At 36.2% G+C, this 57,671-nt stretch carries 53 protein-coding genes and 2 pseudogenes (1 of these 55 running past the window's edge); 6 read left to right on the top strand and 49 right to left on the bottom strand.

Going from position 1 to position 57,671, the window contains the following annotated elements:
• A protein-coding gene (locus BAU17_RS13010) for a PBP1A family penicillin-binding protein (protein ID WP_161903259.1) crosses the window boundary here: on the top strand, positions 1-1,713 show its 3' portion. The gene continues 600 nt to the left of window position 1, outside the view; only the last 1,713 of its 2,313 coding nucleotides appear in the window; the start codon falls outside the window, past its left edge; it ends in the stop codon at positions 1,711-1,713.
• A 20-nt stretch (positions 1,714-1,733) separates the two neighbouring features.
• Here the strand turns inward: BAU17_RS13010 and nth are convergent, their stop codons facing one another.
• From nth to BAU17_RS12970, 8 genes are all read right to left on the bottom strand, one after another.
• Positions 1,734-2,396 carry an endonuclease III gene (gene nth / locus BAU17_RS13005; RefSeq protein ID WP_161903258.1) on the bottom strand — a complete coding sequence of 221 codons (663 nt, stop codon included), beginning with the start codon at positions 2,394-2,396 and terminating at the stop codon, positions 1,734-1,736.
• A 2-nt stretch (positions 2,397-2,398) separates the two neighbouring features.
• Positions 2,399-3,094 carry a DnaD domain protein gene (locus BAU17_RS13000; protein ID WP_161903257.1) on the bottom strand — a complete coding sequence of 232 codons (696 nt, stop codon included), beginning with the start codon at positions 3,092-3,094 and terminating at the stop codon, positions 2,399-2,401.
• A gap of 192 nt (positions 3,095-3,286) precedes the next feature.
• A complete protein-coding gene (locus BAU17_RS12995) occupies positions 3,287-3,670 on the bottom strand; it encodes a RidA family protein (RefSeq protein ID WP_161903256.1) in 384 nt (127 codons plus the stop codon).
• Positions 3,671-4,099, bottom strand: a complete 429-nt coding sequence (locus tag BAU17_RS12990; protein WP_161903255.1) for a Fur family transcriptional regulator — start codon at positions 4,097-4,099, stop codon at positions 3,671-3,673.
• A 135-nt stretch (positions 4,100-4,234) separates the two neighbouring features.
• Entirely contained in the window at positions 4,235-5,164 is a 930-nt protein-coding gene (gene cysK / locus BAU17_RS12985) for a cysteine synthase A (protein ID WP_161903254.1), read from the bottom strand.
• Positions 5,165-5,393: 229 nt separating this feature from the next.
• Entirely contained in the window at positions 5,394-6,257 is an 864-nt protein-coding gene (locus BAU17_RS12980; protein WP_161903253.1) for a glucosaminidase domain-containing protein, read from the bottom strand.
• Positions 6,258-6,556: 299 nt separating this feature from the next.
• Positions 6,557-8,551: a transketolase gene (gene tkt, locus BAU17_RS12975; RefSeq protein WP_161903252.1), complete on the bottom strand. Its 1,995-nt coding sequence runs from the start codon at positions 8,549-8,551 to the stop codon at positions 6,557-6,559.
• A 100-nt stretch (positions 8,552-8,651) separates the two neighbouring features.
• Positions 8,652-8,894, bottom strand: a complete 243-nt coding sequence (locus tag BAU17_RS12970) for a DUF896 family protein (protein ID WP_161903251.1) — start codon at positions 8,892-8,894, stop codon at positions 8,652-8,654.
• A 179-nt stretch (positions 8,895-9,073) separates the two neighbouring features.
• Here BAU17_RS12970 and lexA point away from each other — a divergent pair, with 179 nt between their 5' ends.
• Positions 9,074-9,700 (top strand): transcriptional repressor LexA, encoded by a 627-nt coding sequence (gene lexA, locus BAU17_RS12965; RefSeq protein ID WP_161903250.1) that lies wholly within the window; start codon positions 9,074-9,076, stop codon positions 9,698-9,700.
• 38 nt (positions 9,701-9,738) lie between these two features.
• Here the strand turns inward: lexA and BAU17_RS12960 are convergent, their stop codons facing one another.
• The 9 genes from BAU17_RS12960 to BAU17_RS12920 form a co-directional block, all read right to left on the bottom strand.
• Positions 9,739-10,815, bottom strand: coding sequence for a hypothetical protein (locus BAU17_RS12960; RefSeq protein WP_161903249.1), 1,077 nt, complete (start codon positions 10,813-10,815; stop codon positions 9,739-9,741).
• Complete coding sequence (locus BAU17_RS12955; RefSeq protein WP_161903248.1) at positions 10,772-13,282, bottom strand: phosphoenolpyruvate synthase; 2,511 nt, start codon at positions 13,280-13,282, stop codon at positions 10,772-10,774. Before BAU17_RS12955 ends, BAU17_RS12960 begins: the two co-directional genes overlap by 44 nt.
• Positions 13,282-14,184, bottom strand: a complete 903-nt coding sequence (locus BAU17_RS12950; RefSeq protein WP_161903247.1) for a UbiA prenyltransferase family protein — start codon at positions 14,182-14,184, stop codon at positions 13,282-13,284. Before BAU17_RS12950 ends, BAU17_RS12955 begins: the two co-directional genes overlap by 1 nt.
• Positions 14,177-15,034, bottom strand: coding sequence for a phosphatidylserine decarboxylase (locus tag BAU17_RS12945; protein ID WP_161903246.1), 858 nt, complete (start codon positions 15,032-15,034; stop codon positions 14,177-14,179). The genes BAU17_RS12950 and BAU17_RS12945 overlap by 8 nt, the downstream gene beginning before the upstream one ends.
• 1 nt (position 15,035) lies before the next feature.
• Positions 15,036-15,635 (bottom strand): CDP-alcohol phosphatidyltransferase family protein, encoded by a 600-nt coding sequence (locus BAU17_RS12940; protein WP_161903245.1) that lies wholly within the window; start codon positions 15,633-15,635, stop codon positions 15,036-15,038.
• 13 nt (positions 15,636-15,648) lie between these two features.
• Positions 15,649-18,114: a PEP/pyruvate-binding domain-containing protein gene (locus tag BAU17_RS12935; protein WP_231474977.1), complete on the bottom strand. Its 2,466-nt coding sequence runs from the start codon at positions 18,112-18,114 to the stop codon at positions 15,649-15,651.
• 19 nt (positions 18,115-18,133) lie between these two features.
• Positions 18,134-18,727 (bottom strand): CDP-archaeol synthase, encoded by a 594-nt coding sequence (locus tag BAU17_RS12930; RefSeq protein ID WP_231474976.1) that lies wholly within the window; start codon positions 18,725-18,727, stop codon positions 18,134-18,136.
• A gap of 143 nt (positions 18,728-18,870) precedes the next feature.
• Positions 18,871-19,125, bottom strand: coding sequence for a hypothetical protein (locus BAU17_RS12925; RefSeq protein ID WP_161903243.1), 255 nt, complete (start codon positions 19,123-19,125; stop codon positions 18,871-18,873).
• 29 nt (positions 19,126-19,154) lie between these two features.
• Positions 19,155-19,628: a helix-turn-helix domain-containing protein gene (locus BAU17_RS12920; protein ID WP_161903242.1), complete on the bottom strand. Its 474-nt coding sequence runs from the start codon at positions 19,626-19,628 to the stop codon at positions 19,155-19,157.
• A gap of 165 nt (positions 19,629-19,793) precedes the next feature.
• Between BAU17_RS12920 and BAU17_RS12915 the strand changes: the two genes are divergently transcribed.
• Complete coding sequence (locus BAU17_RS12915) at positions 19,794-21,449, top strand: hypothetical protein (protein WP_161903241.1); 1,656 nt, start codon at positions 19,794-19,796, stop codon at positions 21,447-21,449.
• On the opposite strand, the gene BAU17_RS12910 is transcribed toward BAU17_RS12915, so the two are convergent.
• Positions 21,446-22,192 carry an HAD family hydrolase gene (locus BAU17_RS12910; protein ID WP_161903240.1) on the bottom strand — a complete coding sequence of 249 codons (747 nt, stop codon included), beginning with the start codon at positions 22,190-22,192 and terminating at the stop codon, positions 21,446-21,448. The genes BAU17_RS12915 and BAU17_RS12910 overlap by 4 nt on opposite strands.
• 84 nt (positions 22,193-22,276) lie before the next feature.
• Here BAU17_RS12910 and BAU17_RS12905 point away from each other — a divergent pair, with 84 nt between their 5' ends.
• Complete coding sequence (locus BAU17_RS12905; protein ID WP_161903239.1) at positions 22,277-23,044, top strand: MurR/RpiR family transcriptional regulator; 768 nt, start codon at positions 22,277-22,279, stop codon at positions 23,042-23,044.
• 20 nt (positions 23,045-23,064) lie between these two features.
• Here the strand turns inward: BAU17_RS12905 and BAU17_RS12900 are convergent, their stop codons facing one another.
• The 13 genes and pseudogenes from BAU17_RS12900 to BAU17_RS12840 all read right to left on the bottom strand — a co-directional run bounded on the left by BAU17_RS12900 (position 23,065) and on the right by BAU17_RS12840 (position 37,293).
• On the bottom strand, positions 23,065-23,784 hold the full coding sequence (locus BAU17_RS12900) for a phosphatase (RefSeq protein ID WP_161903238.1): 720 nt from the start codon (positions 23,782-23,784) through the stop codon (positions 23,065-23,067).
• 11 nt (positions 23,785-23,795) lie between these two features.
• Positions 23,796-25,364, bottom strand: coding sequence for an alpha-glucoside-specific PTS transporter subunit IIBC (locus BAU17_RS12895; protein ID WP_161903237.1), 1,569 nt, complete (start codon positions 25,362-25,364; stop codon positions 23,796-23,798).
• A 154-nt stretch (positions 25,365-25,518) separates the two neighbouring features.
• Entirely contained in the window at positions 25,519-26,853 is a 1,335-nt protein-coding gene (locus BAU17_RS12890; protein ID WP_161903236.1) for a sensor histidine kinase, read from the bottom strand.
• The gene (locus BAU17_RS14250; protein WP_231474975.1) at positions 26,823-27,026 is read right to left on the bottom strand and encodes a winged helix-turn-helix domain-containing protein; all 204 of its coding nucleotides are present in this window, start codon (positions 27,024-27,026) and stop codon (positions 26,823-26,825) included. Before BAU17_RS14250 ends, BAU17_RS12890 begins: the two co-directional genes overlap by 31 nt.
• A gap of 127 nt (positions 27,027-27,153) precedes the next feature.
• Positions 27,154-27,411: a response regulator gene (locus BAU17_RS14245; RefSeq protein ID WP_231474974.1), complete on the bottom strand. Its 258-nt coding sequence runs from the start codon at positions 27,409-27,411 to the stop codon at positions 27,154-27,156.
• Positions 27,412-27,413: 2 nt separating this feature from the next.
• Positions 27,414-28,163, bottom strand: coding sequence for an ABC-2 family transporter permease (locus BAU17_RS12880; RefSeq protein ID WP_161903235.1), 750 nt, complete (start codon positions 28,161-28,163; stop codon positions 27,414-27,416).
• On the bottom strand, positions 28,156-28,908 hold the full coding sequence (locus BAU17_RS12875; protein WP_161903234.1) for a lantibiotic immunity ABC transporter MutE/EpiE family permease subunit: 753 nt from the start codon (positions 28,906-28,908) through the stop codon (positions 28,156-28,158). The genes BAU17_RS12880 and BAU17_RS12875 overlap by 8 nt, the downstream gene beginning before the upstream one ends.
• Positions 28,898-29,602, bottom strand: coding sequence for a lantibiotic protection ABC transporter ATP-binding subunit (locus BAU17_RS12870; protein WP_161903233.1), 705 nt, complete (start codon positions 29,600-29,602; stop codon positions 28,898-28,900). Before BAU17_RS12870 ends, BAU17_RS12875 begins: the two co-directional genes overlap by 11 nt.
• Positions 29,603-29,703: 101 nt before the next feature.
• Positions 29,704-30,504: pseudogene (locus BAU17_RS12860) on the bottom strand (class C sortase).
• Positions 30,505-30,526: 22 nt separating this feature from the next.
• Entirely contained in the window at positions 30,527-31,711 is a 1,185-nt protein-coding gene (locus BAU17_RS12855) for a class C sortase (protein WP_161903230.1), read from the bottom strand.
• Positions 31,712-31,788: 77 nt separating this feature from the next.
• Positions 31,789-33,300: a SpaH/EbpB family LPXTG-anchored major pilin gene (locus BAU17_RS12850; RefSeq protein ID WP_161903229.1), complete on the bottom strand. Its 1,512-nt coding sequence runs from the start codon at positions 33,298-33,300 to the stop codon at positions 31,789-31,791.
• 28 nt (positions 33,301-33,328) lie between these two features.
• Positions 33,329-34,066, bottom strand: coding sequence for a pilin N-terminal domain-containing protein (locus BAU17_RS12845; RefSeq protein WP_161903318.1), 738 nt, complete (start codon positions 34,064-34,066; stop codon positions 33,329-33,331).
• A complete protein-coding gene (locus BAU17_RS12840; RefSeq protein WP_161903228.1) occupies positions 34,063-37,293 on the bottom strand; it encodes a SpaA isopeptide-forming pilin-related protein in 3,231 nt (1,076 codons plus the stop codon). The genes BAU17_RS12845 and BAU17_RS12840 overlap by 4 nt, the downstream gene beginning before the upstream one ends.
• A 261-nt stretch (positions 37,294-37,554) precedes the next feature.
• Here BAU17_RS12840 and BAU17_RS12835 point away from each other — a divergent pair, with 261 nt between their 5' ends.
• Entirely contained in the window at positions 37,555-39,033 is a 1,479-nt protein-coding gene (locus BAU17_RS12835) for a helix-turn-helix domain-containing protein (RefSeq protein ID WP_161903227.1), read from the top strand.
• Between the two features lie 32 nt (positions 39,034-39,065).
• Here BAU17_RS12835 and BAU17_RS12830 read toward each other — a convergent pair whose 3' ends face one another.
• From BAU17_RS12830 to BAU17_RS12765, 14 genes and pseudogenes are all read right to left on the bottom strand, one after another.
• The gene (locus BAU17_RS12830; RefSeq protein ID WP_161903226.1) at positions 39,066-39,305 is read right to left on the bottom strand and encodes a hypothetical protein; all 240 of its coding nucleotides are present in this window, start codon (positions 39,303-39,305) and stop codon (positions 39,066-39,068) included.
• A 13-nt stretch (positions 39,306-39,318) separates the two neighbouring features.
• A complete protein-coding gene (locus BAU17_RS12825) occupies positions 39,319-39,603 on the bottom strand; it encodes a hypothetical protein (RefSeq protein WP_161903225.1) in 285 nt (94 codons plus the stop codon).
• Between the two features lie 12 nt (positions 39,604-39,615).
• Positions 39,616-41,643: an ABC transporter permease gene (locus BAU17_RS12820; RefSeq protein WP_161903224.1), complete on the bottom strand. Its 2,028-nt coding sequence runs from the start codon at positions 41,641-41,643 to the stop codon at positions 39,616-39,618.
• A pseudogene (locus BAU17_RS12815) lies at positions 41,636-42,403 on the bottom strand (ABC transporter ATP-binding protein). Before BAU17_RS12815 ends, BAU17_RS12820 begins: the two are co-directional and overlap by 8 nt.
• A gap of 116 nt (positions 42,404-42,519) precedes the next feature.
• Positions 42,520-43,518, bottom strand: coding sequence for a sensor histidine kinase (locus BAU17_RS12810; RefSeq protein ID WP_161903223.1), 999 nt, complete (start codon positions 43,516-43,518; stop codon positions 42,520-42,522).
• Complete coding sequence (locus BAU17_RS12805; protein WP_161903222.1) at positions 43,508-44,179, bottom strand: response regulator transcription factor; 672 nt, start codon at positions 44,177-44,179, stop codon at positions 43,508-43,510. Before BAU17_RS12805 ends, BAU17_RS12810 begins: the two co-directional genes overlap by 11 nt.
• A gap of 138 nt (positions 44,180-44,317) precedes the next feature.
• Positions 44,318-45,748 (bottom strand): glycoside hydrolase family 1 protein, encoded by a 1,431-nt coding sequence (locus tag BAU17_RS12800; RefSeq protein ID WP_161903317.1) that lies wholly within the window; start codon positions 45,746-45,748, stop codon positions 44,318-44,320.
• Positions 45,749-45,767: 19 nt separating this feature from the next.
• The gene (locus BAU17_RS12795) at positions 45,768-47,630 is read right to left on the bottom strand and encodes a beta-glucoside-specific PTS transporter subunit IIABC (RefSeq protein ID WP_161903221.1); all 1,863 of its coding nucleotides are present in this window, start codon (positions 47,628-47,630) and stop codon (positions 45,768-45,770) included.
• Positions 47,631-48,479 (bottom strand): PRD domain-containing protein, encoded by an 849-nt coding sequence (locus BAU17_RS12790; protein WP_161903220.1) that lies wholly within the window; start codon positions 48,477-48,479, stop codon positions 47,631-47,633. It abuts the gene before it with no gap.
• A gap of 243 nt (positions 48,480-48,722) precedes the next feature.
• Positions 48,723-49,751, bottom strand: coding sequence for a HAMP domain-containing sensor histidine kinase (locus BAU17_RS12785; RefSeq protein ID WP_161903219.1), 1,029 nt, complete (start codon positions 49,749-49,751; stop codon positions 48,723-48,725).
• On the bottom strand, positions 49,748-50,428 hold the full coding sequence (locus tag BAU17_RS12780; RefSeq protein WP_161903218.1) for a response regulator transcription factor: 681 nt from the start codon (positions 50,426-50,428) through the stop codon (positions 49,748-49,750). The genes BAU17_RS12785 and BAU17_RS12780 overlap by 4 nt, the downstream gene beginning before the upstream one ends.
• Positions 50,429-50,442: 14 nt before the next feature.
• Positions 50,443-51,156 carry a hypothetical protein gene (locus tag BAU17_RS12775; RefSeq protein WP_161903217.1) on the bottom strand — a complete coding sequence of 238 codons (714 nt, stop codon included), beginning with the start codon at positions 51,154-51,156 and terminating at the stop codon, positions 50,443-50,445.
• Positions 51,157-51,173: 17 nt separating this feature from the next.
• A complete protein-coding gene (locus BAU17_RS12770; RefSeq protein ID WP_161903216.1) occupies positions 51,174-51,956 on the bottom strand; it encodes an ABC transporter permease in 783 nt (260 codons plus the stop codon).
• Positions 51,956-52,696, bottom strand: a complete 741-nt coding sequence (locus BAU17_RS12765; RefSeq protein WP_161903215.1) for an ABC transporter ATP-binding protein — start codon at positions 52,694-52,696, stop codon at positions 51,956-51,958. The genes BAU17_RS12770 and BAU17_RS12765 overlap by 1 nt, the downstream gene beginning before the upstream one ends.
• A gap of 173 nt (positions 52,697-52,869) precedes the next feature.
• Here BAU17_RS12765 and BAU17_RS12760 point away from each other — a divergent pair, with 173 nt between their 5' ends.
• On the top strand, positions 52,870-53,982 hold the full coding sequence (locus tag BAU17_RS12760) for a hypothetical protein (protein ID WP_161903214.1): 1,113 nt from the start codon (positions 52,870-52,872) through the stop codon (positions 53,980-53,982).
• Between the two features lie 134 nt (positions 53,983-54,116).
• Here the strand turns inward: BAU17_RS12760 and BAU17_RS12755 are convergent, their stop codons facing one another.
• The 4 genes from BAU17_RS12755 to BAU17_RS12740 form a co-directional block, all read right to left on the bottom strand.
• Positions 54,117-54,404, bottom strand: coding sequence for a YrhK family protein (locus BAU17_RS12755; protein WP_161903213.1), 288 nt, complete (start codon positions 54,402-54,404; stop codon positions 54,117-54,119).
• A 43-nt stretch (positions 54,405-54,447) separates the two neighbouring features.
• Complete coding sequence (locus BAU17_RS12750) at positions 54,448-55,263, bottom strand: carbohydrate ABC transporter permease (protein ID WP_161903212.1); 816 nt, start codon at positions 55,261-55,263, stop codon at positions 54,448-54,450.
• Between the two features lie 29 nt (positions 55,264-55,292).
• Positions 55,293-56,180 carry a carbohydrate ABC transporter permease gene (locus tag BAU17_RS12745; protein WP_161903316.1) on the bottom strand — a complete coding sequence of 296 codons (888 nt, stop codon included), beginning with the start codon at positions 56,178-56,180 and terminating at the stop codon, positions 55,293-55,295.
• Positions 56,181-56,250: 70 nt separating this feature from the next.
• On the bottom strand, positions 56,251-57,543 hold the full coding sequence (locus BAU17_RS12740) for an ABC transporter substrate-binding protein (RefSeq protein WP_161903211.1): 1,293 nt from the start codon (positions 57,541-57,543) through the stop codon (positions 56,251-56,253).
• Positions 57,544-57,671: the final 128 nt, after the last annotated feature.

Here is a 57,671-nt window from a genome sequence, read left to right as displayed (position 1 = left end):
GTCTACGGTATGGAAACTGCTGCCGAAACATTCTATGGCAAAACACTTAGCGAGTTAAGCTTAGCCCAGACAGCACTAGTTGCTGGATTACCAAATGCTCCGAACTACTATGATCCTTATGTTAATAAAGATGCTGCGAAATCTCGTCGCGATACAGTTCTGATGACAATGTTAGACAATGATAAAATTTCAAAGCAAGAATATGACGAAGCAATAGCAACACCTATCGACGATGGACTGCAAGAAATTAAAAAAGAAAATGATGATTGGGCCATCTATGACAATTATTTAACTGAAGTGTTAAAAGAAGTTGAAGAGAAAAAAGGAAAAGATATCTATAAAGAAGGTATCGATATTTATACTAATATCGATTTAGATGCACAAAAACGTTTGTATGATATTGTCAACTCAGATCAATATGTACAATATCCCGATGACAACATGCAAGTTGCTGCTACTCTAATTGAAGCAGATTCAGGTAAAGTCGCTGCGCAGATTGGTCGACGTAATGTAGAAGAAGGCACAATGTTTGGTGAAAATTTAGCCGTGAATACCCGTCGTGACTTTGGTTCTACAGTTAAACCAATTACTGATTATGCTCCCGCTATTGAATACTTGAATTACTCTACTGCTAAAACCGTTGTTGATGCACCTTATAACTATAAAGGTACAAATATTGCTGTTAATAACTGGGATAATCAATACATGGGTGCAATGTCCATTCGTCAAGCACTGGTTCTATCTCGAAATACGACAGCCGTCAAAACTTTTGAAGAAGTCGGACCTGAAAATGTAAGTAAATTCTTAGAAGGTCTAGATATTCATTATGATCCGATTGCTTCTGCGAATGCTATTTCAAGTAACTCAGATAAACAAGAAGGTACAAAATATGGTATTTCTAGTTTGAAAATGGCAGCCGCTTATGCTGCATTCGCCAATGGTGGTACGTATCATAAACCACAGTATGTTAATAAAATTGTCTACCAAGATGGTACCGAAGATGCTGATTCTTTCCGTAGCGAAGGAAAACGTGCAATGAAAGAAACAACAGCCTATATGATTACTGATATCTTAAAAGGTGTTATCACTTCTGGTACAGGTACGAATGCTGCAATCCCTGGTTTATATCAAGCCGGAAAAACAGGTACCTCTAACTATACCGATGATGAATTAGCAAAAATTGGTTACAATGTCAATTCACCTTCTCCAGATTCAAACTTTGTCGGGTATACGCCAACTTATTCAATGGCTGTTTGGACAGGTTACACAGATAAACTTGAGCCTGTGACAAGCGAATCTTCGATGGTTGCTTCTGAAGTATATAAAGCATTGATGCAATTTGTTTCTTCTTCTATTGCAAATGAAGATTGGCAAATGCCTGATGGTCTTGTTCGAATAGGTAATGAATTATATTTAGAAGGTTATTATGATATGCCTGTTGAGTCCTCTTATTCAGAACCAGCACAAGAACCTTCTTCTTCTGAAAGTTCAGCTAGCTCTGAAAGTTCAACAAAAGAGTCTTCCGTTGAAGAAAGCTCGTCATCTGAAAGTAGTAGTTCTTCGTCTGAATCGGAAACAACGCCAGAAGAAGAACCTGAAGAAAGCTCAGAACAACCTTCACAACCGTCTAGTAGTGAGGAACAGCCACCACCGTCTTCCTCAGAAAACACTAGTCAACCAGATCCGCCAGCTACAAGTACCACTGAAGATTAATCAAAAAAATATCCAAGAAATCATAATGATTTCTTGGATATTTTTTTCATACGTTCTTTTCCTTCTTGACACATTGTTAATAACGGGCATTCCGTGCATTTAGGGGCACGAGCAGTACAATGATAGCGACCAAAGAAAATCATTGTATGATGCGTTTTAATCCATAATTCTTTTGGGACTTTCCGCATTAGCGTCTCTTCTACTTCTAATACATTGGCATTTAATTTACAAATGCGCAGACGTTTAGAAATCCGTTCTACGTGTGTATCAACAGCAATCGCCGGAATACCAAAAGCATCCCCTAACACAACGTTTGCTGTTTTTCGACCAACTCCAGGTAAAGACATTAATGCTTCTCTAGTTTGGGGCACCTCACCATCAAAACGTTCAAGCAACTGTTGAGCACAAGCTTTAATATTTTTCGCTTTGTTGCGATACAAACCAATAGTACGAATTGTATCGATAATATCTTCTAGCGGTGCTTCTGCTAATGATTGAGCTGTTGGGAAAGACGCAAATAATTTTGGGGTAGCTTTGTTAACAGAAACATCTGTTGCCTGTGCACTTAATATTACTGCAATTAATAATTGAAAAGATGTTTCATAATTTAATTCCCCATGCGCATCAGGAAACATATCATACATTTCACTTAATGCATACATTGTTTTTTCTTTACTAATCATGGCTACTCCTCATCTAACCAATTATGCATTGATATTTTAGGTAATTTCTTTTCTGATGTAGGTGCTTTTTGTAGCAACTGGCGTTTTCGGCGTTTTTGCTCTTCTTCTACTTGAGCAGTCGAATGGATATTCTTACGTTCCCATGAAATTAAAATTCGATCAATATAGTTCAAACTATACGCTTGATTCAAAACAGCTTCTTTTAATGCCAATTGAACTAACTCAGGCTGATACTGATCTTCTTCCAACCACTGCCCAATTCGTTGATACTCAATTGGTGATAACGGACGACCAAATTCGGCTTCAAACATTTGATACAAGTGCTGAACTTGTCGTTCAAATTGTTGATTTTCGGCCTGATTTTGTTGCTGTTTTAATAGTACTCTTAACTTCTCAAATATCGGAGAAAAATCATAGTAATCCGTAATTCTCCCATCTGTGCTACGTTTAGATTCAATCATAATCACATTCTTTTGGACAAGCTGATTTAATAGTTGATAAATATCTTGTTGTGTGATTCCCATATTTTTAGAAATTGGAATCAAATCAGGAAATTCATCCCCTGCTTCATGGTAACGATACAATTGTATCCAGAGCAAAAATTCATCATTCGTCATACCTAAATGACGGTAATTTTCAATTAAAATATTCGACAGGACGGTCTGTCCTTTCGATAAATATTCTTGAAGTGAAATCATGGTACAGTCCTTCCTCTTTTATTGAACAATCTATACTATAAATCTACAGCATAGTCAAAATAACCAAACTATATAGAGATGCTTACAACCTAGTAAGCGTATATCGACAATTCATTCAAATTGTCGCCTCTCATTCTATATAGTTCGGATTGTTTTGTCATGTTCATAGTGCCTATTAACAGTTTTTTCTAGTTATTCTGGAGACATCGAAGCAATAATTTCAATTTCAATTAATACATCTTTAGGTAAACGTGCTACTTCGACTGCAGAGCGAGCAGGCAAACCTTCATTGAATAATGTACTATACACGCCATTGAAAGCTACAAAATCATCCATATTTTTTAAGAAACAAGTCGTTTTTACAATATGATCTGCAGTAATATTTGCTTCTACTAAAATAGCTGAAATATTCTTGATTACTTGTGCTGTCTGCTCCTCAATTGTTACGCCAACCACTTCTCCAGTTTCGGGATCTAATGGCACTTGACCTGAGGCAAATAAAAAACCATTGGCTATTCTTGCTTGTACATAAGGACCAATTGCTTTCGGGGCCTTATTTGTTTGAATAATTTGCATCTATACTTCCTCCTTTTGACAATCAGGACATAAACCATAGACTTCCAAACGATGAGAACTGATGGTATAGCCTGTTAGTTGTTGTGCTGCCATTTCGACATCTTCCAATCCAGGATAATGAAAATCAGCCACTTTTCCACATTTACGACAAATCGCATGATAATGTGGATCTGTATGAAAATCAAAGCGACTCGAAGCATCACCATAACTCATTTCTTTTACAAAGCCAATCTCTGTAAATAAGCGTAAATTATTGTAAACTGTTGCAACACTCATCCCAGGAAATTTGACCTCAATCGCACGGTAAATATCTTCTGCTGTTGGATGGCTCGTTGCACTAGCTAAAAATTCTAAAATGGCAACCCGTTGTGGTGTGATGCGAATATTTTCTTCTTTTAAGTGGTGTAAAGCATCATCAAAAGTCGTCACAGGATTCCCTCCATTCTTTTATCTAATTAATCATACTATGACTTCTTCCTTTTTTCTAGTTTTTTATTTTAAATACACCACAATGAAAAGACTAGTTTACGAAAATTTCGTAAACTAGTCTTAAATAGTAAGCTGTTATTCAGCAAAATCATATAGTACTGTTGAGAGATAACGTTCGCCATTATCAGCAGAAATAGTTAGAACTTTTTTTCCTTCACCTAGTGCTTGTGCCACGCGGAGCGCAGCATTAATCGCTGCTCCTGAAGAAATTCCCACTAAAATGCCTTCTTTCACAGCAACTTCACGTGCCGTGGCTATCGCATCATCGCTTGAGACCGCTAAGACATCATCATATACCTTCACATCTAGCACTTTTGGCACAAACCCAGTACCAATTCCTTGGATTTTATGTGGTCCTGGAGGGTTCCCACTTAAAATCGCCGATTCAGCAGGTTCAACACCATAAATCTTAATGTCTGGATAAACACGCTTTAGTTCTTGTCCGACACCAGTAATCGTTCCTCCTGTACCAATTGCAGAAACAAAGGCATCTAAACCTTGTACGCCAAAATTTGCTTCGATTTCTTTTCCAGTTGTTTTCTCATGAATTGACGGATTAGCTGGATTATCAAATTGCAGTGGCATAAAATAGTTATGCTCTTCTGCCAATTCTTTTGCTTTAGTGATAGAACCTGAGATTGCATCTGTACCAGGAGTTAAAACGAGCTCCGCACCATAAGCTTGCATTAATTTGCGACGTTCAATACTCATTGTTTCAGGCATCACTAAAACTACACGATAACCTTTTGCCGCGCCAATCATAGCTAATCCAATCCCAGTATTGCCAGATGTTGGCTCAATAATTGTGTCACCAGGTTTTAACAAACCGTCTCGTTCTGCTTGTTCAATCATACTTAAAGCAATCCGATCTTTTACACTGCTTCCAGGATTGAAAGCTTCCAATTTTACATAAACTTCTGCAGCTCCTTCAGGAACAATTTTATTTAGTTTAACAATTGGAGTATTTCCGACAAGTTCTGTGACTGATTGATAGATATTACTCATACTTATTGCCTCCTTCATAATCTTCTTATTTCCATTTTAACGAATTCAAATCCATTGCGCAAATACCGCTTACAATCAAAACAAGAATTTTCTTGGTTTTTCCACTTTTGATAGTTATTTTGTATCACATTATTTCGAATAAAATCGTTAGTTAAACACAAAAAAACTGCATAATTCTACTCTCTAAATAGAATTATGCAATCTATGATTGTTTTTATGATTCACCTATTTAAATAATCAGTTGTTGACCAACGACAATTAATTCACTTGTTAATCCATTATTGGCCATTAATTGGTCAACGGAAATACCATTTGCATTTGCAATATCCCATAATGTATCTCCAGCCACTACTACATAAGAACCGCCAGAGTTTGTACTAGCAGATGCTGTTTCAGTTGTTGCTGATGCTGATGCAGTACTCATCTCTGTGTAAGAATAGTCTGTTGCTTGTCCTGGTGTGTCGAAGCGAGTTAAGTCGTAGTTAGCAATTAACCAATTTAGTTTTTGGTTGTATGCAGGATCAGTTGCGTAACGACCTGTTAAATAAGCTGTTGCATCTGCATAGCTTGTTGTTTGACTTTTCCATGCGCCTTTATAATGCGCAACACCTGTTGAGTAGCTCATACTTTTTAACACAGCTGCGTGATCTTGCAATGATTCCCAATAAGAACCATATGCTCTAAACGGCTCATTCATTGTTACCCATTGTCCGTTCAAATACTCTTGCGTTGGTAACCAAACTGAAGGTTCTCCTCCATAAGCCTTCACACCAAATAAATTATAATAAGGACTAGTCGCTAATAAAGAAGAACCATTCCCACTTTCTAGTAGTGCTTGGGCAATCATTACAGAAGCATACAAATCATTGCTTGCTGCAACTTCTTGTGCTGTCCAACCAATTTGGTCAATTAAATTATACGCATTGTTCTCAGGCGCTTGGTATTCATCAGCTTGAACCTGCTGAGGTGCAAGAACTAGTGTTGCCGGTGCTACCATTAATGCTGTACCTAACATCGGTAATACAGTCTTTTTATCGAGCGGACTCTTTTTTTGAATTTTTTGATGTCGCTCACTGCGTGTTTTATATGTCATAATACCCTCCTAGAAACTTTAAAAAAACTCCTTATAAAAATAACCGTTTTTCTTATACAAATAATATTGTATGACAAAAAAACAAACAAAACAAACATTTTGTTCAAAATTTATTCACAGAAACGCTTAATCCCTTGCCAATCAAAGCATTCAGGATAAAAGTTTTTTTATAGTTTTTTATGGAAAATCATTGTATATCTCTAATTGTAGCTATGTACTTTCAATGTCTTGTCAGGATAAAAAGATTTGCGAAACTCTAAATTTAATAAAAAAAAAAGAGAGCACCATGCTCTCCTTTTTTAAATAGATTTAAATGTATTCACAACATTCTCAACGTTAAAGCCATATTCTGCTAAGACTTTATCTCCCGGAGCAGATGCGCCAAAACGATCGATTGTAATTGTTTTGCCATGACATTTCACGTATTGTGCCCAACCGAAGGAAGAACCGGCTTCAATCGCTACGCGTTTTTTCACGCCAGGTATAAGCACAGTTTTCTTATATTCTTCTGGTTGTGCGTCAAACAAATCAAAACTTGGTAAAGAAACCACCGATACATCGATACCTTCTTCAGCTAATTTGGCTTGGGCTTCAATCGCTAAGTTCACTTCTGAACCAGTCGCAAGTAAAATCCCTTCTGGTTTCTCGCCTTTTTGTGCAGAAATCACGTAGCCACCTTTGGCTACATTTTCATCGGCGTGTTCTTTCGTGCCGGCAATTGTTGGTAAGTTTTGGCGACTTAAGACTAATACCGTTGGTTTGTCTTTAGTCGTCATCGCTAATTTCCATGCGGCACGTGTTTCATTGCCATCTGCCGGACGAATCACTTGCACATTTGGCATACTGCGTAGGCTAGCTAATTGTTCAACTGGTTCATGGGTTGGTCCATCTTCACCAACAGCCACAGAATCATGCGTTAAGACATATGTCACTGGCACACCTTGAATCGCTGATAAACGAACAGCTGGACGTAGGTAATCGACAAAGACAAAGAACGTACCACCATATACACGTGTACCGCCATGCAATTGAATCCCATTCATTGCAGCTGCCATCGCAAATTCACGGACACCAAACCAAATATTACGTCCTTCGTATTGCCCCGGTTCAAAATCTTTTTCAGCTGCGACCATTGTATTATTTGAGGCAGATAAATCTGCTGAACCGCCCCATAGACTAGGCACAGCTTTTGATAATGCTTGAATCATTTCTTTGCTTGAGACACGACTGGCTTGGCTTGAGCCCACTTCATACGTTGGCAATTCTGCATCCCAGTTTTCTGGCAATTCATCAGCAAACGCTTGTTTGAATTGTGCGGCTAATTCCGGATAAGCTTGTTCATACGCAGCAAATAACTCATTCCAAGCATTTTCAGCTTTAATCCCTTCTTCAACGATTGTTTCTTTGAAGCGTGTCGCTACTTCTTCAGGCACAGTAAATTCAGGATAATCCCAACCATAGGCTTTTTTCGCTGCTTGAATGCCTTCCACACCTAATGGCGCGCCATGTACTGCAGATGTACCGGCGTTTGGTGCACCAAAACCAATCACTGTTTTGATTTCAATTAAAGTTGGTTTATTTGTTTCAGCTTTCGCTTCTTCAATTGCTTGAGAGATGGCTTCTAAGCTTGTCCCTTCTTCAACTAAAAGATGTTGCCAGCCATATGCTTCAAAACGTTGTCCGACATTTTCAGTAAAGGCTTTTGATGTTGGTCCGTCTAATGAAATATCATTAGAATCATACAAGACAATTAATTTATCTAATTTCATATGACCAGCCATAGAGACAGCTTCTTGAGAAACACCTTCCATTAAATCGCCATCACCACAAAGCGCATAGGTATAATGATCAACCACGTTGAATTGGTCACGATTATATGTTGCAGCTAGATGAGCTTCCGCCATTGCCATTCCTACCGCCATCGCAATCCCTTGCCCTAAAGGACCAGTTGTTGCTTCGACCCCATCGGTATGGTTGACTTCAGGATGTCCTGGTGTACGGCTCTCCCATTGACGGAAGTTTTTTAAATCATCGATGCTCACATCATAGCCTGCAACATGCAATAAGCTATACAATAAGGCTGAACCATGGCCCGCTGATAAAACAAAGCGGTCACGATCGACCCAATTGCGAGAAGTCGTTGGATTCACTTTCAAATGTTTGGTCCATAAAGCATACGCCATTGGCGCAGCCCCCATTGGTAGTCCTGGATGGCCTGAATTGGCTTTTTGTACTGCATCAATACTCAAGGTGCGTAGCGTATCTACACCTAGTTGGTCAATTTTGTCGAACAATAGTAACGCCTCCTATTTAGGTTTTTTTTACCTATATTACTTCTCTATTATAAAAGATACCCTCGCAATTTTCAATAGTTTTCGCAAAGGTATCTTTTATTTATTTTCTATGATGCAAACCTTTTGCTTTTTGGATTTGCTTTAATTTTTCTGGTGTGACATCATTTCCTTCAGGATCAACGACTTTCATTCCTTCAATGTGGTGTTTCATTCCTCCACGAAAGGCTTGTAAATATTCCTGTCTTAATTGATGCTGCTCTTTTTGTTCTTTATCTGTCAAACCTTCTGTTTTTTTCTTTTTAGCTAATTCGTTAATTCGTTCAATCTTTTCTTTTGATAGCATTTCTCTACCCCTTTCCCTTCCATATTATACAAAAGAGCTAAAAATTACAATCAAAAGAAAAAAGCGAACATCTGTTTGAATTTCTATTTTGATTATGTTACACTAAATTTAGAAAAAATAGCAAATATTCCAAATTATTAATATGAAATTAACTACTTAAATGAAAGAAGGTGTTCGTTTTGGTAAAACGTACAGAAAATCGACAACTCGAAGTATTGAAATTCATCCATGAACGTGTGAATTCAAAAGGTTATCCACCTACAGTTCGTGAGATAGGCGAAGCCGTTCAACTTTCTTCTACCTCAACTGTTCATGGACATTTATCCCGTTTAGAAAAAAAAGGGCTAATTCTACGTGATCCAACGAAACCAAGAGCAATTGAACTAACACCATTAGGATTAGAAACAATCGGCGAAAGTCCTCAAGATAAAAGTATCCCTTTATTAGGTGTGGTTACCGCCGGTGAGCCTATCTTAGCCGTAGAAGACGCTTCAGACTTCTTCCCTATCCCACCTAATTTAATAAATGATAGTGGACAATTGTTTATGCTAACAATCCGTGGCGAAAGTATGATTAATGCCGGAATTCTTGATGGCGACCAAGTAATTATCCGTAAACAGGATATCGCTCGTAACGGTGACATTGTCATTGCTATGACGGATGATGACGAAGCGACTTGTAAGAGATTTTACAAAGAAAATAATTATATTCGTCTACAACCAGAAAATGATTTTATGGAACCAATTATTTTACCGAATGTTAAAATTTTAGGCTTAGTTGTTGGCTTATATCGTCATTTTTATTAAACAAAAAGCTTTCCAGAAAACTGGAAAGCTTTTTTGCTTTATAACACCAATTCCCACAAACTATATTCATGGGTCTTTTCTTGCATTTCTGGAACATATTGTTTGGTAATCGTTCCTTGATGAATTAATGCGCCGATCAGTTCTGCATGACGCTTTTTAGCTTGTTTGAAAATCGGATAAGAGATAGCTAACCCTAATCCCAAATGTTCTGGCTTAGCTCCTAAATATAATAGAATATAGCGTTTGGCTCGCCAACGCGTATAAAGGATTTTTGCTAGCGTGAGCGGTGTCAGCTTTTGGTAAACGAGATTCCCGTAATCTGGTAAAGTGATTAAGAACCCGACCAATTCATTCTCTTTATAAGCTAACTGCACCATTGAAAAATCGATAACATGCTTTAGTTTTCCAAAAATAGTTGCAAACTGTGTTTCTGTAATTTCTTGATATAAAGGAAAATCCCGATACAACTGTCTTAGCAAATGAAATACTTCAATTGAAACGCGTGACCAATCTTTCCTTTTTGGAGAATAGAATTGATAGCCCTTCTCCATGAATTGTTGGTATCTTTTGGTCATTTTCTTCGAATGATACTGCGGTGAAATGGCTTGATAAAAATTTGAAGCATAATGCTCGATTTCTCTAAATCCTGCTACTTGCCATAATCTAGGATAGTATGCTAGGTTATGAGGTTCACTGGTAAATAACGAATCAAAACCAGTCACTTTCATCCGATAACCTAACCAAAAACTCCCTTGCACAGGACCAATCAAACGCACTGCGCCCATTTTTTTTGCCTGTTTTTGTAATTCTTTCATGAACGCAAGCATAACAGCCTCATCATCGATTGCTTCAAAATAACCTAAATAACATTCATCTAAATGATGCGGCTTAATCAATGCGCCTCGTATGACTATTTTTCCATCTCGATATCCATTGAATCCTTGAAAAGAATATGTTGAACTTAGCGAATGCGTTTGATTAATTTGCTGATGTTCTTCTTCTTTGTCTTGTGTGCACATGTCTTTAGTATACAAACAGCCAGGAAAATGCAAAAAATCATGCTCTGTTTGCTCATTTGGTTTTACTGGAGTAATCGTCAAGTTCGCTTTTGTCATTTTCCCCCTTCAATCGGCGAATACGCCCTGTCTGTCCATCAATTTCTACCCAATCATTGGTTTTAAATTGGCGTGTCGCCTGTTGAACATTGACAACTGCCGGAATACCTAGTTCGCGTGAGATAATCGCTGTGTGTGACAGTAGAGAGCCTTTCTCAGCAATAATTCCTTTGGCTTGTGTTAATAAATAAACCCATCCTGGATCAGTCATTTTCGTGACGATAATTTTTCCGTAAGTTTGTTGGACATCCATCTGCTGTACATCCTCTACCACGATGATTTGCCCCCGAACTATACCTTGCGAGCAACCAATTCCTTGTAATTGAGCCGTCATATTGCCAACCGATTCCTGATTTATATTTTGTGGATATTTTTCAAATGGCTGGTTCGTAAATACAAATCGACTAAACGCAGGTAGTTGACGATCAACAAGATGCTTCTGTTTTCGTTGATTAATTTCTGCTTGCATTGCTTGCTGTGTTTTAGATAAAGTAAACAATTCAGACATGGTCAAATAAAAGACATCATCCAACTGTTGCAAACACTTTTGTTCCACTAATCGCTCTCCCATTGTCACAAAGATTAAACGCATCATACCGTAAATCCTTGTCCGATTGAGCCGAGAGCTTTCACGGTATTTAATCCCCAATAATGCACGTTTACGCATCCAACGAAGCACGAAATTTGTTCGATGCGTTGTTGTCGGTTTTTCAACAACGGTTGTACCGATAGGTAGTGTCAGTTGTTGCTGAATTAATTGAATGAGGCGTTGTGGTTGACTGCGAAATGTCGGCGTCTCTAATTTCAACTCTTCTGGTGCGCGGTCACCGAAAAGTAAAATAAATTGCTGAATCGATTTGGTCAACGAATGCTCATTTGTCACTAAAAATTCTTGGACATCTGTAGATTTTAATTGTTGAATTAGACTACGATAGTCTTGATTTTCAATTTTTTGGATGGATGCTATGATTTTATTTAATTCAATGACTGGTTTCATACTCTCAATTTGTTCGATGCCAGCAATTTCTGCTTGCACGGCTTCTGTCGAATGAACTTTTTTCAAAATCCCCGTGTAAATAAACGCATATAAATCATTGACCAGCGTGACATCCCATTTAGCTAAAATTTGGTCTTTAATTTGCTCAAACAGCTCATATAATTCATCAAAGGATGCATTTGCATGATAGTTTTGGTTGAAGTAAGCAAATATCTGGTCAAATTCTCGTTCTAACTGTTGCATTTCAGAAGGAGCTTGGACAAAACTTTTCATCATACGGCCCATGATTTTAAGATGCGTGAACTTGCTAATTTGCACAGAATCAGTAATTTGAGGCGTCTGTACTCCTAGCATCTCTTGCCAAATCGGAATAACCTTTTTAGAAAAAGGCAACAATTGCAATAACTTATACCAATTATTGATTTGATAGTAAACTCGACTATTGGATTGCGCAATCATTTGTTGGAACGTTGGTTCAAAAGCAGCAAGTGTTTTTTCGTCATTTTTCAATAATCGCTTGGCTAAGCCACGAAAAATACTGCTATAAGCCTCTTGAATAAAACTAAATGTCAAAGGCGTTGTAGTAACTGGGTAGCTTTCAACAATATTACTATTATCTAGAATAACACTTGGCTCAGGCGACATTTTAGTAATCGGCCGTGCTTGCAACACATACAATTCATTTTCCCTAAATGTAAATTCAATATCCATATAAGGACCAAATAACGTCATAATTTGCGTAGCCATTTGAGTTAATAAATGTTGTTGTTCGTTTGTGATAATCGGTGATTGGTCAGTCGTCTCAAAATAAGACAATTGTTCTTCGGGGTGGATCGTCACCATCGTTGTAGCTACACGATCTTCGACAATGCCGCTCCCGACACCTTCTCCTACAACGATTAAATGTTCATTTAAAAGCCCTTGCGGATTCGCAGTAAAATACACACCTGACAGTTCTCCTTGAATCATCTCTTGGACAATGACATATAATTGCACTTCCCCAACAGTTAATTGATGATCAAAATAATAACTCAACGCAGATGGTTGGTATAACGAAAGTAAGGATGCTTGTATCGCAGCAACCAAATCACTGACTGGTACGAATAATTTGGTTGTAAATTGACCAGCAAAAGAGGCTGCTGCAGCATCCTCAACATTCGCTGATGAACGCACGGAAAACTCCTTACCAATCTGCTCTGATTGAAAAGTATCAATTACTTGGAAGTCTTCCCTAGAGAAAAAATCTATCACCATTTCCTGCAATACCTGACTAAATTCATCCAAGGAATATTCGCCGTTATCATACTGTTCTTGTTGCTTTGTAAAAAAATCCTGCACTTCTTCAGATTGGAATAAATCAAAGGAAAAAACCGAAAAAGTCGGCACGCGTAAGCCGTCTTTTTGTATTAAATGCAGATTATATGCTTTGGTTCCTACAGAATGTGGTGTGATTTGACTAATTTTTTTCACTAATTCAACCCCTGACTAATCAAATGAGCGATTACTGACAGGACCATCGTTGTTTCAGTAATGTAGGTATAGCGCTCCACTTTCGTTTTAATGCTAAACTGATTTGGGTCTGCAATAAAACGCTGAAATTGAACGTTTATCCAGATAACATTCACCAAAAGCACGAGCACACCAATTTTCGAAATCGCCCATAATAAAATAAAATTAGTGACAATATCCACCAATGTAAGTGTTTGGACAAAACGAGTTGCTTTTTGATACGTGAATAAACGTGAATAAGTGACATATTCCGTTTCATCTTTCGGTGCCCGAATTTTACGACTAATTTCCCAAATGAGACTTGGGAAATACATCGTAAATGCTAACAATACGGTAGGTAATGAAATTAATGGTAAATGGTATTTGTAACAGACAAAGGTAATAATATAAATATTCATTACCATCATCACAGGATTATGTGTGACTAAAGCCAAAGGCAGTGATTTCTGAATCTTCGCTTTGCTAAAGAACCACAAAGACATCAATGTTCCGTAAGCAAATAAGAATAAAAACCAACCAATATTATTCATCCACCAAAAATTAAGTAATACTGTAATTGTTACCATCGTTGCCAACGCAATCGCTAAATCTCTTTTTGTTACTCTTCCGGAAGGTAATGCTCGTTCTGGAAATAAGCGTAAGTCATGTTCGTAGTCTTTAAAATCATCGGCTATTCGTAACGCCATCAAGAACGTAAAGATTGTCCAAACACCAACCCATTCTTGCGGACCGATTGAAAATGAATTCTCTCCAACATTCAATAATAAAACAAAATAGATTTCAAAAAAGTAAATAATTGCTAAAAAGAAACGTGGAATCAATGGATACATCTCTTTAAAATAAATGGCTAATCGTTTAATCATTTTTTACTCCAATCCCTTCACCAATTCGTACTTGCGTTTCAATCCCTTGCTGAGAATATGTTTGAATATCTGCGTCAATACAAATAGCTCCTTTAGGATAAGCAACTAAAATGGTCGACCCACCTAACTGAAAATAGCCTTTTTCCTCTCCTCGAATGCAAGCGTCGGCTACAAAATTATGAATTTTCCCGACCAATAAAGCACCAATCTCCATTTGTAAGACGGGACCAACCTCACTCTCAATCACACAGTACGAACGCTTATTTTCTTTAAAAACTTTCACTTGCTGTTGTGCAATTTCGCGAATAGTGTGTAGTCGCCCACGAATCGTCCGTTCTTTTAGAATAATCCCCGTCTCACAATTCAAATAACGATGGTAATCCTCAACGGCTAAGCGATAGATGCATAATGTACCACCTTCAAATTGCTGTGCTAGTTGAGCATCTTCGACTAATTCTGCTAATCGGTAATGCTGGTTTTTAATAGAAAATTCGCTATTTTTTTGAATAGGAAGAATTAATAATTTTCCTTCAGCAACTGCTAATACCTTTTTAGCAGAAGCCACAACATATTTTTTCTTCTTTCGAATGAAAAACTCCGCAAACGTTCGATAAGACTCCTTTTCGTACTGCGTCAAATCAAGCTGATACGTTTCTAGAAATTCTGTTATCTTTTTTTGAGAAAACGGCGTATAATCTTTCCACGTCCAAACAGTTGAAAAAATATTTGCTGTTACTAGTGGTAATAGTTTTTTCCCCCACTTGGTTTGGTATAACTTCCGCAACCATCCTTCTTGATATTCAATAGACTCACTAATTTTTTTCGTTTGTCGCTGATAAATTTTTGTCATCTTACAGGCTCCATAACGCAACAAGTGTCACAATTGCCAATAAGAGAAAGAAAATATACATCTTTTTATTTGGCTTGGGAATTTTAATATCCCAAACAAAGAAGAACGCTAAACACGGCGTCAATAATAATACGACAATGCCAAAACTCCCCGCAACTAGCCATTCACTAAGTAAATAACCTACTGGAAAAATCAAGGCGGCATAAGTGACAGGGACGCCTCTAAAATACCCTTGACGTTCTTCTTTGGTCTCCCGATTAAAATAGGCTAAACGAGTGACTGCTGCTAATACATACATAATTGCTAATACAATAGCTAACCATGTAATTTTTCCTTGTGTCATACAAATCACAGCAGGGAATGCTGCAAAATTAATCATGTCGCATAGCGAATCAATTTCAATCCCAAATTGCTCTTGCGCTTTTGTCCGCTTAAACGAGCGGGCAACCATCCCATCGAATAAGTCGCATAAGCCACTAATAATAAAGAGGCTCATCCCCCAAACAAGCTGCCCTTGTAAAATAAAATAGATACCTAGCAAGGCCATGGCTGAGCCAAAATAAGTTAAATAAACAAATTTGCCATATTCACCAATCAACATCTTCTTCACCCTTTCAAATCATAATTTCTCCCGTTGTGCCATTGATCGTAATCTCCATTCCCGTTTTCAATTGCTTGGTAGCCCCCTCAGCACAAACAACGACTGGAATGCCAAACTCTCGAGCAACAATCGATGCATGGCATAACACACCACCGGTTTCTGTAATTAACCCTTGAATCGTGCCAAATGCATGACTCCAACCAGTATCTGTAAATCGTGTGACCAAAATTTCATCGGCTTGCAGTTGATCGACATCTTTTGGATCCAGTAATACACGAACCTTACCAGAGACAATCCCATCATTGGCACCAATACCAGACAATCTGGTTGCTTTCCCTTGCACGAATGTATCATCGGCTTCCACTTGAGCGAGTAAATCTCCCGGTGGATTAAATGCACGATAGGCTTGGCAGTATGCAAAATTATCTTGCGCTAGTTGTTGGAGTTCGGCAGCACTTATACGATGATGCATAAAGGCTTGAGTTTGCTCTTTCTCAAGATAAAACAACTGCTCTGCATGCTGCAAGATGCCTTGTTCTTGATATTTTTCCCCTAATTGTCGGGTGGCTTGACGAATCAAATGATAAAAACGAGTCGAAATATCTTTAAATTCTTCGCGCCACCATAATAATTCACGCAATAGTTGAATATCTTTTTTGATTTTTTTCTGTTGGTATGTTTTCACATGTGGTGCAATTAACTGCTCTATTTCTTCTTCTGAAAGTGCTTCTTGAAAAGACGCTTTTGCTGTTGCCGCTTTTTCAGGCTGCATCAGATAGTCTTTGACCTGTTCAATCACTAGACACTGGTCTTCACTGTAACTTGGAACAAGTAAATTTAATTCTCGAGTCGAATGATAACCAAAATTCTCCTGGAATTCTTGGATTTTTTTGGCATCTTCTCGCTCAGGATTCACTTTCAATAAATTCGCTATTTTTAAAATGTCATTTTCTTGCCAGTCTGGTACATAATTTTTTTGAATAATATCCACGATTTCCAAAAGACTCTTTAACGGTCGAACATGTGATACCTCACCTAAACGAGCAATCAATTGAAAGAATGTCGAAAGTGGGATTTTTTTCAATAATTGGGTTTTCTTCATAGATAACTGGATAGTATTGATAAATACTTGCCAGAAATAGGTCGTCTCACTTTGTAAGTAAGCTTTCTCCACCAGTTCTTCCCATAGTTGCTCGTTTTCTGAAAGAGAGCCGTTTGCCAATGCAGCTAGTTTTTGATTGTATGAGTGATACATTGAAAGCAACTCTTGATGTTTTTGAGAAGCCTGGTTTCGCTGTTGCTTCGTACTTTGCTGAATTGGAATTGCTACTCGTAACAAATGGTTGATGGTTTTAAAGGTGAAACGACTTTTGTACCCATCCCCTTGATAGTTTTTATAAATACCTAATTCATCATCAAATTCTCGTTCCACATAACGAGGGATTTGAGCCATCGCTTCTTTCACCACACCAATATTCCAATAAGGTCGGGCAAAGTGATATGTTGCCAACGCTGGGACTTGTTTTGAAGGATATAATTTGTGTTGAATTAAAAAGCGTTCTAATGCTGTTTGCCAAGTCATTCGGTATAAGCTCCACATCAATGCTGGACATGGCTGAGCTGCTACTCCACCATCTCGGAAATTTGCATTCGTCCAATTTCCCCGTTTGATTTTTCGACTGACTGTCGTGATAGGACGAACTTGTAAGAAAAATAATTGATTTGCTTCAAAACAAAATTCTACATCAATTGGATAGCCATAAAAAGTAGTTATATGTAGCAATTGTTTCTGCAAATCGACTAACTGTCTCGCAGTTAGATAGTTACTACTTGTAGATGAACCAAACCAATCGAGTTGAATTTGTTCTGGTGAAACCTGTCCACTGACTAATTGCTCACCTGCACCTTCAACAACTTCAATGGAAAATTGCTGGTCCTGACCTTCTGTGGGATTAATCGAAAAAGCAACGCCACTGACTGTTGCTGTAACTTGTTCTTGAATAATTACAGACATCGTCATATCTTCTATCGGCAATTGTTGGACCTGCCAATAATGCAGAGCCTTTTCTTGGAACAATGAAGCAATACATTTTTTCATTGCTATTAAGATATCCTCGACTGTATGGCAATCGGAAACAGATTCATACTGACCAGCAAAAGATGCTAACTCGTGATCTTCCATTTTGCCACTACTTCGGACGATATACGTTTGATTTGGTTGCATAAACTGATTGATTTCAGCCACTAATTCAGCTGGAAATTGCCATGATTGCAAGCGTTCAGTTACTTCATTCGCTGTCACAAAATCCTGATTTTCTAGTTCAGGGACGAGCGGTCGCCACATAGTAGCTAATACATCTTCAGAAATAAATGCTGCTTTTGGTACATTTATTCCAATTTTAGTTAATTCAATTAAACCGTTAATTTTACCACCGTACTGTGGTGCAGTAGAACTTTTATCAATTGTTAATAAATACACTGTCATCCCCTCTTTTCATTTAAAATGGATTTTTACGTAAATGGAAACGAAAGAGCACTTGATTGACTATAATATGTGTCCCTGAACCGACAAGAATAATTCCCAAAAATTGTTGCCAAGTTATCGGTACTAACAGCGCCACTACAAGCGCACAACCTAGTAAAGAATCCGCTTGGTCAATAAAAACAAAGAGCCATTTCCAACGATTCTCTGCGGTTTTCCCTGGTCGTATATCTAAGCGACGCTTCATAAAACTATTTGGTAATTCAAATAGAACATATGCAAACCCTAATAATAAACCAATCCAAGAATTTGTTTGCCAGACGTTTTTATAAGCAGCATAAAATAAATTGTATTGTTCCAAAGAAGGAACGATTGTTAAGCACAGACCCCAGATGATTTGCGAAAGACTCCCTAAAATCATCATCCCAATAAATCCTTTCCACGTCTTGTTTTCACCAAATAATCGTTTCCCATCCGATAATGTTTTTCCCCCATCCATCGGAATCGTAAATCGCCTAGCAATTGGTAATTTACAAAACACCATATTGGCTACACCCGCGAAAATAACTGCCATTAAAGTTATATATAAAGTTAAAAGAAACCTAGCCATCGTAATCCTCCATATTGCTATCTATTCATTTATGGTAAACTATTTTAATTCAATTGCAAAACAATGTGATTATTTTAATGAACCAACACAAAAAAAGAAACGTCTATCGATTAACGTCTCTTTTTTTAGTTTACATAATTTAATTATTTGCTACTTTCTTTTGATGTAGGAAGTTTCGCTAATTCCTCCCAATCGAAAATTTTATCCGACCAACTTTCAATATCTTCAACGTTTCCTTTTTTCAAACTGAATAAATAAAGATCTTTTCCTTGATTAACCGATGGACGATAAAAATCCTCTCTTCTTGAATTTAGATAAATCATCGATTCTTTTTTACCACCAAATAGTTTCCGATCGCCGTTAGCTAGAATAATCTGAATGCCATCCTCATCTTCCATATTAACTGTACCTGTCCGCTGGAATAAATTTACAAATGGTTTAGTGGTTTTAAAATAAACTTTATATTCGACATCGGGTGGTACCGTCCAAGTCTCTCCAGTTTCTGGATTTGTTTTTCAGGTAGATAAATTTTTTCGACTTGTGTGATATCAATATCTTTTGCCTGTAAGATAGGCGGCTCCATAAACCACCAAACAATGAACACTGCAAAGATTATGGAAATAATCACCCCAATGATTCCCCAAAGTGCATATGTCATCCGTTTTTTTAACTTCCCATCAAAGTTCAATTCATCAACCATCTTGGTGTCTTCTTTTAATAGATAATCTAATGATAAACCAAACCATTCACTCATTTGCACAACTTGATCAAGATCAGGATAACTTTTACTATTTTCCCATTTAGATACCAACTGACGGGTAACAAAAAATTCTTGTGCAAATTCTTCTTGCGTTAGTTCTCGCTTTAATCGTTCTTCTTTAATAATTTTTCCAATTTTCATACACGAACTCCTCCAAAAAAAGTATAGCAAATCCCATTAAGTTAGAGAAGTTATTGTTAATTTTTCTCGCGCAACAAAGGATAACATGTTGATTTATCAAGCTTGTTACCATTTATTGCTAGAATCTTTCGGCTCGTCTTGCTAAGTTATCTGGGAGGTGATGGTTTGACACGTACTACAGGAAAATACTTATTTTTATTACTTACAGGGATTGGCATTCTCTTCCTCCCCCAACTTATATCGCAACACATTCTCTTTGGTTCCGATATTTTATTTCATTTTAATCGCTTTTATGATACCGCCATGCAAATAAAAGAACATAATTTTCAATATTTTTTATCCATGTATGGCTTTCAACATTCCGGGCGCATTGTGAATGCTTTGTATGGCCCTATGATGGCTTATTTTCATGGTTTTTTAGTATTGATTAGTGGCAACTGGTTTATCTATCAACTAGTCTCAACTATCAGTTTATATCTTTTAGCTATTTTTTCTATGAATGCTTTATTGAACGTTCGTCATGTCAAAAGAGAAACACGTTATTTTTTAAGCTTCTTTTTTGTCACAACATTTGCTATTCAATACTTTGTCACACGTCAAGGGTTTAGCAGTTGGGGTGCTGCTCTGATGCCTGCATGCCTGATTCCCTTAAAAAAATTGGTTGACCAAGAAAAACTCTCTCCGATAGCTGTTGGTGTAAGCATTGCAATAATGGTACAAACACATTTATTTTCAAGTCTATTATTAGTCATCATTTATGCTGGTTATTTCGTACCCGTTTGGCTAAAAAGTCCACGTAAGAAAAAACTCTTAAGCGAACTATTGTTAAGCATCGGTATCTTTCTGCTATTAACGCTAAATGTTTCTATCAGTCTTTGGATTCTCTATAGTCAAAATGAATTAATTGCGCCTTTCATTAATCGTTCCATGTACTTAAGTACCGTCACAGCTAAAAGTATCTATTGGTTACTTACACCGTTACCGTTAACCTTTGCCCTCTTTGCAAGTAGGAAAAAGTTTTTTAAACGTACGATGACAGATTTTCAGCGATATACCGGATATACAGCACTCTTCTTTCTTGTCTGTTCAACTAATCTAGTTCCTTGGAAGTTTTTATCGGAACAATCCTTTCGTTGGGTAGAATTACTCCAATTCCCATTTCGTTTTTTTATCCCATTTACGGTTTTGTTTCTACTTTTTCTAGGCTTACATTCTCACGAAAAAGACTTTTTAACGACGACACGGAAACGATGGGTATTCGTTGTAAGTATCGGGCAAACTATCTTAGTGATGAGTGTCTTACTATTCCAACAAGGAATGATTGGACTTGATTTCCTAGGGAAACACGATCGCTTTACAGGTACAAACTTCAGCGAACTTCAACAAGCCAGCCATTCGGAGGATCTTTCAGAATTGTTAACACTACTGAATAAATCAACACCCGACTATCTACCACGTTACCATTCAACAATGGAAAATCCTTATGATATGTATCGACAAGCAGTCATTGAAGCAACTGGGTTCACAACCGATGTCACAGAAAAGCAATTAGTGGTTCGTTGGAATGCCGACTCAACAGAAAATGTTCAACCACCAGTTATTGTTTATACAGGTACTGAATTGCAGCTAAATGGTAAAAAGTTATCGCTAACGAACGATCAATTAAGCCCAATTGGTGTTCCTAGCATTCCTTCAAAAAAAGGCGAAAATATTCTACTCGTCGACTTTCCTGCTACTGAGCAATTGAATATGGTCTTTTTATGTGTTATCTGCAGCTTCTTTCTAAGTTTTGCTTACTTGATTTACAAAAAGTTTTTTTAAAGACTCGTAGCAGATTGGATGTGATTAATCCATTCTGCTACCGAATGCACTTGATACGTAGCACTTTGTTTCAAAGATTCAGCTACCCAAGGAAAGGTAGCACTCGTGTATTGCTGCAGCATGTTTTGATCGTTTAAGCCATCTCCTATTGTGTAGACATGTTCCGAGGCAATGGCTAATTCATCTGATAAATAAGCTATTGCTGTGGCTTTATTTGTATGTTGCGATACGATATCGACAGTTTGGATATTTTGTAGAAAAGCACATTGTGGATATTTAACTGCGTAGGATGAAACAAAGACTTGTGCTGCTTCTGATGTCGGGAACTGAATGGCCATTTGATATAATTCAGCATCATTCATATTGAGAACAGTTAGCGCTTCTGCTACACTAAAAATTTTTATTAATTCTAGGCCTTGCCTTCCAATTGCCATACTTAATTTGATATGTTCAATCACCGGCTTTTGGTCGTTCATCGCTTTTAATAAATTGGTGATGTTTTCTTTATTTAATTTGTTATAAGATGTCATTCCGATGGTTGCACCATTGTTGCCTATCACATAATTAGGTTTGATTTGAGGATAATTACTTAGTTTTTCTTCTAGCGAACGAATGTCTCTACCGGTAGCAAACACAAATTGGTTCCCTGCTTGTTGCCATTGAATAATAGCTTGAATATCCTCCTTAGAGATACGACTGTTGCGGTACAAGGTACCATCAAAATCACAGAATAAAAATTTCATCTAACTGTTTCCTTTCTACTATATAAAATCTTTCTTTCAGCCTCTATTTACGTTATAGTATCTTTTGAAGAGGTGAATGTAATTATGTCAATCGTCGAACGAATGAATTACTATTTTCAATCGTTAAATGCAAATGAACGGGAAACGTTGCATACCATTCTTTCAAATAAACAAGAATTCAACGATTTAACCATTGATGATTTTGCAAAAAAATGCTTAGTTTCAAAATCCTTTGTGATGAGATTGTGTAAAAAATTAGCTTATTCTGGTTACAGTGAGTTTAAGTACCAATTGAAAGCTGAACTTGATTCGCATATCACACAACAAAGTACACAATCAATTATCGAAACAACCCAACAAGATATCGCCGAAACGCTTCGTTTGTTAGATACCAAAGTCCTAAGTGAAATTGGACATTTGCTGGATCAAGCCAATCATATTTATACTTATGGCACAGGTTATGGCCAAAAGACGATTTTAGAGGACTTTAAACGTGGCTTTATCTCAAGCAGACGAGTCATGACTTCGCTCCCCTCTAGTGTGGAGCTACGATTAAATAGTGAGATTATGCAAAAAAATGATGTGCTATTTATCGTTTCAATGAGTGGACAAGTAGACAATATTATCAATGAACTGATTCATTTAAAAGAACGTGGTGTCTATGTCATTTCTATTACGCAATTTTCAACAAATTCTTTGGCTAGCTTATCATCCATTAATCTGTATTTAAAATCGACACCCATTCCTAATCCACTAGCCCCTGAAACACCATATGTTTCCTATAGCGCGCTTTGCGTCCTACTAGATATTATCGTTAAAAATTATTTGAATTCTTCTACGAAAAAGAAATAAAAAGGGGCAAATGCCCCTTTTTATTGACACTTCGGTAAACTAGCTAGTAGTGTTTCTAACTCACGATTGACAATTAATTCCTGCGGGAAATCAATTTCTTCCAACATTGTTAATGACTCAGTAAAATTCCCAATATCTGTCACAAAGTGCGCATCTGAACTAACACTCACCTTCACACCATATTTTTTACATAACAAAGCAATCTCCCGGCAATTTTGACGGGCATTTTTTCGATAAGGAAAAGAAGACGAATTAATCTCCACAATTTTGTCATATTCCTTAAATAACTTAATAATTTTATCGTGTGTAAAGGGATAATTTCCATTTCCACAGTGACCAATGATATCAACCCATGGATTTTTTGCAATATTTTCCCAAATTCTATCATGTTCTATTGATGATGCAGGTTTAACTACTTTCTCATGACATGATGCAATGACAATATCTAATTTTTCAAAAGTAGATGTTGGTAAATCTAGATTTCCTTCATGGTCAATCACATTTGCCTCTACTCCTTTCAATATTCTGATACCATGAACGAATTCAGGAATCGCTTTTCTCATATTACCAAAATACGATTTATTAAAGGTCTCACCAGGCCCTAAGCCCGGTGCATGATCCGTAACAGCCAATCCAGTCAGCTTCTTTTCTTTGGCCGCATAAATATTTTCTAAAAGCGTGCTATATGCATGAATCGAAGCAATTGTGTGAGTATGTGTGTCTATTTTTGCTTGTAACATCTGATTTCCTCCTATAACAATTTTTCAAATTCATCGCGAACTTGAGGAACACTGATGCCAACGATAACCTGAACACTATTATTTTTTCTGACAACACCAATTGCACCATTTTCTGTAAAAAATGCATCGGGTGCAGTTTTTTCAGGATTATGAATCGTCGTTCTTAGTCGCGTCGCACAATTGGTGACACTCTCAATGTTTTCTTTCCCACCTAACCCTTCTAGAAAGGCTTGTGCTTTGATAGCAAATTCATTTGAACCAGCATTGGCTCCTTCTGCTTTCATCTGTTTATAGTCTTTTTTCGTATATAATTTTGTTTCACCAACCAGTTGGCGACCAGGTGTTTGAATGTTAAATTTCGTAATCAAGACATAAAAGACAACAAAGAAAATCACCGTAAAGATTAGTCCGACCGCAATCTGTTTTAAGTACTCGTTGTGGTGGTTATGCCATAATGGAATCCAGTTTTTAGCCAACCAAGTGATGATTCCACTAGTGAAATCTCCACGAATACCAATTAAATAAACGGCTGTTGATAGAGAGGCACATAAAATAGCATATACGCCATACAACATTGGTGAAATAAATAAGAAGGTGAACTCCAATGGTTCAGTAATCCCACCAACAACTGCCGATAACGCTGCTGGAATAACCAAGGCAGCAATTTTTTTCTTATTCTCAGGTTTGGCAGTAAAATATAGTGCAGCAGCTACCCCAGGTGCGCCAAAAATTTTGTTATGTCCATATAATTTGAAGCCAGCACCTGGGAATAATTCAGCTAACGGTTGTTTCGATTGACTAAATTCAACCAAATGATCTAACCAATAGGTTGTAATTCCCCCATCAACAATTACTGGACCATAACTAAACGGTTGCGTTAATAAATGATGTAAGCCCGTTGGTAATAATAGACGTTCTAATAAGGAATAACACCAAATACCAAACGCACCACTATCAACAAAGAAAGTTTGCGTATAACCCATTCCTCGTTGGAATAACGGCCAAACAAAACAAAAACCAACAGCGATAACTAGCGCCGCCATCATTCCTAAGCAGACAACTAACGAAGACCCATTAAACATTCCCAACCAATCAGGAACCTTCTTATCAATAAAGCGATCATGAATGTAAACCACTAATAGCGCAATAACAATGGCACCGACAATTCCTGTATCCAATGTTTTAATACCACCAATCATTTTCATCCCTGAACCAGTCACTGCGTCCATTGTGTAATCAACACCAAAGAAACTACCGAAATAATTTAAAATAGCACCAATAAAGTAGTTAAACGCCGTGTATACCACAAAAGATTCCATACTGATTCTAGCAGCTGATTTTTTTGCTAGACCAATTGGTAACGCAATAACAAAGAGTAACTCTAAATTGTTAAATACCGTCCACATTCCCGCACTAACAATATCCCATAATTTATACCAAAGTGTGTCACTTTCAGCAATCGAGCCCATAATAATTGGATTTTTGAAAATAATGGTAATTGCTAAGATAATACCCGAAAATGATAATAGCATGACAGGTGTAAACATTGCCCCACCAAATTTTTGAATTTTTTCTTTCATTTCATTCTCCCCTTCAATAACTGATAGTGTCATTATATGAGAGTGACTTCTGTTTTATCAATATAGCGTTTCCAAATAGGTATGAATGCCGGATTCATATATAAATTTCAGTTAAGTGGAAAAAATTCCGGAAATAAAAAACACATATACCACTTCAGTCTGAAGCAGTATATGTGTTTTTCCATAAAATAATCGTCACAACAGCACCTTGTAAATGATTGTCTAAACACAATTGTCCGTTATTTCTTTCTAAAATTTCTGTAACAATAGCTAATCCTAATCCATGGTTCGCGGTATTTTTTTTGGTCGTATAAAAACGTTGAGTTGCTTGTTCCAACGCTTCTGAACTGAAACCTCCTTGATCGGTGACTTCTATTTTATAGTAATCCGAATAGTCTTCAAATGATAAAGTAATCGTCGTTCCTACTTTTGTGTGCTCGATGCTATTCATCAAAATATTTTGTAGTACTCTGGTAATGGCTTGCTGATTTACTTGTAGAGAACTTTCTTCTTTTTGAACGACGACTAGTTGATGGGTAGGTGTAACCAAGTTCTGGGCAAATTGTATCCAATCATCAATTAGATTTGGCCGAATCGGTTGTTTGATAACTTCATTGGCTGATTCTTTTAACTCCATAATAAATTGCTCCAATCGTTCCACACCACGTTGCACGTCGTTGAGGCGATCATCATATCGAGCATCCAACTCTTCTTCTAAAAGTTCTAAATTCCCTTTAATTAAGGTAATTGGCGTTCGTACATCGTGTGTAACGTCTTGAATCAATTGTTTTTGTTGATCCTGTGATTGCCATAACTCTTCCAATGTACCATGTAATTCTCGGTTCATACTATCGAGCGAATCCAGTAATTGTTGAATTTCTTTATATGCACTGTATTCCTTGTCATAGCTTAAATTCATCTCTCTGATTTTTTCATTTGTTCGATTAATTTTCGCTAGTTCTAACTGTAATTTTTTGGTACAACGATAAATCAGTCCCAAAAAACCAATAATCCATATAAGAAAAACACCTAACGGATAAAGTATTTCCACATTTGGTAGTCGTTCAAACCATTTTTCTGATGAAGGGAATGCTGTTAATTGATAGCTCAATACAACCTCCCGATAATCATTACTGACTGCAATAAAAATAATTTGTCCAAATAAACGATTCGTATGACTGCTCCCATCTTTTTTAGCATCTGCAATTAATTCATTGTACTTTTTAGGAATAGTCTGTGTTATTTTTCCATCTTCAATGACTTGTGCATTATAATAGTAAGGAAGTTGTTCAATTGTCCACTCAGCTTTTCCTATTTGCTTTTCTACAGTGTCCAGTTGTTTCTCTGCAAAATTTGCAGGATATAACCACCCAGCGGCCATTAAAAACTTAACGCCCAGTAGCGCACTACTAATAACAATTATCGTGAAGAATAATTCTAGTAACGAATAGTTTTGTATTAATCGCCGTAATGATCTTTGCTTTGCCATTTATATCCAACATCCCAAATTGTTTGAATCGGATTTTGATTTGTGCGAGCAAATTTCGCTCTAATTTTTTTTACCCGTTCGGTGATAGTTGTTTGACTGTCTCCTTGTGCATCATAACCATAGACAGCAACATAAATGTCTTCTTTCGAAAAGGATTGCCCACGATGACGCATAAGGAAAGAACATAACTCAAATTCCGAATGCGTCAATCCGATTTCTTCATCATCTACATAAAATTGCTGTTTGATTAAATCGCAAGAAATAACCCCATCAAATAATCGTTGATGCTTCTCTCGGTGTTCACGACGTAAGTGCGCCCCAACACGTGGCAGTTAAAAAAATAACTGGCGCATCAATGATTTCTCGATATTTTCTCAAAAATTCAAATCCATTCATCTTGGGCATCATCACATCTAGAATGATTAAATCCGCTTTTTGTAACTGCTCCTTATTAACCATCGTAACATCTGATTCTACAGACACTTGATAAGTCGTTTGTAATGATTGTCGAATCAATTTCAATAAATCACAATCATCATCTATTACCAAGATATTCATCTCTACTCCTCCAAACTTGATGTTCCTTCCCAACGATTATACCAGAAAAGCACTCCTGCTAGCAGACAGATTCCCAATACCACTGTTAGTCCTAGTAGCATAGCATATTCTTTAGCCATTAAAGGAGTACTTGCTAATTGAAATACGTAACGATGAGTCAGTTTTATCGGCCAAACCCAAGGTAAATAATACCAAATTGCATTCCCCAAATCAGTCGTCCCCAACAAAATCCCTGATAAAGTCAGAATGCTCCCAACTAAAATGGCCCCAACATAACTACTAAGTAAAGATAAACATTGATAGAGGATAATTAAAGGTAAGCTACAAATAACAGGAATTAGCATAAAATGCCTAATAAATAAATTAGACAAATTCGTCTGAATAAGTAGATGGAAACCTATAAAACAAGTAGTCATCAAAAGTGTAATAGATATAACCAACAACCAAATAAACAATAAATGACTAATCCATAATATATTTCTTGACACACCTATTCTTAACTCACCAAAATTACCAGCTTCCTTTTCTAATCCGTAAATCATCGGAATATAAAAACTTAAACAAAACATCATCGCAATTGAAAAAAATAAAAACAAACCATGTATTTGCTCTTGAATGACAAAGGAACCTGGATGCACAACTTCAAAATAACCAAATAAGACACTCGCATAAACAATCGGTAACACGATACTTAGCCAACGAATCGGTGTACGTTTTGTTTTGAGCCAATGACCATAAACTAAATTAAGCATCGTGCCCACTCCTCTCAAGAAGCATTTGAATAATAAGCGTCAGCAAATAGATACCTATAGACAAGCCAATTCCTAGTATAATTACCCGTTGATCAAACAACGGACTGCCTGCAACTAAATATGTCCCATTGGGATGAATCCCTAATACAGGTGCCATCATTCGTAAATTATATGCCCAAGGATATGCCCACCAAATGGTTTCTGGAGCAAAAAGAGCGGCTCCCAGACTTAACAGAAAATTAAGAGCTAAAACAATCGAACGGTGGACATAACGACAAAGTATAAAGCTTACTCCAACTATGGGCAGACTACCAAAAAATAAACAGGCCGTTGCTAAGCTAACTGCACCAATAGAAATAGGGTCTCCAATAATAAATAGACCGACAAGAACCAATAAGACGCTTGATAAAATAAGAATTGTTGCTAACTCCAATAACACGAGACAATGCTTAGCTAAAATCAGCTTGCGATTATCGATTCCTAAAATACGATACAGTTGTCGATGATAAGCTTTCTCCTTATTCGAACTATTCATCACTAACAAAGATAAAAAAATCGGTAATAAGAAGATTGGGTACCAATTAAAGCCACCTGCTAATAGATAACTTTTTCCAACAGGACTATTCCCCATTAAACGAGTCATTAAAAAACTAAAGATAATAAAAATAGCCGGCATTAGAAACAATAATTTTCGATTCGCTGCACGTTTTTCTTTTAACCATTCTGCTTTTAATTCAGTTAACATCGGTTCGCTCCTTTTTTACGATTTCAAGGAAAAGTTGTTCCAAATCTTCTGCTTTTTGATTATTTGGTCCTTGGTAACTGACATGCCCTTGATTAATCATGCCAATAGTGTCTGCTACTTGTTGAACTTCACTCAAAATATGACTAGACAAAATAATTGTCACCCCTTGACTAGCTAATAAGCGCAACAATTCACGCAACTCTTGAATACCAATTGGATCCAGTCCATTGGTTGGTTCGTCTAAAATTAGAACTTTTGGGTGAATAATTAATGCCATCGCTATGCCTAAACGTTGCTTCATCCCCAAAGAGAAGTGTTTAACAATTTTCTTTCCTGTTCTTTGTAAATCGACAGTTTGTAGCGTTTCCCCAATTCTTTTTTTATCCAAGTGTAATAAAGTCGTCATCACTTCGAGATTTTCTCTAGCTGTTAGATTAGGATAAATCGCTGGATGTTCAATAATTGCCCCGATTTCTTGCATATGGGATGATTGAATGCTCTGCCCACGATAGAAAATTTGTCCGGAATCTGCTTGTAAAACACCAGTAATTAATTTTAATAGTGTTGACTTTCCTGCACCATTCGGACCAATCAACCCATAGATTTCTCCTTCTTTGACCGATATTGTCACATCGCTCAAAGCAACATGCTGTTTAAATGCTTTTGACAGATTTTTTACTTCAATAATATTCATATAATCCCTCCTCACAAATAAATTTACACAACAAAAATAACTAAAAGATAACTAGAGCATCAAAAAAACCGTACGCTCTTAAAAAAGCATACGATTTCCATCTATTTTGATTCATGCACTTTTCGATGCCGCTTCACAACACCATACATTTTACGTATAGTTAAAAACAGTGAAAGAATAATACCGAGTGCAATACCAATCTGTTTCAGCCAACGCATCTTATCTCGTTCTTTTTGTTTGTTGGCAATTTCTTCTGTATAAGGCACGCGTTTGCCAGTAACTAGTAAACGATGCGTATTAATCATATAAGGCGTACAAGTAACTAGGGTAACCAATTCTTGTTGAGCTTAAATTGACAATACCGACGTATCCTCTGGTGTCACAATTTGACTATCTATCACTTGATACGCTTGTGTGCTTCCCGCTATTTCAATCAGAAATATATCCTGTTCAACTAGTTTTGGTAAGTTCGTAAAAAGTTCTCGCTGTGGCAACCCACGATGAGCTGTAATCACGGAATGAGTATTTTCCCCACCAATTGGCACAGAAGTCCCATCTAAAACGGTCGCTCCTTGCTCCAATAAATAAGGCGTTGTCGAATCAAATAAGGGAATTTCTAAAGCTAGTTTTGGGATGTTTATTTTACCTAGATAGTGATGTTTGAGCATCTTTTGTTCTGCTTTATTTGAAGAATTTTCTTCAAAAGGATCGCTTCCTGGATGCAATCCTTGTTGAGCAATTTGCTGATTTTTTGCTTCCCATTTTGCCAATTCCTGCTCATATTTAGCTTGTAGTTCTTTTTCATATTGACTGGAGCGGTAAGAATCAATAAAGAAGTTCACCGCATTAACATAGAACGGATACGTCATAATTAACCAGCCAATTAAAAATATTGTAATCATACTAATTTTAGAAAGTAACGGCTTATTCACTTTTTCCTCTCCAATCAACGATGTATTTTTGCTTTTGGCGACTGATATAACGACCTTTCCGTAAGCGAAATTGCGAGTCCTTGACTCTAAACACATAACCTTTAATGACCGGGAAATCCGCTGTTGCTTCTAATTTTTTGACAAAATACTTTCCCCCACGCAATTGCTTAAAAGTTACTTGCCCATCGGCTTGAATTGTTGTTGTCTGCAAAATTTTCTTTGGATTGTTGCAACGAGCGATTCCAAGCGTATGGCCGATAGTATCGGCTCCTAAAACAGTGAACACAAAATCATACGTATATTTGCCGCATTGATAATAAACTAATTTACGCCACATCCAATAAAAAACTGTCCCGAAAAATAGGGGAATACAAATCAACATCACACGGAAACGACGGTAATGATAGGTTCGTGTTTGTTGCTTTTCTTGCGCCATCTCTTCTTTGTAAGGCACGCGTTGCGCGGTAACTAATAAACGATGCGTATTGACCATATATGGGGTACAGGTAACCAATGTCACCAAATCTTTCTCTTCTTGAATCGCTAAATCCTCTAATTCTGTGGGCAAAACAGTCTTTAACTGTATGACTTGATACGCTAATTTTTCTGTGACAATATCTAAATAAAAAAGATCGCCTACTTCAAGTTTTTCTAAATCTGTTAATAGCTTTTTAGTCGGTAAACCACTATGTCCAGTGAGGACTGCATGCGTGTTTTTGCCTCCAATAGGAAAAGAAGTTCCTTGTAAGACGGTTACTCCATGATCCAATAAAGTAGCATTCGTCTCTGAAAAAATGGGTAAACTAACAGTTATTTTTGGGATATAGAGTGCTCCTAACGTACGATTTTCAAAATAGCTTTTTCCAGGATTGCTTGTTTGTTGCAAGGCTGATTCGAGTACACTTTCTAACAGACTAAAATCTGGAATACTTGGCTCTAGTTGGTTTACCAAACGCATATTTTCTTCACTCATTTGTTGCAAGCGCTGTTGGTTTTCTTTCTGGTGTGTTGATTGTTGTTCTCGATGGAGCTTCTCAAGAATTTTTTGATCATAATAATTATTTATCGTGTCCGCTACAAACGGATAACTAAAAATAGCAGCACCTGTTAAAAAAAGGACCGCCATCAACAGTTTCAGACATACATTCATTCGTTCGTTTTTTTGCTGTTGCGCCATTGATTCACCTCAAATTAGAAAACGAGGCTGTAATATAAGAAATTGCTCCTCTTATATCACAGTCTCATTTCATTTTATTATATGTGTGCTTGTACTTTTGATTTTTTAAACCAGATATATGCAGCTAACATCATCATTGCACCGACTGCTAGGAATCCATAAATTCCCTTGCCACCAGTTGATGGTAGTAATCCTTTTGGCGTATTTTTAATTTCTAATGCCTGTGTATTGTACTCACCAAACTGGATTGTAAAGGCAATTTCTTCTTTTAGAGTCACATATTTGTCTGATGGTGCTTTGGTTTCTTTTAATAAATACTCACCATTAGTCATTCCGATAATTTTTATCAGACCGTCTTCATCTGAAACTAACTTCGTCGCATCTGCTTCCTCAACCCAATTCACAAATACATATTCTCCTTTGGAATTTTTAGATTCGGCAAAACGAGCGAATTGTCCAGCTTGGTTCTTCACAACAAATTCAGCGCCAGCTAGCGCTTCAGAAGTGTGCGCGTCAATTTTCTTGAATTTTTTACCACCTGTACCAAATTTTACTTCTGGTGTGTCAGGATTTTCTGGGTCGGTTGGCTTTTCTTTCGTCACCATTTCTGGATGGGCTTGACCATCAATTTCAACATGTGCTTTGTTTTCTTCTAGCTGATCAGGAATGACTTCTGATGTTAAACGCATTTTATACGTGACACGCATTGTTTTACCTGCAAGTTGTTTAACAGCTTCAGACTGAGTATTTAGCACAACGACAAAACCATTTCCTTGTGGTGTGATTGTATAATCTTGACTCGTCAAACCTTCAATTGCTAGTGTTTCTGGCTCATAAACAAGACCTTTACTCGGATTATCAACGAAGCGATAATCATGTCGATCAATATCACTTGGAATAGTCAATTGTAATTCGAAATCTAACAAATCACCTGTTGTGATATTTACAAATTGTTCACCGTTGATAGTCGCATCCCATTGTTGATTCTTGTTATCAAAAAACTTTTTATCCGTCATAGATACATTTTTAGGATATAAATGAATATCTTGATTTAAGGAACCACTTGCCGTATAAATGGGCATTGCTACAACCAAAGGTGCCGATTTTTGTGTGATTGAGACATGTGCAGGTGTTTTCGTTTCAACAAAAACATAGACCTTGTCTTTCTCCCCTTCATTTAACAACAAATTTGAAAATGAAGCTAAACCGTTGCTATCTGTCACAATAGACTGACCAACTTGAGAGGCGTTCGATGGTGCTAATGGCGTAAATTCTTGTTGAATCAATGCCATTACTTTTTTTTGCTTTTCTTCGATTGTGCCAGAAGCTTTCGCAATTAATTCATGGTATCTATCTGTTACATCATAGGCTGTAAATTCTGCTCCCGGCAAAGGGTTACCAGAAAATGAAGGATCGATTTCACCTGTATTTTGTTTTTCTGTCAATTCACTTATGTCTTGATAGAAAACTTTGTGCAATGTCACATCGGCTGACTCTGCATGAACTTCTTTTCTCCCCGTCAATTGGCAAAAGACAAAAATCAATACTAACGTTGCGAACACTTTTTCTATTATTCTTTTTTTCTGCATTTTTTTCTCCTTTAAATCATTTATTAGGTTACTGTAACTGTTTTTTTCGATAATATCGTTGATAAACTAGGACAAATAAAATCAAGCTTGCGCCAATTAGAGCTAGAAATGATTTTGCTTCACCAGTTTTCGGAAGCCAAGGTTTCTTTGATCCTTCAACTTTTGGGGGTGTTGGCTTTGGTGGAATCTTATGTTCCACTTCAGTCATACTACTCTTAGGATAAATATGAATTGTTGTTAAATCTTCCTTTGTATCTGGATGTTCGATTGGTAATACCACGAGCATCGGTACAGTCTTTTGCAGTATTTTTTGACCGTTTATCTGTGGCGTATTCGTTTCTAAAAATAAAAACGCTGAATCACCCTGGGCAAACAATTCTACTATCCCAACACCATCTTCCCCATTCTGTTGGGTCGTAGTCACTGTTTGAAGCGGACTAAAAGGTATCTTAGCTTTTAAATCTTCTATATCTGTATTCATAATTTCTTGCATAAGTGCCTCGATTGAACGAGTTTGACGCTTTTGTTGAACTATTTCTGATACATCATAAACATCAAACGTTGCACCATTAATACCAACAGTATCCGTTAATATCTGTGGTAAGCCAGTGTTCAATTGGCGCTCGGGAGCTTTTTTAGTATCTACATATACTTGTTTGTGTAATATAAATTGCACCCACTGGCCCTCTTCAACAGCAATCACTGGATATGAGCTACCAAGAAATAGAAAGAAAGCAAGACTGAATAAATAACTTATTTTTCTCATAATCCTCTCTCCTTCCGATTTCGGTAAAACAGATAACTTGCTAGTACTAAGGCAGCGCTAAAGAAGACACTGGCACAAATAATATACAAATATCTACTTGTTCCACCGGTTGTCGGTAACATTCCCTTCGTTCGATTGACAACATTTAGCTCGATGGTATTGGATTCACTTAAAACAACATTTTTTAGCTCTCCTTTTCCTTCAATCGATACTTCCCCCGTTTCAGAAATATGAATAGTAATTGGTTTCGTCAACTTAATGAATGCATCAGGCACCTTGGTTTCTTTTAAATAATAGGTCCCAGGCGTTAATTTTTCGAAAATAAAGATATTTTTAGCCGCTTGGGTCTCACTCTGAGGTACAAGTGTGCCATCTTCCGTTGTTAGCTCAAAACTTACACCTTCCACCGGTTGCTTATATTGATCAATCTTATGAACAATCAACTCAAATGGATGAATATGATTGGTTATCTGCTTATTCTTCGGTAATCCTTCAATCATTAATTGTCCTTTGGCATTTTGAACAATTTCAATAGGGATGGGAGCAATTTTTTCATAACCAGGTAATGGTTGTGTTTCAACTAATTGATAGCTTCCGACAGGTAAATTTTCAAATCGTACGTATCCTTGCTTGTCTGCTATCGCTTCTTGGCGTTCTTTCAAAGAAGATTCCAACACAAATTTTGTCCCCGCTAGTGGCGTGTCATCACTTGCTGTCTTCGTAAACTCAATATCAGTCACTAATAATTTATTTGTTACTTGCAGTGTTTCTTTCGTTTCTGCAGTAATGGAAGAATGAGAATAATCAGGATTCTCATAACCATAGACACGTGACTTGCCATCTTTTGTCGTTTCTACCAAGCGATACTGTGCTAATTCGCCTCTGCTATCTTTTTTTGCCAATTGTTCAAAGACATGTTTTAACTGCTCACCTGTCATCTCTTTTGTTAGAATCACTTGCTTATCAGTAACAGCCTGCCATTTGTCGTCAACATATTGTTCTAATGTCAAGACGATATCTGATCGTGTTTGCCAAGTATTGTCTTGATCTTGCCAAATCTTTTCCACTGGCAAATCAAAAGATTCCACACGAACTGAAGGAACTGCAAAACCAACACCTTGCTTAAAGTTATCCGCTACTGCACCAGTAGCACCATTCGTCGGATAAAATTTGCCATCACGATATTCAGGTTTCAATTCCACCGTATATGTTATACGAATCCCAAAGCGCTGTTCGTCATCCGCACTTAAATACATATCTGAAAGTTTAATGGCGTTTTCTTCAAGTGTTAAACTATCTTTTATTTGATGAGCATAGTCAGGAAACTTCGTATCTGTTGATGAAACTACTTGCAATTCCTTCGGTGATGTCGTCTGCAACGACAATGCATCAATTGTAATTTCTTTCTCTCCACCAACTAATTCGACAAATGGGCTGATAGGATTAATCAATGAACCGGAATCAAATGCTTCGGACGTCCCAGTAATATTTCTTCGAACTCTATCCAGTGCTCTTCCTAAAGAATCATTGTCATGCGCAGAATATTGACCATCTGGTCCAATTGCTGCCAATAAATTATCAATATCAGCACCTGACACCCCAAAGCCAATGCCATAGCGATTCATCTTTGCATAATTTGGATATTTCGCATCTGTATAAACAAAATCTCTTAGATAATTTAACGTTCCTGCCAGAGAATTTCGTGGATTTGCCCCTTGTTCAGTCCCAGTCCCAGAAAAATTATTCGTTGTTAATTTATACACATCTTTTCCTTGGGCTGATGATTTGGTTGCTTGATTAATACCTCTATTGTTACGTGGATAAAAAGTAGTGAGCCCATCCGTTAATACAATCAAATATTTCTCAGCTTCTGGTCGTGCATCTTCAGTTAAAATTTTGGTACCTAACTCAACACCTAAATAAGTAGGTGTACCACTCCCATTCGGTGTACGAGATGTGTTAACCACCGAACTATTCATTAACTGATTGGGATCGCTTGTAAATTCTGACGTACCAAACTTCGAACTTTCTGCCCAGACATCACTGGTAGATCGACCACTCCACGTTGATCCAAAGGCGACAATTCCCATTTGAATATCATTTTCAGGCTTCAATAGTTGATGAGAAAACAAATCCAATGATTCTTTCAAAACATCCCAACGTGTTTTGTTGACTCCAGCGATAATATTGTTCATACTTGCTGATTTATCGACAACAAAAATAATATCAATCGGTTTTGGAGGTAACTCTTTACCGCCAATAATATCTATCTTCATATCAAATTGATACGGATTAGCGGTCGGTCGAACTGATTGTTTAGTCAATACTGAATTCAACGGATTTTCAGAATTAGGATTTTGATAAAAATGATACCCATTATAAAAATTCTTTGTTCCTTCAGTCACGTTAATTGTTGGGGGGTAGTTAGATTTACTTTCCCCATAACTGAAATTCCGAGTCGTATGCTCTTTGTTTCTATCTACTTCACCCTGTACAAAGTCTTTTAAAAATTCTTTCGTTCTGATTGAGGGCACTTGTCCACCAAAAACGGGATCTTCTTCATAAGAGAATGGGTCCTGATAATTACTAACATTCGCCACATCATATGATGGCGTAAAACGTGGATATAATACATCATGCGGTACTGGTTCCTCGTCCATACTTTCAATTGTCTTTGATTCAATTGTCGAAGAAACCACTTCTTCCGAATCAACTGTTTCTGTTGTGGATTCTTCTGATTCTTGTTGTGCTAACTTGATACGATGAGGACCTTCTAAATCCGATGGCAGACTATCTTGAATAACAATGACATCCTCTTCATCCTTTTTCTCCTCATCTACTTGGATATGCACCACTAGCTCTTCAATAGATAACGTTGAAAAATGAAGTGTTCCCTTGGACTTCTCAGAAAAATCTTTCTCTACAAACCAATTCTCTGTTTGCTCCCAACTTTCATGAGTCGGCATGGAAAGTACTCGTTCGTCTTCAAACATAGCAACTTTTAATTTCCGATTCCCCTCTGTGCTAGTTACATCATAGTGCATCACCCAATCTATTTGCGTTTCACTGATAGCTCGTTCCATAGTGACCGTAATTGCTTCTTCATTTAGAAGAACCGTCTTTTCCGTTCCAATTGTTTCAGCAAAAATTTTCGTGGTAGCCACTAGCGAAAAGATATTACTAACTATAAAACCCATTAAGATGAAGCACGCAACAATCCTTTTCATAAACACTCTCCTTCCACTAAAAAATTAATTGTTATTTTATGAAACATAGAATGAACATATATTCTTTTTTCATAAAATGAAAAATAAATTGCATACTTACTAAAAGTAATGCAATAACAGCTGTTTGATGACTTATTTATCTTAAATAAATCTACGAAAAATATAAATTTTCATTTCCAACTTATTATTCGTTGTTTATAAAACTTTCTATTTGTTATTTTATAACTCAAAATGTTATAACTGAGTGGGAGGGATAAATGAATGTTTGGTTTACACAAAAGTATCAAGTTAAAAAGAGATATTTTGGAAGTCCTAGATAACGCAACAGACTATCTATCTATCAAAGAAATCCAGGAACTGTTAGAATATCCTTCTTTTCACAGCGTCAAACAAGCCTGTACAGAATTAAAAGAGCTTTTTCAAGAACTTTTTCATCCAGATGAAGCACAAATTTTAATTAAAGTTTCCGGAGGTATCAAAATTGAGCGACATGGAAATAAAACCCAACGGATTACTGAATATCTAGTGACTGAGGACCTCATTTATACTTTCCTACGAACTATCCTTTTAGAGAGAACTATCGATACCGATACATTTTTAGAAAAACATTTTATTTCTAGGAGTGCGCTCTATGCACGAATACGTAGAATTAACCAATCTTTAAATCCATATGAATTGCATATTACTTTGTCCAATCAGATTCGTTTGAAAGGCGAAGAATATCGGATTCGTAGCTTTAGTTATATTTTTTTATTCATTACACATCGTATGATTGATCAATTGCCACATATTACTCATAAAAACACTTACCTTTCTATGACAAAAAAAATCTTTGGTTACCTTGAAATTCCACTTTCTGAGAATGTATTACAAAGTTTAGCTATTTTTACTTTCATTACTCAAAATGGCGCTTCTAAAAATACGATTCATCCTCATGAAAAAGTCTTACGCTATGTTCGCCAATTTGAATATCCAGAAAAACCTCAATTTTTAACAGACTGGCATACTTCTGATTGGGAGTTTTATTTATATTTTCTCTATTTGTCAAATCGACTTGATTTTCAATACAAAGATAAGCTTGTCCTTCATAATTATTATTTTTTTGAACATGCAGCAAAAGACTGGGTAACTTGTTTTGAAACATACTTTTTTCATACGACTGAACAAGAGAAGAAAAAAATCTATACAGCTGTTAACCAACAATTGCTCAGCATTCAGACGTTTCCTTTTAATAAAGAATTTTTTGATAATGTTAAAATGATTTCTGAAGATCAGACACGTCTACAATTTCCAGAATTAATGGAGCGCTTTGAATTATTCTGGACAGAATTGACCCAAATTCAACCTTTGTTTGCTAGTTCGTTTTACACTAGGCAAGTCTCCCTGTTAACAGTTATTCAACTAATGAATTTTGACTTTTTAAAACCCAGTATCAAAGTTTATATTTATTCTGATATTGGACAACTACATCAAGATTATTTAACTTCTCGTTTAATGCAAATGCTAACAAATTATAAATTTGAATTTGTATCAACACCACCAGAAGCAGCTCTGATTATCAGTACTGTTGAGTACTTAGAACCCGTTGCAATTACTCAACAATTACTTGTTATCCATAGTACTTTGTCCCCCACTGATTTAATCATCATCGAACGAACACTGCAAAATATTGTAGAAACAAAAAAACAGAGTAAATGGCTCAAAAAATTGAGTCATTTACTCTGTTTTTTCTACTTCTAATTTGCATGATACACTCAGCAAATTTTTTATTGCTACCATACTCCTAGCGTTTTCGCTATTTCCTGATCTTGTTTTTCCGAGTAACCAATACGTTGGCTGACGCTACCCTTTTGTCTACTCCAAATGGCTTGTAGTAGGTTGGTACGATCTTCTTTGCGTACTTCTGATAAATGAATTTCTTCTAATGGGATGAATATCTCACAGTTAGATGTTGCTTTTACATACTGCTGCGTTTCTTCCCACCAGATAAGTGTCCCTTCTTCGACGACCATCTATCTCACGTCCTTATTGGTTTTTCTTAGCATATCTACGCCATTGGCAGATACCAAAGATAATTAACAATCCGATAGTTAACATGTTTTGTTGCAAATACATTCCGATTTTAAATTGTGTGTTTAACTCTTCATAAAAGGAAACTTTAGGTACTAAATACAACGAATAACCGATAGAAATCGCTGGTAAAAGTAGTCCATACCAAATCTGCTTTCTAGTGGATTGCCAGATTTGAAGTCCGATTCCTCCGAAGACTGCGGCGAATACAATGAATAAATCTCCTATCGTTAGTGGCATGTTCTTCACTCCTTAATTTTTTTGTTGGACAATTTTATAATAGGTTCGTGCGGTTAGTCGATAAACCAATAGATAGACAAGTAAATAAATCACGAAGGCAATGAGCAAGCTAATTGGAAATAAGTTGACTTGATTGAGCATGATTAAAACCATCGCCTTTTTCATTAGTGGGAATACTGCCAAAACATGTAGTCCAGTCACGCAGACAGGTAAGAAAAAGACGCTCAAAATTTGAGAACGAATTGCTCGACGGATTTCCTGGTTGCTTAAGCCAACCTTTTGCATAATATTGAAACGTTCTTTGCCATCATAAGCTTCGGAAATTTGCTTGTAATAAATAATTAACACAGTCATCATTAACAATAACAAAGCAATTGTTAGCACAAGGAATAAGACGCCTCCTCTTAAGGCACTGATTTTGCCATTTGCTTGCACACGCGTATCCATTGAGCGAATGATTAACTCATTTTCCTCGAAATTGTTACGCAATCTTTCAGAAAAATCGATTTCTTGTTGTGCGTTTGCCCCTGGTAAATCTAACTCTGTAAAGATACCAATGTTCGCTGCTAAATCATTTAAGATTTCTTTTTGTGCATCTGCTAATTGGTTGAGTATCGTACTGTTAGACACAACAATGTAGTAACTTTCTTGTACTTGATTCGTGGTTTCACTACCAATAACGAACTCTTCAATCACTTCTTTGGTAGGAACAACATCAAATGTATATTCTTGGATGTTTAACTCTTTTCCTTTATATGGATCAATGGTTCCGTGTATCGCTACTTGATTTTCTTTCAGATTCAGCTTTTTGCCAGTGATTAGTTCATAGTTGCCTTGATCAATGATATTGAGTAAAATGGGCTGGACATCAGACTGAACAGCATAAACTTCCTCATTTATTTCAAAACCTTCTTTGCTGCGTAGAACTGGAAAATTCAAATACGTATAGGACAAACGCCCTTCTGACTGGATGCCAGTTTCGTCTTCTGTCTTTTCAATCGTTGAAGCAATCTGTTCTTTAGTAGTCTGTTCATTTGTTTGATTGAATTCTTCCAATGATACTTCAGAGACGACATCGCTTGGATACTGAGAATCTACAGAATTATTTGTTGAAATATACAATCCTGCGACAATCGAGAGCATTAAGATAACCCCCACCGATAAAATAGAAATATTCGCTAAACCGACCGCATTCTTTTTCATGCGATAGAGCATGCCAGATACTGGAATAAAATGCTTGGTTTGATAGTAATAGTTTTTATTGCGTTTTAGCAATTTCAACCAAGTAATTGTTCCAGTCGTGAACAATAGATACGTTGCGAAAATGACCAGGAGGATAGCTAGAAAGACTAGCGACATTCCCATAATTGGTGATTGGATGGTCAGTGCTAAATAATAGCCAATTCCTAGCAATACTAAGCCAAGGATTGTCCAAATGATTTTGGTCTTAGGCTCTTTCTCACCCACATTACTTCCTCGTAACAATTCGATCGGATTTGCCAAATGGATTTGGAAGATATTCGCCACTAAAATTACCACAAAGATAAATGTGAAAAAACTAGCGGTCCAAACAATTGGTTCTGCAGAAAGTTCAAACCCAAAGGCAACTTCTGCGTTCAACATCCGACGAACCAATAAAATCGCTACTTTGTTCAACAATATACCTGCAAGAACACCCAATGACAAACTGATAAACCAAATGCTCGTCATTTCATACGCCAGCATTTTAGTAATGTGTCGCTTGTCCATTCCTAAAATATTGTAAATACCAAACTCTTTTTTTCGATTTTTCATTAAAAAGCTATTCATATAAAAGAGGAATACCCCAGAAAACAAAATGAGAATGACATAGCCCATTCCAAGAATTGTTTGTAGATTGTTTCCACCTGGAATCGTGGTTAAACCAGTGTTGCTTGAGATAGCTTGTATCACAAATGTCATCATAATCGTTCCGATGCTGGAAATAATAAATGGCAAATACAGTCGCTGGTTTTTACGAATATTTTGTACAGCCATTTTTAAATAAAAGCCATTATGCATAACGTTCATCACCTGCACTTAACATCGATAAGGTTTGTGATATTTTTTGGAACATTTCATCGTTACTTGCTTGTCCTTTGTGTAGCTCATGGAAAACCTTGCCATCTTTAATGAATAAAATACGACTCGCGTGACTTGCGGCTTGAATACTATGCGTAACCATTAAGATAGTTTATCCTTCGTCGTTAATTTGCTTGAATAATTCTAACAAAGCATCTGCCGATTTAGAATCAAGAGCTCCCGTCGGTTCATCAGCAAGAATTAATTCTGGTTCCGCAATTAAGGCCCGTGCTACCGCCGCTCGTTGTTTTTGTCCACCAGAAACTTCATAAGGGAATTTATCAAGCAATGGCAGAATACCCAATTTTTCAGCAATCGGCATTAATTTACGTTCCATTTGTACATACTTTTTTCCTGATAAAACAAGCGGCAGAAAGATATTGTCTTTTAATGAAAAAGTGTCGAGCAAATTAAAGTCTTGGAAGACGAATCCTAAATTCTCTCTACGGAATTTTGATATTTCCTTTTCAGAAATTTGTACAATATCTTGATTGTTTAATAAGACTTGACCATTTGTTGGTCGGTCTAATGCAGAAAGAATATTTAACAATGTTGTTTTTCCTGATCCAGATTCACCCATAATCGCAATGTATTCTCCTGAACGAACATCGAAATTGACACCTGACAATGCCGCCACTTTATTTCCACCAAAACGATTTGTATAGATTTTCTTTAAATTTTTCACTTGTAATAATGACATCTCGTGTTCCTCCCTTTCCAAATACATCTCGTATTTCTTATCTATACGATAGCAAAAAAGAGAACCTGCCAGCTATAATCTAACCTGACATTTCTCTTTTGTTTCTAACAATTTTGTTAGAGTAGCTTTAATTGTTCGGTTGAAAACTGAATCATTACTTTGGTGCCTTTATTTGGAACGGAAGACACAGAAATACGATGACCTAATTTTTCAATGATTTGTTTTGAAAGATACAAACCAATGCCAGTCGCGGTTTTCTGTTGCCGACCAGTACAACCAGTAAAATTACGTTCACCAATACGCGGTAAATCTTCGGGTAAAATACCAATTCCCGTATCTTCAATGACTAACTGCTGATCCTCCAAATAAATAGAAACTGCTCCTTGATTTGTATATTTCACTGCATTTGATAATAATTGATCGATGACAAAACTCAACCATTTTGGATCAGTCAATACCGTTAACGTTATCGGTTCATAATGCAAAGCTAAGTTTTTCCGAATAAAGGATGGCGCGTACTTTTTGATATTTTCACGAACTAGCTCATCTAGAGAAGTTTCTTGAAAAACGTAATCTGTCGAAGAACTACCCAAACGGACATATTGCAAAATTAAATTAACATATTGGTCAATATGAAATAATTGCTCGGAGATTTCATCGGAAAGTTCGGAATCTTCTGTTTGCAGAATTAAATGTAATGATGCAATCGGCACTTTAATTTGATGCACCCAGGTAGTAAAATAATCCAAAATTTCTTGTTCGGACTGTTCAAACGTATTTTCTAGCTTCAGTAGTTCTTCTTGCATTTCTTGAATAATTTTTTGATACTCTTCTTCAATCAGCTGGTTTGTTTCTGGTAACTCCATGGAACCAATCACAACTCTTTGTCGCAAATGAGTCAATAGGCGATGTTTCTCATAAAAACGAATAAAATCAATGGCACCAACAATCAGCACGACAAATCCACTAATTGCTATACTTAATAGCGCACGCTCGACTGGTAATTGATAGACATATCCAACCACTAAATTCACTAAAGCAAAGAAAAGAAATAAACTTAGCACTATTTTACGGTTCAAAAGATATTTTTGAAACAATCTCAATTTAACTTTCAACCAGATACCCTTCTCCCTTTTTCGTTACGATGAATCCTTGCAGACCAAGATCTGTTAGCTTCTTCCGTAAACGATTTATTGTTGTATAGAGCACACTATCGTCAACATAACTTTCTGATTCCCAAAGAAAGAGCATCAATTTCTTTCGCGTAACAATCTTCCCTTTGTTTTCCATCAACTTTTGAAAAATTTTTGCTTCGTTTTTTGTTAACTCAATTGTTTCATTTTGATAAGTTATCGTAAAATTACTTGCATTAAATATCAGTCCTTGATGCTCCAAAAGATTCCCACTATCACCAAAATCATACGTTCGGCGTAAAATTGCTTGGATTTTCGCCATTAAAATCTCTAAATCAAATGGTTTCGTTATGTAATCATCCGCTCCTAATTCAATTGCTCGCAATATATTCATATTATCCATTGCTGAAGAAATAAAGATAATCGGCACTTTTGAAATCTTTCGAATTTCATTGCACCAATAATAGCCATCAAAAAATGGCAGGGATATATCCATTAATATCAACTGAGGGTCAAAAGCAGCCATTTCAGAAAGTACTTGTTGGAAGTCTTTAACTATTTGGCCATCAAAATTCCACTTGATGAGATGTTGCTGAATCTTACGTGCAATCACCGCATCGTCTTCCACAATAAATATTTTCATTTCACTTCCCTCACTTATCTATCCTTTTCTTTAGTATGACGTAAATTGGAATGTCTGTCTAATTAGAGGCATACATAAATAGAAAGACTCGACAACCTGTTGCTGTCGAGTCTTTCTATTTTACTTACTACTTATGCACTAGTCTATTGCTAAATTCTTTCCGTTGCTAGCAATTACTTGTTTGTACCAATAAAACGAATCTTTCTTCCTCCGCTGTAATGTGCCATTGCCTTCATCATCTAAATCAACATAAATGAAACCATAACGCTTACTCATCTCACCCGTAGACGCACTGACTAAATCAATTGGTCCCCATGTTAAATACCCAATACATTCAACATAGTCTTCTTCTATCGCTAATCGAACTTGTTCAATATGTTTTTGAAGATAGGTCATTCGATAGCTATCGTGGATTCCGTCCTCTTCAATAACATCTGGAGAGCCTAGACCATTTTCGGTAATCATAATCGGTAAGCCATAACGTCGATACAAATAGTTCATCACATAGCGAATCCCTTTTGCATCAATTGCCCATCCCCATTTGCTTTGTTCCAAATAGGGATTTTGAATGCCTCCAAATAAAGAAGCCTCTTTTGAAATATCACTATTTTTTGGTTCGGCAATACTTGAAAAATAATAATTTAGTCCAATAAAATCAAGTGTTCCATGTTTGAAATCTTCGTTATCTTCTTCAGTCACTTGAATCTCCAAACCAATTTTCTTAAATTCAGCTAGTTTATATTTAGGAAACGCTCCTTGACACACAGCATCAATTTGATAATAATCACGGTCATTTTCCAAAAATGCTTGCAATACATTGTCAGGATCACAATTATAAGGGTAGATAGGGTTTAATCCAAATACACAACCAACTATATTATTAGCATTTATACGATGTGCTAAACGAACTGCTTTGACACTTGCTAATGTCATATTGTAACCAATTTCGGCTAATTGTTGTTTAGGATTTTTTAGTTCGCTATACTTCAAACCGGCAATCATATAGGTGAAAATATCGGAATGCTCGTTTTCTGGATCAATATGATTCATTTCGTTAAACGTCACCCAATACCTGACTTTGCCATTCCATGCTTTCATCACTGTCTCACAGTAACGTAAATAAAAATCAATCACACGTCGATTTGCCCATGAACCATACTGGTGTACTAAATGAATGGGTAATTCAAAATGGTACAACGTCACAATCGGTTCAATATTATTTTCTAGCAACGCATCAATCACTGCTTCATAAAAATCGAGACCTTCTTGATTGGGTTGTTCATCATCCCCATTTGGATAAATTCGTGACCAGTCAACCGATAAACGTAAAGCAGTAAAACCCATCTCTTTAAACAACGCAATGTCCTCTTGATAACGATGAAAAAAATCAATCCCTTGATGTGAAGGATAGGATAATTCCGGTAACTGTTCGGAAGTAATTGTTCGCGCGGTTTCTTTACTTCCTTTGGTCACAAAATCCATAATTGCAGGACCTTTCCCACCTTCTTGCCAACCACCTTCGCATTGATGAGCAGCAATACTACCGCCCCATAAAAATTGGTCTAACATATTTTCTTCCACGCTCCTCCTAAAAAACTACTGTCATTAATTGTTCACTATTTGTGCTTGCTGTGATGACATCCAAATAATCTGTTGTGTTTGTAATAACCGCAATAATTACTGGATCAAAACCAGCTTCTTTTACTTTATTCACTTCATAGGAAGCAATTTTTTCACCTTTTTTGACTGTTTGTCCTTGTGTGACAAATGATTCAAAATACTTACCTTCTAAATTGACAGTATCAACGCCGATGTGAATTAACAGTTCCACACCTTCTGCTGTGCGAATACCATAAGCGTGTTTTGTCGGAAAGACTACGGTTATTGTTCCATCTATTGGTGATACGATTTCTGTTCTATCATTTATAGGAGTGATTGCCACACCTTTTCCTAAGGCACCGGAAGCAAAGGCTTGATCTGAAACCTCACTCAATGGACGAACTGTTCCTTCTGCTAATTTACCTAATTGCACTTGTGGCATAGTATGTTTATCTTGCATTTCTTTTTGAGGGATATTTACTTGTGTTTCCTTTCCAGCTAATTTTTCTTCACTAGGTATACCAATGCCATATGCTACAGCTGTCGCAACACCAAAACTCACAACCATACTAATAACCATAAAAATAAGATTACTCATACCTCCTGCTAGATAAGTTGGAATGGAAGTTAGTCCCCAAACTAGTGCCATAGCACGTACACCAGCCAAACCAGCAATCAAACCACCTAAACCACCACCGATAATTACTGCTAAAAATGGTCGACGATACTTCACAAACACCCCAAAAACAGCCGGTTCTGTAATCCCCATCAACGCACTAAAACTCACACTACCAAAGGTTTGTTTTTGTTTCTTCTCTTTTGCTTGTAAGAAATAACCAAACATTGCCCCACATACTGCAATATCAGAAATCGTTGACGCTACGCTGAAAATTGGATCGTAGCCTAACGTCGCTAAAAAATTTAAGACAAGCGGATAAGTGAAATTCGCTGCACCCAATACAACTAAAAATGGTTGCACTGCTGCATAAAGCGCGACAACAATCCAATTACCAATTGTATTCATTAAGAAGGTAAAGAAACCGTCTAACCCTGCACCAATCCACATACCGATTGGACCAAATAAAAGTAAAGTTACTGGTAAAGTAATTACTAAGGCAATCATTGGATTAAGGAAATACTGTAAACCTTTTGGTACAATTCGCTCCAGACCTTTAAGAACAAGAGATAAAAACCATACACCTAATAAGATAGGAATAAAGGTATTTGAATATTCAATCGTCTGAATCGGTAATCCTAAGAATGATAAACCTTCAACCCCATTAATACTTGCGGAAAGTAATGAGACTGCTAGTGCGATACCAAAGTATTGGTTGACATTTAAGCGTTTCGCTGCTGCTGCACCAATAAATACGGGCAAGAAGTAAAAAACAGCACCCCGTAATGTGTCTAAAATCATATATGTTGAACTTTCTTCCGATAAAATTCCTGATAGCGTCAAAATAGCCAGCACACCTGCCAAAATCCCAGCGGCTAATAATACTTCGATAATAGAAGTCATCGTCTCTGAAATGACTGATAAAATTGAACTAAATATACCTTTTATTCCTTTAGGTTTATTGGATACAGTCGTCTCGTCTGTAGACTTCAATCCTAGCAGATCCATGAACTCTGCATAAACTTCACTTACATGAGTACCAATAATTACTTGATAAGCGACATCATTTGATACGACATCAATGACCCCATCCAATTCTTTGATTTTGTCAGTTTGAGCAATACTACGATCATTTAATGTTAATCGTAGACGTGTCATACAATGGGCTACAGCTTTAATATTTTCTCGTCCGCCCACAAGTTCGATAATAGCTTTATTTAATTCTTCATATCGCATTTAGTTTTCCTCCAAACGTTTTGTTAAGCGATTGACATGTAACATTAGATATGTTTCTTCGCTGATTGACATGTCTGCTTGAAATTGATTGTTGATATAAATTTTTAACTTTTGTACCACTTTAAATGCTTCTGGGTATAACTTTCCTACTTGCTGATATAAGACAATCGAGTCGATTTCATCCGCAATAATTTCATGATTGATAATGCGTTCGATAAAATATTGGATATGTGTGATAAAACGCATATAATTAGTTGATTCTTCATCTAAATGAATTTTAAAATGTAATTCAATAATAGACACCATATCTGCCAACGCCCGCATTTGCACAGTTGACTTTTCTTGTGCGTGAGTGGTTGCCTGCATATTGACGAAATGCAATGCAATCGAAACTGCTTCATCCTCAGGTAATTCAAGCTGCTTAGCTTCACTAATTTTTTGAATAGCCATCAAACCAACAGCCAAATATTCTGGATAAAATCGTTTCACATCCCAAATCAATGGGCTTTGAATAAATTGACCTTTTTCCGCACGCTCTAAAAGAAATTCTAAGTGGTCTAGCAACGTCAAACTTAAGTAATCACTTGCTTGAATCCCTAATTCGGCTTCTGCTGTCGATATAATCGTATCAATCAAAAAAATATCATCTGGGTCTGACTGAGATAATAAATAAGAAAAATGCTGTAACTTATCATAAGAATCTAAAATATACGATTTTTCAATGTCAGCTTCATTCATCATTTGTCCCACTTTATATTTGAAACTAAGCCCTTTTGAGATAACGATAATTTCTATTCCACCTCTTTTAACGATAGCCACATTATTATTAAGTATTTGACGAATTTTCATAGCTCCTCCTTTCCAGAAAAAAAACTCAAGAAAACAACCAATTTAGGGTACAAAAATCCCTAAGTTCATTGTTTCCTTGAGTTCTGCCTGTTTCCAGTAACATACTCACAACCATGACTGCGACGCCATGATTTGTTCTTTTTCATTTAATTTTCTCTATCATACACTCAAAACGACTATCTGTCAACGCTTTCAACAAGTGATTTATTTTTTATCTTGGCAATTACTCCCTCTTTTATACGCTTATTCAAAATCAAACAACGGCAACGTCACTGTAAATAAAATCATGCCATTTGATATAGCTGCCGTAATCTGTCCGTCCATCGCTGTAATTAAAGTATCCGTGATAGCTAGCCCTAAACCTAGATGTCCTTCATTATTTTGTTCATTCTTGGTATAAAATTTTTGGAAGATTTGATGTAACTGATCGTTTTTGATTGTTACGCCATCATTTTTGATTGAAATATTCAGGTGTTGATTGTCTTGACGAATGTTTATCAAAAGAACCTCTCTTGTAAAACGATAGGCGTTGTCTAAAATGTTTTGCAGTGCTCGTTCCAGCTGCAAACGATCGACTTTGAGTATTTTTTTATCACTAGACAATTGATTATCAATCTTCACTTCCAATTCTTTCGCCAAACAATCCGCTTTTACACGATGAACAAATGCTTGTGACCATTCAAAACAAGAGATTTCTTCTCTAATTAAAGCCACTGCATCAAAAGATTGATAAGATAAATTCAATTGATTCGATAGTTCTTGAAGAATCGTAATTTTACTTTGAATCACTGAAAAATAATTTTCTTTCTCTTCTTCTGTCTGAGCAATTTCATCTTGTAATGCTTCTATATAAGCTGAAATAGAAGCGATTGGAGTCCTTAAATCATGCGAAATGCTGTCGATAAATTCTTTGCGGTCAATTTCAAATTGTTCTTGCTCTAACTGCCTAATATAAAGAGCTTGTCGCATCTGTTCAAACGCTTGAATAAATTGACCAATCTCATCTTCACTCTGATAGGTAATCTTTTTTGATAAATCCCCTTGAGAAATGAGTCCGGTTTCTTTTCGTAAAACAGCAATTGGCAGTAAAATTTTGCGGTAAATTAGGTACACAATACAGCCCAAAAGAATCACGATATACCCGCCCACTAATAAAAAGATAACACTCAAATTACTCCGTTCAATTCTTGCGATAAATAAAAGAATGATGGTTGGAATGACAAATAAAATAAATGATAAGGCTAAAATTTGATGGATAATTTTTTTCTTCATTGAACGTCACCATCAAATCGATACCCCGCACCTCTGACAGTCGTGATGCTGTGAGTCTCCAGTAATTTTTCACGAATTTTTTGAATGTGCACTGCCACGGTATTCGTATCACCAAATTGATCAAATGCCCAAACTTGTTGGTATAATTGCTCTTTACTAAATACTTGATGTGGATGTTCAATTAAAAACAGCAACAATTGATACTCTTTCGCTGTTAGCTCAATCACTCGTCGATTTTTTGTGACAATTTTAGAGAGACAATCAATCGAGACATCATTAAATTGAATCCTAGGTTGTTTCTTAGGTTTAAAAAAATCGATACGACGAAACAGAGATTCCACTCGCGCGACTAATTCTTTAATTGAAAAAGGTTTTGTCACATAATCATCAGCACCTAGCTTGAGTCCGAGCACACGATCAATTTCCGTCTCCTTTGCACTAAGGATGATGATTGGAGTGGTTAACGTCGTTCGTACTTGTCGCAAAATTTCTAGCCCATCAATTCCGGGCAACATCAAATCTAATAAAATCAAATCTGGTTCGTATGTCGCAATTTCTTCCAATGCATAACTGCCATTCGTAACAATTTGTGTCAAAAACCCTTCTCTTTGTAAATAAATGGCGATCATCTTAGCTAAATCCGTATCATCTTCGATTAATAGAATTTTCTTATCCATAAGCAACTCCTAGCTTAGATATAAATATCTTTTCGATCTATTAATTTAATTGTACCAAGAAATAACAGGAAAGCGAGAGAAAAATAGCTGACTAAAACGAAGCTTGTTGTAACTAATTCTGTTTTTCTCATGTTTTCTAACGTAATCAGTAACATCGTAGGTAAATACATAGCGAGACGACCATCTAATGATTCAATGATAAAAACCACTAAAGTCATACCAATAGCTACACCAATTACGACAGACTCATTTTCAAAAAGGGTCATGATAAACGCTAAGATTGTAGCAAAAAACAATAAGCTTAAATTTGCTCCAACTAACAACCAAAAAGGCTGATACATAGTAAATGAAACACCTGAACCTGCTACATTCAGAAAAGCCCAACTCGTAACAAAGTGAACCAACAATAAAAATAAACATGCCAGACTTGCCAGGCTCACTTTAGACAAGAGATACACTCCTCTCGTTGTCTTCCAAATATTATTTTTCAAGGTTTTTGAGTGGTAATCTGTTGAAAGTAAATCAGTCATCATATACATACAAATAATCCAATAAATTGGGCGAAATTGTTCAAAAATATTCTTCATTACTTGATTGTCCAAATTATTTTGCGACAATCCTAAATAGATGGTAAAAAATAATGTCAAGCCAACAACTAGCAAGAGAATTGACCGATATTTTTTTGAATATTTCATATAAAGAACTTCGTGTTTCCATGTGTTTATCATTGATTTTCATCCTTTCTTTAGACATTCAAGTCTAATTTTTTAAACAAGAAGTAACCTACGCCACTAGCTACGATAAGATGCCCAACTAAAACTGCTAGATTGATTAAGTTATGGCTCATCGATTGAGTGAACCAATCAATGTGGAAAAAGAGCAGTTGCTGAAATATTGTAAATTGTTTAACACTTGGAAAAAGCAAGACATACTGACCAATCAAGGTCGATCCTGCTGCAATCATAGCTAGCATTGAGACACGTTCTGTAAATAAAGCCAATAATAATGCGAGTATTCCAAATACAAAATAGGCAAAAGAAAATGCCACACCTCCTAATAATGTATACAAAACACCTTGTGCCCCACTTGCCACAACATCATAAAATTCAAAATAATCTCCCCAACCAAAGAAAATCACTCCAATTAAATAACCTGCTAATAGACTAATAATTGTCATCAGGAGAGAAAACATAAAAATCCCAATTATACGCGTCATAAAGTATTGCAGACGTGAAACAGAACGTAACAACACTAATTTGATGGTGCCATTATTTCTATCTTGAATATAGACATCTCCTACATAAAGACCCACAAACAAAGCAGAAAATGTCAGACTTGCCTGTAACATTTGAATCGGAATAGATTGAGCATTTGGCGTCAAGATAACAGTGGTATCCGCTCCATACGTGTAATAGATGAAAATGGTAATTAATTCAACCAACACAGAAAAACCTCCATAGAGCCAAAGTAATCTCGAACGTACCAAACGTTTTAATTCAAAGAGGAGTAGACTTAGCATATTTCTCATCACTTTTCCTCCTCTATACACGCAAAGAATAAATCTTCTAGATTAGAGACATGGTATTTCTTCATTAAAGATGGAATCTCACCATGTTCAACAATCTTTCCTCTTTGAATAAACGCTGCCTTATGACACAAACCATCCATTTCACGTAACATATGGCTGGATATTAAGAAGGTGATGTGCTCTTTTGCAGCGAGTTTTTTGATAATTACTTTTAATTCTCGTAACCCTTGAGGATCAACACCATTTGTCGGTTCATCCAGAATAATTAACCGAGGATGTCCTAATAAAGCATTTGCCAAACCTAGGCGTTGCTTCATTCCTAAAGAAAAAGTCTTGACTCTCTTCTCTTTTACATGTGATAAACCAACGATTGTTAATACCTCATGAATTCTCGCGTTATCAATCGTTTCTAAGGAAAGTATTGCACTCAGTTTTAAATTTTGAAAAGCTGTGAGATGTAAATAAAAAGTTGGGTTCTCTATAATCGAACCTACTTTTGATAATGCTTGTATCGCATTTTTTGCCACTGATTTATTGCTGATGAAAATTTCGCCAGAATCCGGAAATACAAGCTGCATAATCATTCGCAAAGTAGTAGTTTTTCCCGCACCATTGGGACCCAAAAATCCATAAATATCTCCTTCTTTAATTTGCAAACTAACATTATCAACAATCTTTTGTCCTGAAATACTTTTATTTAGATTAGTAATCGTCAACACATTTTCTAATGAATTTTCCATCCTACTTCGTCTCCTCTGTTTTAAGATACATGAAGTATAACAAGTCAATATATAGTTCAGATAAAGCATGTATAAAGTTTTGATAAAGTCACTTTCATTCCTAGCTATCCTTGACACTTTTTACTCTTCTCAGGTACCCTTAAATTAACCAACTTTTTACGGAGGAGATTTTTATGAAGAAAACGATTGTGTCTCTGTTATTTATTCCAATCTTTTTAGCAACCGCTTGCAGTTCAAATGAGACGAACCAATCAGCAACCTCTACCCAAACAACTGAACAAAGTACCAATACGACAACTACTCAATATAGCAGTCAAACGGAATCATCCTCTGAACAAGAAAATCTTATTAATCCACATGCACTGGATGAGATTATTGGTGTTTGGTCAAATGAGCAAAATCAATCATTTGCAATTACCAATCAAGCATATATTTCGGGAGATAAAATTTATCATCTGACAAATTTCGATAAACAAGAAATAGATGGTCAGACGCAATATGTTTTTTCTTGGGATACGGACGCATTTATAGAAGAATATGGTGAACCAGAACCATTCAATCCTCAACCTTTTATCTATAAGTACAATGCTCAGGAAGATACATTACAAAATTCCGTGACATTTAAACGTTCTCACGATTCAGAACAAATTACTTATGTAAAAGACCAATTAGCAGGACACGAACCTATTAACTTAGAACAATTGCTAGAAGTTGATGATTATCATTTGATGGCGTATTGGTTTAAAGCAACTACTTTGACAGACGATTTATCAGAACAATTAAAGATACTCTATCATGATTTAGCAATGAACTATCCAGAACTAGACTTGTTAGTGAACCAAGAATATGAGGAGTACCTCACACTGGCAAAAGAAATTGAAGCACAATCCGACTATACATTTTCAGATTTAAACACCGCCCTGCCCAAAGATATTTATAAATGGTACGTGAATTTAACAAAAGAGAAGACAGATAATCCTATTCCAAAACTATTACCTAAAATCGAGCAAGCACGTAACGCTTATTTTGAACGTAAGTCTCAAAGTGAGCGACCCTATTTAGAAACTGACAAGGCTAAAATTAGCGAACAACTAAACAAACATATACGTGAGAAAATCAAACAAGAATACCCCAACGACATTCCAAAAAAACATATTGTTTATGAAATGGCTCGAGATGGAAAAACGATTACTATCGATATTTTTGAGAATACCGAACAAAAAATGCAACATCAGCTTCGTTTGATTTATTCTGAAGAGAACGATACCCTTGCTAGGAAAGAATGATAGGATGTATCGCCTTTTAAAATAGAACAAAGCCCACTATTCAATAAAATAGTAGGCTTCCAGTTTTTTCATTAGCTCAATTATTAAAACACTGCTTAAAGCGACAAAACTTAACAAAAGACGCAATTTCCCAATCACTTTTTATTTTTGTATATAAAAACATTTTTTATAATGCGTAAGATTGGTCGAATAGTTAAAAATATACCGCCTAGCAAGGACAGAATTGTTCCGTAGATATCAGGCATTTTGGTTAACATGGCTATACTTCCTAAAACATAAAAAATCCCTGTCAAAAAATCCACGAGTAAAGAAATTAAGTTGTAGCGATTTTGCAAATATAATTTAAAGCGAGAAACTTGAATTTCAATATCTTCTTCAACATTCTTATCAATTTCACGAGTCTTCTTTTTAATTTTTGGCATATTGGTTTCCCTCATAGCTTTTTTAATTATTAGTTACACATCTCTAAAGTTTTAATGAACCTGTCATTCCTTTTACAAAACCTTTTTGCATAAGCATAAATAAAATCAATGTCGGAAACGTTGCAATCACAATTGCTATCATTTGAATATTATAGTTCGCTACGTATGATTCCGTAGATAAACTAGAAATCAGTAGGGTCATGGTGAATTTATCCTCTGTTTGTAAAAAAATCAAAGGCAACAAATAACTATTCCAAGTATTCATAAACGAATAGATTGCTCCCGCAGCATAAGTCGATTTCATCATTGGCACCACAATTTTAAAGAAAATAGTATAATCTCCAGCTCCTTCAATTTTACTCGCATCTAAAATACCATCTGGAAAAGATTTAAAATTTTGTCGAAAAAAGAAAATCAAAAACAAATTGTTTATCGACAACAAGATAATTGACAAGGGATTATTGACAAGTTGGAAACCAGCCATCATTTTAAACAAAGGGATAACCAAGCTTGCCAAAGGGACTATCATAAATATTAACAACAAGGAATAAATTCTTTCACTTGTTTTTGTTTGAAACTTTTCAAAACCAAAAGCAGCAAGAGAAGTAACCACTAAACTTAACACCACACTTAAAATCGTAATCTTCAAAGAATTCCACATGATTAACGGAATATCATACGCTGAAAACAGTTGCTCTATATTATTCATTAATTGATTTCCTACAGTCAACTTGCCAGCTGCGATTTGATTGGTTGTATTTGTGGTACTTACAACCATCCAATAGAATGGAAAGATAGATAGCAAAGAGATAAAAAACAATGAACAGTATTTGAATGAAACAAAAAGAAATTTACGCATATTATCCTCCTTTTTTTGATAGCATTACACTACTTTTCTTTGGTTACTTTTAGTTGGATAATCGATAAAATCGCAATTATTATGACTAACACCCATGACAATGTAGCGGAATAACCAAAATTGGATGTGTAAACAAAAGAATGATTATAGATTAACTGAGCAGCAGTCAATGTTTCATTAGAGGGTCCTCCGCCAGTTAAGTTAACTACTTCATCAAACAATTGAAGTGTGCCAATTGTAGAAGTAATAGTTGTAAAAAGAATAACTGGTTTAAGTTGCGGAATGATGATATGAAAAAATTTTTGTCGACTATTTGCACCATCGATGTCAGCTGCCTCCAATGTATCATCAGAAATGTTTTGCAAACCTGCTAAATAAAAAATCATATTATAGCCAGTCCACCGCCAACACAAAGCAACAATAACAGTTACTTTTGCCCAAAATGGATGATTGAGCCAATCAATCGGTTGATTAATCAAAGAAATGGCTAAAAAGAATCGATTGACAATCCCACCAATTTGAAAAAGCATCTTAAATAATACGGCATAAGAAACTAAGGCTGTGACACTTGGTAAAAATAAAGCCAGTTTAAAAAAATTACGACCGATTAACTTCGGACTATTTAATAAAAAAGCTAAAAATAAACCTAATAACACCATAAAAGGAACTTGAAAAATTAGAAAAGTAAAGTTATTGAGTAAAGCTTTGAGAAAAGTTTTGTCTTGAAACATGCGTAAATAATTATCAAAACCAACAAATGTCGATTGCAATCCTTCCATGCTATGCAAGGATAAGTACATAGAATAGATGATGGGATAGATTAAAAAGATCGTACTTAAAACTATCGAAAATATGATAAATTTCCAAACATTTTTCTGTTCAGTTGGGTTTGTTTGTCGAGAACTTTTAAATAAGATAGTAATCACTCCTCTTTGTTACATATGCAATTAGCATCGTATACTAATTGCATATATAACTGTCTTTTGATTATTTACCTGTTTGCGCGTTATAATTATTCTCTGCTTCTTCAAGCATTTCATCTAAGGTTAATTTACCGTCAAAATAATCTTGTAAAACCGAACGGAGGGCATCGATTGCTGCTTGTGTATTTTTACCATAATCGACAGGTGGAATCTCATTCATCCATTCAGAAAAATCTTTATAGATTAGTTTATCATTGAAGAAACTATCTTTAGACAGATACGCGTCACCTTCTTGAGACGGTTTGTACGTTCCTACTGCACCATTTGTTAACAAGATGTCTTGGTAAAATTCTTCATTACCAGCAAAAATCTCATTCAGAAATTGAATCGCCAACTCTTTATTCGGAGAATCATTTAATACCAACCAACTTGATCCGCCTAAATTCGAATACGGTGTTGCGTTTTCTGTTTTTTCCAATCGAGGTAAATTCGTATATGCCCATTTTCCTTTTTGGTCTTCTGCTGAGCGTATCGTCGCTGAAAACCAAATCGCCGAATTAACTGCTGCCACATCCCCATTAGTGACTGCACCTATTCCTTCAGGAGCAAAGTAATCAACAGGTTTGGCTAACTGATTGTCATTAATTTCTTTTAAAATTTGCACCATTTCTCTTACTGCTGGATTATTTTTTAAAAAGATTTCTTGTTTGTCATCAAAATACCAAAGTCCTGCTGATTGCATCGCTAATTGAATATAATGCGTGCCTCTATTTGGGATAAAAGCTAAAAACCATTTTCCAGTTTTTTCTTTCACGTCTTTCCCAATCGTAAGAAATTGAGACCAAGTTAAATTCTCCATATCTTTTTCGGTGTAGCCAGCTTCTTTTAAGTAATCTGTACGATAATAAAGCCCCGCTGATCCAGAGTCAAAAGGAACAGCATACACCTCCTTTTTATATGTCCCATTGTCTACTTTATACTCAGCAAATTGACTAAAATCAATTGCATCACTCAATGGAGCAAATTTCCCTTCATAATTGGACAAATAATTTTGAATATCATAATCATCCATCAATACAATATCTGGAAGTCCTTCGTTTACACCCGAAGTGAAACCAGAAACCATTTTTTGTTTGGTATCATCATTAGACATTTCAACCACATTTACTTCAATTTTTGTTTTGTTCTCTTTGTTATAATATTCGCCAGCTTTTTCCATAATTGGGATGTTAAAGTTTTTGTCCCATGCCCAAACAGTTAATTGATTTCCTTCTTTATTTGCAGAGGTCTCTGTATTGTTGTTTTTACAACCTGCAATTAAAAATAATAACAGCATACTTAACACTATTTTTTTCATTTTAATTCCTCCTCATAAATTTATAACCAAACCTTCTGACGACAGGAAACGATTACATATAGTTGTAATTTAACAACGCACATCCCCTCCTTTATGGCTTTGTGAATGCCTTTAATCTATTATTTCTC

The sequence above is a fragment of the Candidatus Enterococcus willemsii genome, assembly GCF_009933335.1.
Lineage (GTDB): Bacteria > Bacillota > Bacilli > Lactobacillales > Enterococcaceae > Enterococcus_F > Enterococcus_F willemsii.
Note: the sequence above shows the minus strand (reverse complement) of the source record. Positions and strands in the feature narration are given on the sequence as shown.

Coding starts and splice junctions, on each gene's coding strand:
- BAU17_RS12785 (WP_161903219.1), bottom strand. CDS start 49,751: ATGAAGAAAAAAATTATCCATCAAATTTTAGCCTTATCATTTATTTTA.
- BAU17_RS12780 (WP_161903218.1), bottom strand. CDS start 50,428: ATGGATAAGAAAATTCTATTAATCGAAGATGATACGGATTTAGCTAAG.
- BAU17_RS12925 (WP_161903243.1), bottom strand. CDS start 19,125: ATGGAAGATGAGGATGGCATTCAGATTATTCTAGCTAACGGCGATCGG.
- BAU17_RS12820 (WP_161903224.1), bottom strand. CDS start 41,643: ATGCATAATGGCTTTTATTTAAAAATGGCTGTACAAAATATTCGTAAA.
- BAU17_RS14250 (WP_231474975.1), bottom strand. CDS start 27,026: ATGCGTCATCGTGGGCAATCCTTTTCGAAAGAAGACATTTATGTTGCT.
- BAU17_RS12840 (WP_161903228.1), bottom strand. CDS start 37,293: ATGAAAAGGATTGTTGCGTGCTTCATCTTAATGGGTTTTATAGTTAGT.
- BAU17_RS12765 (WP_161903215.1), bottom strand. CDS start 52,696: ATGGAAAATTCATTAGAAAATGTGTTGACGATTACTAATCTAAATAAA.
- BAU17_RS12775 (WP_161903217.1), bottom strand. CDS start 51,156: ATGATAAACACATGGAAACACGAAGTTCTTTATATGAAATATTCAAAA.
- BAU17_RS12845 (WP_161903318.1), bottom strand. CDS start 34,066: ATGAGAAAAATAAGTTATTTATTCAGTCTTGCTTTCTTTCTATTTCTT.
- BAU17_RS12855 (WP_161903230.1), bottom strand. CDS start 31,711: ATGGCGCAACAGCAAAAAAACGAACGAATGAATGTATGTCTGAAACTG.
- BAU17_RS12835 (WP_161903227.1), top strand. CDS start 37,555: ATGTTTGGTTTACACAAAAGTATCAAGTTAAAAAGAGATATTTTGGAA.
- BAU17_RS12950 (WP_161903247.1), bottom strand. CDS start 14,184: ATGATTAAACGATTAGCCATTTATTTTAAAGAGATGTATCCATTGATT.
- BAU17_RS12770 (WP_161903216.1), bottom strand. CDS start 51,956: ATGAGAAATATGCTAAGTCTACTCCTCTTTGAATTAAAACGTTTGGTA.
- BAU17_RS12805 (WP_161903222.1), bottom strand. CDS start 44,179: ATGAAAATATTTATTGTGGAAGACGATGCGGTGATTGCACGTAAGATT.
- BAU17_RS12850 (WP_161903229.1), bottom strand. CDS start 33,300: ATGCAGAAAAAAAGAATAATAGAAAAAGTGTTCGCAACGTTAGTATTG.
- BAU17_RS12995 (WP_161903256.1), bottom strand. CDS start 3,670: ATGCAAATTATTCAAACAAATAAGGCCCCGAAAGCAATTGGTCCTTAT.
- BAU17_RS12790 (WP_161903220.1), bottom strand. CDS start 48,479: ATGAAAATTCGTCAAATACTTAATAATAATGTGGCTATCGTTAAAAGA.
- BAU17_RS12755 (WP_161903213.1), bottom strand. CDS start 54,404: ATGCCAAAAATTAAAAAGAAGACTCGTGAAATTGATAAGAATGTTGAA.
- BAU17_RS12750 (WP_161903212.1), bottom strand. CDS start 55,263: ATGCGTAAATTTCTTTTTGTTTCATTCAAATACTGTTCATTGTTTTTT.
- nth (WP_161903258.1), bottom strand. CDS start 2,396: ATGATTAGTAAAGAAAAAACAATGTATGCATTAAGTGAAATGTATGAT.
- BAU17_RS12880 (WP_161903235.1), bottom strand. CDS start 28,163: ATGCTTAATTTAGTTTATGGTCATTGGCTCAAAACAAAACGTACACCG.
- BAU17_RS14245 (WP_231474974.1), bottom strand. CDS start 27,411: ATGAATATCTTGGTAATAGATGATGATTGTGATTTATTGAAATTGATT.
- BAU17_RS12870 (WP_161903233.1), bottom strand. CDS start 29,602: ATGAATATTATTGAAGTAAAAAATCTGTCAAAAGCATTTAAACAGCAT.
- BAU17_RS13000 (WP_161903257.1), bottom strand. CDS start 3,094: ATGATTTCACTTCAAGAATATTTATCGAAAGGACAGACCGTCCTGTCG.
- BAU17_RS12800 (WP_161903317.1), bottom strand. CDS start 45,748: ATGTTAGACCAATTTTTATGGGGCGGTAGTATTGCTGCTCATCAATGC.
- BAU17_RS12970 (WP_161903251.1), bottom strand. CDS start 8,894: ATGCTATCAAAAGAAAAGATTGAACGAATTAACGAATTAGCTAAAAAG.
- BAU17_RS12890 (WP_161903236.1), bottom strand. CDS start 26,853: ATGGCAAAGCAAAGATCATTACGGCGATTAATACAAAACTATTCGTTA.
- BAU17_RS12760 (WP_161903214.1), top strand. CDS start 52,870: ATGAAGAAAACGATTGTGTCTCTGTTATTTATTCCAATCTTTTTAGCA.
- BAU17_RS12740 (WP_161903211.1), bottom strand. CDS start 57,543: ATGAAAAAAATAGTGTTAAGTATGCTGTTATTATTTTTAATTGCAGGT.
- BAU17_RS12940 (WP_161903245.1), bottom strand. CDS start 15,635: ATGTTGATTGGTGAATATGGCAAATTTGTTTATTTAACTTATTTTGGC.
- BAU17_RS12980 (WP_161903253.1), bottom strand. CDS start 6,257: ATGACATATAAAACACGCAGTGAGCGACATCAAAAAATTCAAAAAAAG.
- BAU17_RS12910 (WP_161903240.1), bottom strand. CDS start 22,192: ATGAAATTTTTATTCTGTGATTTTGATGGTACCTTGTACCGCAACAGT.
- BAU17_RS12795 (WP_161903221.1), bottom strand. CDS start 47,630: ATGCGATATGAAGAATTAAATAAAGCTATTATCGAACTTGTGGGCGGA.
- BAU17_RS12895 (WP_161903237.1), bottom strand. CDS start 25,364: ATGAAAGAAAAAATTCAAAAATTTGGTGGGGCAATGTTTACACCTGTC.
- BAU17_RS12825 (WP_161903225.1), bottom strand. CDS start 39,603: ATGCCACTAACGATAGGAGATTTATTCATTGTATTCGCCGCAGTCTTC.
- BAU17_RS12875 (WP_161903234.1), bottom strand. CDS start 28,908: ATGTTAACTGAATTAAAAGCAGAATGGTTAAAAGAAAAACGTGCAGCG.
- BAU17_RS12930 (WP_231474976.1), bottom strand. CDS start 18,727: ATGGCTAGGTTTCTTTTAACTTTATATATAACTTTAATGGCAGTTATT.
- BAU17_RS12905 (WP_161903239.1), top strand. CDS start 22,277: ATGTCAATCGTCGAACGAATGAATTACTATTTTCAATCGTTAAATGCA.
- BAU17_RS12960 (WP_161903249.1), bottom strand. CDS start 10,815: ATGACAAAAGCGAACTTGACGATTACTCCAGTAAAACCAAATGAGCAA.
- cysK (WP_161903254.1), bottom strand. CDS start 5,164: ATGAGTAATATCTATCAATCAGTCACAGAACTTGTCGGAAATACTCCA.
- BAU17_RS12900 (WP_161903238.1), bottom strand. CDS start 23,784: ATGTTACAAGCAAAAATAGACACACATACTCACACAATTGCTTCGATT.
- BAU17_RS12920 (WP_161903242.1), bottom strand. CDS start 19,628: ATGAAAATTGGAAAAATTATTAAAGAAGAACGATTAAAGCGAGAACTA.
- BAU17_RS12830 (WP_161903226.1), bottom strand. CDS start 39,305: ATGGTCGTCGAAGAAGGGACACTTATCTGGTGGGAAGAAACGCAGCAG.
- BAU17_RS12945 (WP_161903246.1), bottom strand. CDS start 15,034: ATGACAAAAATTTATCAGCGACAAACGAAAAAAATTAGTGAGTCTATT.